Below are 56,150 nucleotides of genomic sequence, written 5' to 3'. Positions count from 1 at the left end.
GAGGCAACGCATCGCGTTCTCTTTGGGCGCGTGATCGACATCCATAAGAACGAAGAACAGGCAACGCTGCTTTATTGCATGCGACGCTATCTCAACGGCTAGCTATACGTGACCGCCTCTTCCAAGTAGCCCAGGCCCATGAAAGCTATTGCTTTGAGTTTAGCCTAGCCATGCCTCAGCCCAGCTCAATTACTTCATCGGCAATGGCTCGTACCAGACGGCGGTCGTGGCTTGTGAGGACCAAACTCATGCCGCGTTCATCCACCAGCTCGCACAACAGTCTGATCACCTCTCGTTGCACAAGCGGATCGATCCGCGATGTCGGCTCGTCTGCGACCAGACACAAAGGTTCAAACAGCAGTACGCGCGCAATGGCGACGCGCTGCAACTGTCCACCAGAAACTTCATCCGGCCGACGGTCGAGAAGAGACAACCCTAGGTCCAACCGGTCGAGAAGCGGTGGCAGAAGATGATCCATGTATCCGGGCTGCAGGACAGATTTCAGATCGGTGAACTGCTGGCGCAGCGTGCGTCCCAGCATGAAGGCGGATGCAGGATCCTGATGCAGTTTTTGATATCGCGCACGAAGGGATGGCCGACGGATCAGGTAGGGGTTCGTTCCATCATGCCAGTGGACTTTACCACTGTGCGGGCGTGCAAGCCCAAGAAGTACATTTCCGAGCATCGTCTTGCCGCTGCCACTTCTGCCTGTTACTGCGGTAATGCGACCCCGATGGAGGGTGACGCTGAGATCATGAAAGAGTGTGCGATTACCTACTTTGTATGTGAGCTGCTCGCACTGGAGCACGGCTTCGGCCTTGCGTCGCGCTAAACTGGCTTGCCACCGATCAGGATCCGCAGCAAGCCAATCGCGAGTGTATGGATGACGGGGAGCTGAAATCACGTCTCCGACTTTGCCTTGCTCCAAGATCCTGCCCTCGCGCATTATCGCGAGTTGTCCGCCCAGGCCGCAGGCAACGCGAATGTCATGGGTGATGGCGAGGAGGGCACGCCCTTCACTCAGAATCTGGCGGAAGCGTGACACGGTTTCCGCGACCCGGTCGTCGTCGAGACCCTTGGTCGGCTCGTCGGCGATGATCAGGGGTGCATCCGTCGTCAAGGCTCCGGCCACGAGGGCGCGCTGCGCCATCCCACCCGAGAGCATGAATGGATAGTAGTGATCGATAGCCTGCTGGAGGTTGACGCTGCTCAACGCGGCGCGCGCGCGTGTTTGATGCGCCGTTCCTGCCACTTGCGGCAACACACGCATCGTTGGATCGAGCGACGAACGCGGCTCCTGCGGCACGAGAGCCAAATGGCGTATCCAATATCTTTGGAGCAACGTACGGTCCGCTAGATCGACAAGCTCTCCATCGAATTCGATGCATCCACGCGCCGACAGGCCTTCTGGAAGAAGGCCGAACACGGCCTGCGCAACGAGGCTCTTGCCGCTTCCGGTTTCACCGATCAGCACAAAGGCCCCGCCACGCGGCACGGTGAAGCTAACGCCGTTCACTAACGGGTTGCCCGTCTGATCATGGACGGCTAGGTCGAGAACTGTGAGCGCTTGGCGGATCATCTTGCCTCCGCCAGGCACTGTCCTGCTGCCATGCAGCCGAGGACGGTTAGGAAAAGAGCAATGCACGGCGCTGAGATCTGAATCGGCGCCATGTCCATATGCGGCAACAGCTCCGTAATCATCGCGCCCCATTCCGGGGTCGGCGGCTGCAATCCGAGACCGAGAAAGCCGAGGGAAGATATCGTTAGCACGGCACCTCCGATGCCGAGCGTTGCCAGCGCCATGGTCTGGCTTAGAATTCGGGGCATGACCTGTCGCAACAGGATGCGCCATTCTGCGAGTCCCGCGAGACGCGACGCTTCGATATGTGCTTCTGTCAGTACGGTAGCGGCAATACTGCGCGTCATCCGGGCGAATTGTGGCCACTGGGCCAACGCGATACCGAGTAGAACCGGTATGGTGCCCCCACCCATCAGCCCTGCCAACACCATTGCAAGGAGTAGTCCGGGAAAGGCGAGCGCGAGGTCAGTCAGTCGCATCAGCAGACCATCGACAAGGCGGTTCGACGTGGCGGCGATGAGGCCCGCCAACGTTCCGAACATCGCCGCCGTTGCCATCGCTGCAGTCGCGATCCCGATCGAGCGCGGCAGGGCGTAGACGAGGCGAGCGAACACGTCGCGTCCGAGATGGTCGGTCCCGAGTGGAAACTCCAGCGATGGCGACGCAAGCGCCAGCATGAGGTCCTGATGCAAGGGATCACGTCCCCAGATGGCCGTGACGGCGATCAATGTCATCATCGCGGCACCACCGATCACCCAGAGATGGCGCTGACTATCGGCTACCATGACCCTGCTCCACAAGTCGGGGATCAAGCCACATACACACCAGATCGGCCATAAGGCTGATCGTTGCATAGGCTGTGCCGATCAGCAGCGCGCACCCCATGACCATCGGAACATCACGGGCAAGCAACGCCTTCACCATTGCATCGCCGATTCCAGGATAATTGAACAAGGTCTCGACGACGACGAAGCCATCCATGAGGTATGCAAACTGTAGCGCCGCGAAGGTTACGATCGGCACACTTGCATTCCGCAGCCCGTGCCGGGCGAAAGCCTTGATCCTGCCGAAGCCGCGGGTGCGTGCATAAGTCATGTAGGCGGTGGCCTGCACCTCAGCGACAGCATTGCGTATGATCCGCACCGACGGGGCCATCAAACCCAAAGCCAGCGTGACGGCTGGCAGGACCAGATGCTCGGTGCGCCGATAACCTGCTGGCGGAAGCCAGTGGAGTGCGAGCACGAAGATCGAAATCAGCGCAATACCGATAAGGAAAGTGGGGAGCGAGGAAAACACGGCTGCGGCAAGGGCGGAGGCCCTGTCCAGCACCCCGTTTGGATTGAGCCCTGCCGCGACGCCGAGCGGTAAGGCGAGGACATACGAGAGCACCCAGGCGATCACGGCAAGCCGAAGCGTATATCCGCCCGCCTGCCGCAATTCCTCGGCCACCGGTCTGCCGGAAACGAAAGAGCGCCCGATATCTCCTGTGGCCACGGCGCGCAGCCAGTCGAGATACTGAGTCAGTAATGGACGCAACAGCATTTCGGCATCGCGGATCTGAGCGACTGCCTCGGGTGAGGTGTTCTCGGCTCCAAGCCGACTCACAGCGATCCTCAGCGCCATGTCGCCGGGGATCGCGTGAATGAGAGCAAAGCAGATGGTCGCCAAAATCAGGGCGACGGCCACCGCTTCGAAGACCCGGCGCAACACGGCGCGCGGCACAGCATGACGGACCGCGCGCCGCATTGATCACTCCTTGAATGACAGATGATTGAGGGGGCGTGTCTGCATCACCGGATCAGCGACGAAACCTTCAAGCCGCTCGGAGATCCCGTACTTCTCGTCGGTAAACGTGATCGGGATGACCGGCAATTCGTCCTGCAGGATCTCCGCCATTTTTCTCTGCAATGGCAGGCGAGCCTCGGGATCGCTCGTCAGATTGTAGGCAGCGACTGCTGCCCGCATCGCTTCGCTTTTCCACCCGGTTGCCCCGGTCGCGTCTGTGCTCGGTGAATCGGTAGCGAAATCACTGGTCAGACGCGCGACCGGATCCGGCACCTGATAGATCATCGTCCGGATCCCCAGTCCAAGTTCGAGCGTGCCGTTGTTCTGTGCCTCGGGTATCAGACTTGATTCACCGACCTGGATGGTAAGGTCGAAGCCGATTTCCTTGAGCTGTGCCTGCAACGCTTCCGCGATGACGGGAAGATATGCGCGCTGAGGGAATGTCCGTATCAAGCCGGCAAACTTGATCCCGTCCTTTTCGCGAATTCCATTTGCGCCGCGCGTCCAGCCGAGACCGTCGAGGATACGATTTGCCTCGGCAATGTTGAAAGTCTGCGGCTTGAAGTCGGCGAAATGCCAGCCCTTCATCGCCGGCGGGAAATACTGATTAGCGGCAAGTTTCGCATTGCCCATAATCGTGCGGGCAATCGCTTCACGGTTGACGGCAAGACTGAGCGCACGGCGAATTTCGACATCCGCAAACTGCGGCTTCTTTACATTTACCAGCATCATGACGACCCGGGGGACGGGTGCACGGACGATGTGTGCTTCCCCGGAACGGTCTACACGCGAGACGGCGGTCGTCGGGATCTCGAGCACGAGATCACCTTCTCCAGCCAGCGCGATGTTTACGCGCGTTTCTGGATTCGGTACGCCATCGACGCGAACGCGCTCGATCTTTGCGACTTCGCCCCAATAAGCTTCGTGGCGCACGAGGTTCAGCCCTTGGGGAAGTTCGGCACTCTCGATCCGGTAGGGGCCGGTGGAGACAATAGCCTTCAGTTCTCCACCCGCACCGAAGGAAGAAGGCGCGAGCACCGGGACTGCGGGGTCGAGGAGATAGGCAAGGAACGGGGCGAACGGTTGCTCCAGCGTGAAGGTCACGGTTCTATCACCGGCGGTGACATCCTTGATCTTCGCATTTTTGATGAGGTTTCCCGTTGGCAGAAGCGCCTTGAAAGAGGCCGCAACCGCCTCCGGCGTAACGACCGTACCATCATGAAATTTGACATTCGGGCGGAGATAGAAGGTCCATTTCAGGCCGTCCGCCGAGCTCTCCCAGTGCTCGGCAAGTGCTGGGAGTATCGCTGCCTCCGGGTTCGTCTGCACGAGTGTTTCCGTCACACCATTGGCACGCAGCTGAAAACCACCGGTCTGGGTATCGAGCCGCTGGAGTTGGAAGGGTTCAACCACCCGAAGTTCTTCCTGTGCGAGGACCGGAAGTGGGGCTGCGAACATCGCCGCGACGAGCGCGGCCAACCAGATATTGCGGGACATGGAACCTACTCCGGAGCAATTGCGGTGAGAATGAAGAAAGCGATAGGGGTGTTCGGATCGTCATAGACGGCGCCATAGGGATCGCCTGGCATCAGGTGACGCCAGCTTTCCACTTCGCCGAAGCCGGCGTCATCGATCAGGCGACGGGCATCGGCCTCAGTCAGGCCATTGTAGAAAGGCAGGTTCGCCCCGAACACGTCGCGGCTGTCATTGGCGCGCTGGCGAAACCAGAGCCCGTCCGAGACGAGGAGCTTCCCACCCGGGCGCAGTATCCTCCGTGCCAGGGAGAGAACTGCCGGAGGGTTTTCGAGGGTCCATAGGACATTGCGGAGAGTGACGATATCGGCGCTTGCTTGAGAGAGCGCAGCATCATCCATCGTGGCGTTTATAAACTGGATGTCGAGCTCGGCATCGACTGCTGCCGATCTGGCATGGGCGAGCATCTCCACCGACCCATCGACCGCGCAGACACGATGGCCAAGGCTGGCTGCCAGGAGCGCGCAGGCTCCCGTACCGCAGCCGAGGTCCGTTACATCCCGCGGCACATTTCCCAAGGCCGCTTCGAAAACGGCCCGCCAGGATTCCGCATCGCGTCTATGGGACGCCGACCCGTCGAATTTCCAGGCACGTGAATTCCAATGGTCCGCCATGGCGGTAGCGGTGGTCGGAGCCACGCGTTCCATATCGACATCTCCAAGTTTGAGTGAGCGTGAGGCGATCATTGCGCTGGATCTGCAGGTCGATAGATCATCGCCGGCAGGCGGGCCAGGATGTTGTCGGCGAGCTTGCCGGGCCGGTCGATAGAGCGACACCAGCCGTCATCGAGCGCTGCATAGAGCTGCGCAAAACGCACGATGTCAGCGACGTCGTCGATCGGATCAAGGTTGAAGAAAACCCAGCTCGCCTTTTCGGGTGCGCGAAACGCGACCGAACAGGGTTGATCGCAGCCGCCCATGCAGGCGGTTCCCGTAACCTCGAACTGCCCGCAGAAATCAGTCGCGGAGATTGCGGCACGCAGATTGTTAATCATGGAAACGCCGGGGCGTCGATGACGCTCGGTGCGTTTACAGCCCTTGCACACGAGGACTTGATGCGGTGTGGACTGAACCACGGAATAGGCAGGTGTCGCCACCGGCCGGGATAATGCCTTCGCCATCACTGCTCCTGACCAGACTCCCCGCCCGGTTCGGTTTCAACTGCGATGGCAGGTCTCCTGACTTGCGGGTCGTCGCGTCCTCCACCTTCCCAGCGCCCCGAACACGGATTGCCAGTGGTATCAGGAGGTTGCTCGCCGCTCACAGTTGCGGGGGCAGTCACGGTCTTGGCCCCTGTTGGGTCATCCTCACCGTGTTCCCTTTTCACCTGACGTTGCTTGGCATGTCAGGAACCATCGACGCGAACCTAAACGAGAGGCTCGTCGAGTCAACTGTGTTATTTTTGCCGAAATCCAATAACCTGTGAGAATAGAGTGGGCCGATCTTATTATTGGACGGAGGGTTTTCCGGGTTTCATAGTGCGATTGTCGGGTGATGATGTCGGTCCTCCCAAGCGTCACTCAATCCGTCGCAAAACAATATGGGGAACAACAATGTTCAAGACACTTACTCACCTGCCGATGTTTGCCGCGCTCGCTGTGATTTCCATGAGTGCCCAGAGCTTCGCCCAGAGTTTCGACACGTCCTCGATCAAGCTCGAGGAAGCCCTGGCAGCCCGGTTGCCGGAAAAAATCAAGTCAGCCGGCGTGCTGACGATCGGATCCGATACCGCGTATGCACCCTGGGAATTCCTGAGCGAGAAGGATGGGCAGACGCCTGAAGGCATCGATGTCGACATCGCCAATGCCATCGGCAAGAAGCTCGGCGTCAAGATCGACTTCCAGACATCCGCCTTCGAAGCGATCCTGCCGGCTCTCGGTACCAAGTTCGACATTGGCGTCTCGGCGTTTTCGGTCACCAACGAACGCATGAAAGCCGTCAATTTCGTCAGCTACGCGGATACCGGCAGCATGTGGGCGGTGAAGGCAGGAAACCCGACAAAATTCGATCCCGGTAACCTTTGCGGCCGCAAGATCGCGATCCAGTCTGGCAGCTATCATGAGAAGGCAGTCATTGCCGAAAGCGATCTCTGCAAATCCGCCGGCAAAGCTGAAATTGAAATCCTGCCTTTCTCCAAGCAGCCGGAAGCTCTAACCCGCGTCGCTGCAGGCGGCGCAGACGCGACCGTTTCGGGCGAAGCGGGCATCGGTTATGCGGCGAAGCAGTCGAAAGGTGCTTTTGAGATAATGAAGCCCACGGGCGGCGCATTGAGCAAACACGGCCCGAACGGCATTGCCGTTGCCAAGTCGGATATGGCGTTGACCGAACTGATCGCTGATACGATCAATTCCCTGATCGCCGACGGCACCTACAAAGCGCTGCTCGATACCTGGGGCGTCGGGTCCGTGATCGTGGAAAAGGCTCTGGTCAACCCCGAAGTCAAGATCTGAGCCGATGGCTACCAACGTTGAAAATATCGGAGCCGGCTTCCAGCCGGTTCCTTCCGAAAAGGCGGCAGTCGCGCGCAACGTCGTTGTCCCGCGACGTCACCCCGGCCGCTGGCTCGCCGTCGCCATTCTGGCAATTCTGGCGCTGCAAATCGTCCAGGCCGTTTCAACCAATCCCAATTTTCATTGGGATGTCTACCTGACCTATGTGTTTTCTGCGCAGGTCATTCGCGGGGTTGGCTGGACGCTCCTTCTGACAGTCGTCGCCATGACCGTCGCGATCGTAGTTGCAGCCCTGCTTGTCATCATGCGCGACAGCGACAACCCCATTCTGCGCGGCATCGCCTATGGATGGGTGTGGTTCTTCCGGGGAACACCGATCTATACGCAGCTGCTTTTCTGGGGACTTTTTGCGGTTCTTTTCCCCAATCTGAGCCTTGCTATCCCTTTCGGCCCTGAGATCATCAGCGTTGAGACCAAATATATCGTCACGCCGGCGCTGGCGGCCATCCTCGGCCTTGGTTTCAACGAGTCGGCCTATCTGACCGAAATCTTCCGGGCGGGCTTCAATTCGCTTGATCGCGGGCAGGCCGAAGCGGCGCAGGCACTCGGCATGAAACCGGCGAAGATCTGGTGGCGGATCCTCATGCCCCAGGCGATGCGGGTGATCATACCGCCGACGGGCAACGAAACCATCGGCATGCTGAAGATGACATCTCTGGTCCTCGCCGTCCCGTTCACCCTGGACCTGACCTTCGCGACCAATGCCATCTCGAACCGTCTCTACCTGCCGATCCCGCTGCTACTGGTGGCCGGCACCTGGTATCTCGCCATCACCAGCCTGCTGATGGTTGGCCAGCATTTCCTCGAACGCCATTTCGGTAAAGGCGTTTCAGTTCACCCGACACGGGCGGAGTAGGTCATGAACGCACATGTTTCCGAGTTCTGCGTCGAAATGCAGAACATTCACAAGTTCTATGGCCCTGTTCACGCGCTGAAAGGCGTGGATCTCCGCGTACGGCGTGGCGAAGTCTGCGTTGCCATCGGCCCGTCCGGCTCCGGAAAATCGACGCTGCTTCGATGTATCAACCAGCTGGAGAGCATTTCAGCCGGCCGGGTTTTCCTCAAGGGCCAGTTGCAGGGCTTCACTGAACGGGATGGTCGTTTTCATCCTCTTGCGCCGGGCCAGGTTGCGGCACAGCGGCGGCTGACGGGAATGGTGTTCCAGCGTTTCCACCTGTTTCCGCACATGACCGCCCGCGAAAACGTTATGGAGGGTCCTCTTCATGTCAAAGGCTGGTCAAGGGAGCAATCCCGAAAGAAGGCTGACGACCTGCTTGGGCGTGTCGGGCTGGACGGTTTCGGAAGCCGCTATCCCGCACAGCTTTCCGGCGGCCAGCAGCAGCGCGTCGCCATCGCCCGCGCGCTTGCGATGGAGCCCGAGGTGATGCTGTTCGATGAGCCGACCTCGGCGCTCGATCCCGAACTGGTCGGCGAGGTCCTCGATGTCATCAAGGATCTCGCCCGCAGCGGCATCACCATGGTCGTCGTGACGCATGAAATCGGCTTTGCCCGAGAGGTGGGAAACCATCTCGTTTTCATGGATCAGGGCCAGATCGTTGAGGAAGGTCACCCACGCAGCATGCTCGCCGATCCGCAAAATCCGCGCACTGCCGCCTTTCTATCCAAGGTGCTTTGAGGCGGCCATGCTCATGATCAGGAGAAAGCGCTCAGATCGCTCCGCGCAGCACCCGGATGAAATCCTCCAGAACTGTGGACGGGAGACGATTGGGCGGCGTGATCAGAAGCGTTCGGAAGTGAAGCGCCGGCTCGAAGGGTCGAAGCGTCAAGCCGTGGCCTTCATAAGGTTCGGCCGTCAGCGGGTTGACCAAGCCGACCCCGATGCCGGCAGCCACCATGGCACAGATCGTCGTCGAGTACGGCGTTTCCATCACCGTGCGTACGGTGATGCCTTCCTTTGCGAAGGCGATCTCCGCTTCGCGACGGGTTGTGTCTTCGGGAGCAAGCGCCACAAAGGCCTGTCCCGCAAGGTCGGCCGGGCGGATGACCTCAAGGGCTTCGAGCGGATGTCCTTTGGGCAGTGCGACGGCCACGCGGAACTGGGCGAACTCCTCGACCTCGACGCCGGTTCTATCGATCTCGTCGGCAACGATTCCGAGGTCGAACTGGCCGGATGCCACGAGGTCACGCACGTTGGAAGACATGCGTGCCTGGAAAGTCACCGCGACATTCGGGTTGGCCTGCATGAAGGCGTGAAGAGCACGGGGCAGGACATTGGTCGACAGGGCGGACAGACAGGCGATCCTGATTTCTCCGGAACCGTAATCCCGGATACGGGCTGCCGCGCCGCGAAGATGGGTCAAGCCCAGAAAGGCCTGCTCTACCTCCCGGAAGAACAACTGACCCTCCTGGGTCGGTTGCAGCCGTCCCTTGATCCGCTTGAACAGGTCGAAACCGAGCGAGCGCTCCAGCTCCTGGATCATCTTGCTGATGGCAGGCTGGGAGACATGCAGCACCTCGGCGGCGCGGGCCGTCGTGCCATTCGTCATCACCACCCTGAAGACTTCCACCTGCCTCAGGTTCACCGGCGGCTCCCTATGTCATCAATAACTTCAACGAATAGCAGTAGCGCAAAATTGCCCGTTTCGGAATTGGTTTCCGCGAGCGTGCCGCGTCTCTTCCGAAAGGCTTTTCCATGAGCGATCTCACCCAATGCGTCCTCACGCCCGAAGTGCCAACGGACGGTTTCGCGCCGCTCGGCGTAGGCGTTCATCGTGCCTCGACGATCGTCTTCAAGGATGCCGCGGCCTATGCCTCGCGCGGAGAACGCGGCCATGAAGGCTATTCCTACGGTCTCTATGGCACGCCGACCACGCGCACGCTCGAAGCCAAGCTAACGAGCCTTGAAGGCGGCGCCTGGACATTTCTGACGCCTTCGGGGCAGGCCGCCAACGCATTGGCGGTGCTTCCATTCCTGGCAGCCGGCGATCACATTCTCATTGCCGACACCGCCTATCCGCCGATGCGCGACCTGGCTGAGACCGATTTGCATCGCCTCGGTGTCGAGGTCGAATTTTTCGATCCCCGGTCGCCGGAAGACGTCGCCTCCAGGATACGGAAGTCGACCCGGATCGTCTGGTGCGAAAGCCCCGGGTCGACCACGATGGAAATCCTCGACTTGCCGCGGATCGCCGCGATCGCCCATGAGCATGGCGCGCTGGTCGGCGTCGACAACACCTGGGCGACACCGCTGAATTTCAAGCCGCTCGAACATGGCGCCGATATCGTCACCGAGGCGCTGACGAAGTTCGTATCGGGCCATTCCGATGTGTTGATGGGTTCCATCACGGTGCGGGATGCCGCCCTGATCAAGCCGATCCGTGCGTTGATCGGCCGAATGGGCATCGGTGTTTCGCCGGACGATGCCTCGCTTGTCCTGCGCGGCTTCGAGACGCTGGGCGTGCGTCTGCGCCATTCGGAGCGGGTCGCGCTGGATTTCGCCCGCAGGATCGAAGACCATCCACTCGTGACGCAGGTCCTTCATCCTGCCCTGGAATCCTTCCCCGGTCATGCCTTGTGGAAGCGGGATTTTCTCGGCTCCAGCGGTGTGTTCAGTATCGTTTTCACCGAAGCGGCGTCCAGCCATGTGGCCGCTTCCCTCGATGCGTTGAATGTCTTTGCCATCGGCGCATCCTGGGGAGGCACACGCAGCCTTGCAGCACCCATGTCCATCGCAGGCTTTCGCAGCGCTACCGCCTGGAGCGGTCCCGACGTCATCCTGCGCCTCAGCATCGGGCTGGAGGATGAAAGGGAGCTCTGGGAGGACGTGGAACGCTTGCTCTCCTCCCTCGATGCCAGCACGACCGTCGCAGCTGACGCAGTGACGAAGACGGCACGTCACGGCTGATACCGCAAGCGATAGTTCAAGGATACGGGAAGGAAAAGACGTGCCAAAGACTGAAGACGTGCTGCGTGATATCGACGACAAGTTTGATGTTACCGTGGGCAAATTGCTTGAACTGGTTTCGATACCGTCGATCTCCAGCGAACCTTCTGGCGAAGAAGGGATTACACGGGCGGCGGAATGGCTGCGACAGGAGCTTTCTTTCATGGGGCTTGCGGCGGATGTTCTGGCGACAAAGGGTCATCCGGTCGTTCTCGCTCGCTCCTTCACGGCTTCGACAGAAAACAAACCACGCCTCCTGTTCTACGGACACTACGACGTCCAGACCGTCGGTGATATCAGCCAGTGGAAACACCCGCCCTTCGAGCCGACCGTCCTCAAGGAGGATGGCGTCCACAGGTTCTATGGGCGCGGCACTTCTGACAGCAAGAGCCAACTCTGGACCTTCATCGAGGCATTGCGGGCGTGGAAAAGCGTGCATGGCGAATTTCCCGCAGACGTCATCGTCATGCTTGAAGGCGAAGAGGAGTGCGGATCGCCGAGTTTGGCGGATTTCATCGAGGCGCACCGGGAAGACCTCGCCTGCGATGTTGCCTTCATTTGTGATGCCGAGATGTGGTCGGCGACGCAGCCGGCGATTACCACCCAGCTCAAGGGGCTGGTCCACGAACGTGTGACGATCTCCGCCCCCAATCCGGACTTGCATTCGGGGCATTACGGTGCGGTTGCGGCCAACCCGATCCGGGTTCTGAGCACCATTCTCGCAAGCCTGCATGACGGCAAGGGGAGGGTTGCTATCGATGGTTTCTATGATGGGGTGCGCGACATCCCTGATGCCGTGCGCCGGCAATGGCAGGAGCTTTCATTGCAGCCCGAACTGTTCGCCGATGTCGACCTTGCAGGCGGAATAGCGGAGGAGGGCTACGCGCCGATCGAAGCGATGTGGGGTCGCCCGACCGTCGATATAAACGGCATTACCGGGGGCAATCAGGGGCCGGGCGAACGCTCAGTCTTGCCGGGATCGGCAACCGCGCGGCTGTCCTTCCGGCTGGTGGCCGGACAATCGCCGGAAACGATCCGCCAGCGCTTCCGCAGCCATGTCGAACGGATGGTGCCGGACGGGTGCCGTGTCGAGTTCGAGGGCCAGGGTGGTAGTTCCGCGGTCGTGCTGTCGCAGGACAGCCCCTACCTGAAGGCGGCGGCTCGAGGGCTTGAGAAAGAATGGGGAACGCCTGTCATTCTGCGTGGGACGGGAGGCGCCATCCCGTTGGTCGAACAACTCAGCGAGGCCCTGCAGACGGAATGCGTGGTCATCGGTTTCATTCTGCCCAGCGATGCCATCCACGCTCCCGATGAGCGTTACGACAGCGAGCGACTTCGGCAGGGTGCGAGAAGCTGGATACGGATCTTCGAGGAGATCCGCGCTCAGATGTCGAGTCAGGCCTAGACATCCCATGACCCCGAAAGAGCCGTCCGCACTCGTATCCGCCATCCCATCCGCTCGTCTGGAAGAAGACGCTCTCGGCACGCGGCTTATCGCAAACCACATCGTCTATGGCATCCAGACGGTGCGGGCTGTCGAGAATTTTTCGATCTCCGGCCGCACCATCGCCGACATCGAGGGGTTCGTACCGGCGATCCTGACCATCAAGCAGGCGGCGGCGCGGGCTAACCGGCGGGACGGAAAACTCGAGCCCGGCATTGCCGATGCCATCGACGCTGCTGCGTCCGGCTGCCTTGCGGAAACGTCGAGGGAACATTTCCCCGTCGATATCTATCACGGCGGAGGTGGCACGGCCGCGAACATGAATGTGAACGAAGTGCTTGCCAACGAGGCGAGCGAGATCCTGACGGGGCGCCTGGGGCCTGATCCGGTGCATCCCAACACCCATGTCAATATGAGCCAGTCGACCAACGACGTCATTCCGTCCGCCATGAAAATGGCCGTCGGCGGTGAGCTGGACGCTCTTTGCCATGTTCTCAATGGGCTCATCGCGGCCATATCGCAAAAGGAAGCGGAGTTCTCGGGCGTCGTGAAGCTCGCCCGAACCTGCCTGCAGGACGCGCTTCCGATTACCTTCGGCCAGCAGTTCTCAGGGTATCGCGGCGCGTTCGAGCGACATGTACAGGAACTTAAGCGTCTGGAAGACGGTTGCCTGAGCCTTCCCCTCGGCGCCACGGCGGTGGGAACAGGCTTTGGAGCGACAGCGAACTATCGTGCCTATGTCTTCGAAGAACTCAGGTCATTGACGGGCAAGGCCTATCACGCCGAGAGCAACTCCTTCGATGCCCTGCAGAATGCAGATTTCTGGATCGGCGTCTCAGCGGGGCTAAAGGCAACCGCCGTGAGCTTGTCCAAGTTCGCGTCCGACTTGCGGCTGATGTCTTCCGGTCCTCGTGCCGGTTTGAGCGAAATCACCCTGCCGCCAGTTCAGCCCGGTTCGTCCATCATGCCTGGCAAGGTCAATCCGGTCATGCCGGAGATGATCATGCAGGTTGCGTTCCGGGTTATCGGCAACGACGCCACGGTCACCCGTGCGGCAGAAGGCGAGCTCGACCTCAATGTCTGGGAATCCATCATCCTAGAGAGCCTGAGCGAATCCATTCGATTGATGCGCCGCGCAATTCCGCTCTTTGCGTACGGCTGCGTGAAGGGCCTCACGGTCAATTCTGCAGTAGCAAACAGGGACGCATCATCCTCCCTCGCGCTTTCGACGGCACTTGCGGAGATATTCGGATACCCGGCGGCTTTGCGTGTTGCAAAACATGCCAGCAGCAACAGCATCTCGATCTCAAGGGCTGTCGTCGAATGTGGCTTGCTGGACGAGAAGGGTGCGGATCGCTTGTTCCGGGACGTGTCGATCTTCGCAAACGCAGAACAAGCCGAAGACATCATTCACAGCTTCCGGCGTCCTAATCCCCTCGCACCTTAACCTCGAGGCCCGATTTTCGACGCGCTTCCCAATCGTCCCTCATTGATCGCACCGCATGAAAGTTTCCTTGTCAGTCCCATTCCTGCGTCTATGGATCGGCAGCACCGCGTCGGGACTTGCGACATGGGCATTGCCGTTTGTTCTGGGCCTTGTCACGGTCAAAGGGACAATTACCGCAACTGAACTGGGGATCGCTCTGGCGGCACGTACAGTAGGCTTCCTGATCGCCGTTCCGGTGGGTGGGATCCTGTCTGATCGCATGGGGCCGAGACGTGTTATCCTTGTTTCCAGTCTTGCCGGCATGGCTAGTGTCCCCCTCATCATTGCCGGCCTCTTCGGCTCCGAACCATGGACTTCGGTAATCTTGTTGCTGGGGGCGATCGTCGTTGGCATGGGGCAAGGCGCATGTCGACCTGCCTATCAGGCCATCGTTCCAGAGGTCGTATCAATCGATGGGCTTCAGGCCGCCAATGCCGCCATGAGCATATCCGTCCGGGTGACGAGCCTTGCTGGTCCCGCGGCAGTCAGCTTCCTCGCGATCGTTCTTGGAACTGAGGCGGCATTATCTGCAATTGCGGTTCTTTGGTTGGTCAGTGCGACGATCCCACCCCAGGGGAAAAGTCAGCAAACAAGGGATGCATCGCAAAGCCTTGAGCGCGCGACGTTTTCGTTCTTTCACGAATTCCTCGCCGGCGCTCAGGAAGCGAAGCGACACCCCTGGTTCATTGCGGGGCTTGCGGCTCTGACCACCGTCATCGCGACGGGTTACTCTGTAACTGCCGTGCTCGTGCCCGGTATAAGCCAGGAGGTTTCGGGCGGAGCGACGCTCATGACCGCGACGGCAACCGCCTACATGATCGGTGCGCTCGCCGGCGCTGTTTTGGTCACGCGCTGGCGCCCAGTGAATACAGGTTGGACGGCGCTCGTCGGTCTGTCGCTCTATGGACTTGTCCCGTTCAGCCTGCTGATTGCAGACTATATAGCTGTACCGATTACGGCTTTCTTTGTTGCCGGAGTCGGGATCGAGATATTCAATGTGCCGTGGTTCACGGCCATCCAGAAGGAAATACCCCGCGATCGATTGTCCAGGGTTTCCTCATTGGATTTCCTTTTTTCGTACGGGCTGGCACCGGCGGGGCTCTCATTGATGACGCCACTTGCCAGTGCGTTTGGCCGCGATGCCATATTGGCCGCCAGCGGCGTGATATGCCTGGCTGGTCCTGTTCTGGCTATGTGTGTTCGAACCACGCGACACTTTTCCACGCGAAAGGTTTCGGGAAGCCATGGCGTCTCATGAGGGGAGACGCCAATATGCCCCACGTAGCGGACCACTCAGAACCGCTGTGAAACCGTCAGGAAGACTGAACGACCGGGTGCGGCCGCGACACCACCGACCAGATAGGCGTAAGGCATAAAATACTCCTCATCGGTCAGGTTCTTCACGACAAGATTTGCGGCAAACCCGTTTTCGTTCTTGTATCTGAGGGCAGCATCCGCCGTCACGTAACCTTCGGTCTCATACACATTGTCGAGTGCGAGTGGTGCCCCGGATGCAGCGTGGATCCCGGCGCCGGCGCTCCAGCCCTTCAACGCACCGTCGTCGCCAAAGCTGTAGTCCACCCAGAGGCCGCCGGAATGCCTCGGAATGGCATTGATCCTGTTGCCGGCCGGTGCGCCGCCGGGAATATCCTCGGTCAATCTGGCATCCACGTATGCGTAGTTTGCCATGATCTTCCAATGTTCGTCCGGCTGCCAGGTGACCTCGGCGTCGAAGCCGCGCGAACGTTGTTCGCCGATCGCCAGGCTCGTCAGCATCATCGGGTCGCTCGGATCGGTGACCGGCACGTTCGATCTTTCGATCTGGAAGACCGCGGCACTGCCTGAAATGCCGTTGTCGAGATCGAATTTTATGCCGGCTTCGTACTGCTTCGAGGTCTCGGGAACGGCAGTCCCGGAATAAAAGTAGAAGGGGTTGCCCTTCATGCCTTCGCTGTAGTCGGCAAAGACGGAAATCTGGTCGGTCACGTCAAACACGGCGCCGACACGTGGAAGAATCCTAGTTTCCGCCGTGGTATCCGTGCGGTCATAGGTGATCGACTGTTGATCGATTTCGAGACGGGAGAGGCGCAGGCCGGCCAGCAGATGAAGACGGTCTGCATAGGTCGACTGCAGCTGGGCGAATGCTCCATACGTTTGATAGACATTGTCGCCGTTTGACATCGCAACACCGGTCGGACGTTCATAGTCCGGCCAGCCCCCCGGGTTCATGAGGTCGATGACTGCGGCTGGCATCATGTCCATGTACATGATTGCCCGCTCGGACATCCGGCTGAAATCGGCCCCGAACAGAACCTTGTTGTCGAACATGCCGGAGGAGAATTCGCCCAGCACATGCGAGGATATGGCGAACTCCTCGCGGTCTTCCTCGACAGCCTGGTTATACAGGTTCCACGACGAGCCCCCGGCGTCCGGGGCGTTGCTGACGATGATTTGCGACAACTGATTGTAAGAGCTTTTTCCGTAGCGCAGCTTCGTGCTGCTCGACCATGTGTCGTCGAATTCGTGGTCGAGCGTCGCCGTTATGCTTTTGGTTTCCGAGAAACTGTCCGGCACATCCGGGTTGCCGATGAAGAGGTCGCGATTGAGCCGGAACGGGCCGGTGACAGTGCCGACGGCGGGGAGGCCCTGGTATTCCTGCTGCTCCCAGCGCGAGATGCGACCCTGCAGGGTCAGAGTCGTGTCTTCGTTGTTGGTGAGCGTCAGCGTCGGGTTGAAGGAATATCGATCGGTGTCGATGACATCGACCTCGGAGCCGGATTTCACATATGTTCCGGTTCCGCGAAAGAGCACAGTGCCTTCACTATTCAGCGGCTGATTTATATCGAAATAAGGCGCGTAATAGCCCTCGCTGCCCATCGTGCCGCCAATTTCGGCAAACCTTTCTACAGTCGGCAGTTTCGAGACGACGTTGATGACACCACCAAGCGGGGCTCCAACACCACCGCCATAAAGAATGGCGCTAGGCCCCTTCAGAACCTCGATCCGCTCGACATCGGCGAAGGAATTCGGATCGCCACTCTGAAGATAGGTGGTCATTCCATCGATATAGATTTCGGCGGGAAAGCCGCGAATGTAGTTGGAATTATAGACCGGCGTCTGAAGCGCCGACTGTCCGACCGCACCGCTGACGTTTTTCAGAGCCTCGCCGATCGATGTAATACCCTGATCGTCAATGACGCTGCGTGGCAGAACCTGGATTGACTGAGGCACTTCGCGAAGGGGCGTGTCGGTCAGGGTCGAGCTGGTTGCCGTAAGCGCGCGATATCCATCGACCTCGCCAGCAGTCGTGGAGACGATCCGCCCTCCTTTCGAAGCCTCGATAATAATCGGTTCAAGTTCCGTTGCCGATTGCTCCTGTGCGAACAACGGAGTTGCCAGCGCCGTGCTCATCAGGAGCACAAGTTTCAAATGTCTCATTGTCGAAAATTCCAGATCTAGAGCACCAGCAGCGTGCGATAGCCTCGTTGCACGGCGCACAATTGGGAGAGGGGAAAGGTCTTGATTATCTCGTGAAGGAAGCTGCCAGCGCCTCGGCCTGCTTCGTGAAACCGGCGGCCAGTTCGACCATGGCCTGTTTCACATCGGTGGGAGCCGTCCTCATCGACCCGGCATTAAACGGCGGGTGCGGATCGTATTCGCTCATGAGCTGGCTGCATTCGGCGTAAATCTGGTCTCGCAATTCGGCGACCATGGAAAGGCCGAAATCCAGTCCGGCGGTCACGCCCGCGCCCGTAATCCTGTTGCGATCGCGGACCACGCGATCGTCAGTCGGTATCGCGCCAAAGCCTGCCAGTGCATCCCGGCACGACCAGTGCGAGGTAGCCTTGTACCCTTTCAGCAGGCCTGCCGCACCAAGGATCAGCGAGCCTGAGCAAACGCTGGTGACGTACTTGGCCCGAGAACCGCGATCGGACATGAAGGCAATCGTGTCGGGATCCGTCGCGGCGGCGATCGTCCCCTCCGTGCCACCAGGCGTGAAGAGCACCGTGAGATCCCGAGGGCAGGTCTCGAAAGTTGCATCGGGGACCACGGTCAGGCCCGCATCGCTCGTTACCGGGTCGAGCGACTTGGCGACGATGTGGATCTTGACGCCCATCAAGGACCCGAACATGCAATGAGGTCCGATCAGATCCATGACGGTCATGCCGGGGTAGACCAGCATGGCGATCACCTCGTTCCCCATCCACGGTACCTTAGTCATATCGCGAGGCGTGCCCTTGCCGAGCTCCGGCATTTTATGTGGATGCTCGGATTGGGCCGCTGCGGTGGATGCGGCAAAGGGAGCGAGAAGCGCGAAAAGAGTGGCAGTTCGACGGTCGATATCGATCATGGTTTTCTTCCGGAAACGCGTTGATGAGTGAAAAACGGGTGCGAATATTTAGCTTTTGAGGCGTTCCGCAGCGCGCAAAGCCGCCGCTTTGGCCTCGTCCATTACGGACCTGCGCGCCTTGAGAAATGAGTTGGTGATTTCCGGCCCGGCCTTTTCGGGGCTGCCGGCGTCGAATGGCGGGTGGGGATCGTATTCGATGATCAACTGGATCCGCTTGGCTGCTTCGTCGCCGCGAAGTCGGGCGACGATCGAGAGACCGAAGTCCAGCCCGGCTGTGGAACCGCCGCCCGTGATAATGTTGCCATCCTCCACGACACGGTCATGCAGCGGGATTGCCCCGAATGTCGGCAGGATATCCCGGACGTTCCACAGCGTTGTTGCCCGCTTGCCCTGAAGCAGCCCGGCAGCGCCAAGGACGAGCGTACCGGTGCAGACGGCTGTGACGTACTTCGCACCGGCGGCCATCTCCCTGACGAACGAGAGTGTTTCAGCATCCTCCATAAGGTCCGTCGAACCGGCGAGTCCGCCCGGAATAAAGAAGACATCCACGTCGCGCGGGCAGTCCTTGAATGTCGTTGTGGCGGCGACCGGAATGCCGACATCGGTGGAGACCGGTGTCTGGTCTTTCCAGACGAGATGCACCTTGCCCCTGGTCATGTTGAACACAGTCATCGGACCGATGAGATCCAGGAGGATCATCTTTGGATGGATCAGCATCGCGAAGACCGGCCCATCGGCAGGAGACTGTGCGTGTGAGGCGGCCGCACCGTTGAGAAGAAGGCCAGCTCCCGTGGCGGCCATAAAGAGATTGAACTCCCGACGATTCATGATCGTGTCCTTGAGAATGTTAACGTTCTTGGGGGCTGGTCCGCCTGTGGCGGAGCCGCCATGCTCAGAGAAGCGTGCTCCTGATCGTTTTCAGGGCCTGGTCCGGGTCGGCGCCGTAAGGTAGCAATCCCTTCAGCCGGCCATCCGCGCCGATCAGGAGCAGCGACATCGTGTGGCTCATGTGGTAGTCGCCATCGTCGCTCGGAAGCTTCGCGGCATGTACCATCCAGCCATCGATGACCTTGCGCATCTCTTCAGGCTCGCCCGTGACACCGGTGATCCGATCCGTGAAGGCAGTGACATAGCCATGCATCACCTCAGGCGTGTCCCGTTCCGGGTCCACCGAGGAGAAATAGGTCTTCAACGGCGCACCGTCCTTCCCCAGAGCCTTCAGGTAGCCTGCGACCTCGAACAAGGTCGTAGGGCAGGCTTCCGGGCAGTGGGTGTAGCCAAAGTAGACAAGGGATGGGCTCCCTTTGAATATGGATTGATCGACAGGGTTGCCGCGATCATCGACCAGCGAAAAATGCGTTCTGAATGGCCCCGGGCGCGGGCTGTCGAGCCCGACCCAGACCATGACCCCGACAAGGAGGGAAACGAAGATTGCGGCGCAACCCGCGAAGATCGGCAATAGCGGATTGCGTGCAGTCATTTGCCATGACCCTGGTGCTCGCCATGGGCTGCGGAGGCCTCATCACCCTCAACCATGACTGTCCCTTCAAAGCTGGCAAACAGTGCAAGCTTTGCTGCGGGAATGTGCTTTTCGGCATCCGTCAGCTTTGCGGCGATGGCAGTCGCGTCCGTCTCCGACAGTCCCATCATGCGCAGGCCCTTGGCGTCCTTCAGGCCGTCGCCACTGCACAGGTGAATGCTCCAGCCAGCGTCTGTCTTTTTGAGAAGAGCGCGACCGCCTTTGCCGTCCTGGGTCCAGCCGGCGATCGCCCAGTCGCCCTGGATGACGACGGGTTCGACGGAGAGTGGCTTGTCCGCCGTCTCGAAGATCGCCTTCATTTTTGCCGGGATGTCCTTCATCGCATCCCCGGACACTTTGGCTTCCGTCTGCGCCGATGCGTGATCGCCATGGGCATTCGCATGGTCTCCGTGCTTCATTTCAGGTATGCCGCCAGCGGCAGGGCCGACCTGGAATTCAACCTCGACCGTGCCGGCTTTCTCGAAAGAGAGCGTGGCCTTCACCATCTCGCCTTCCTTGAAGGGCCGGGTCACGTTCATGAACATGACGTGATAGCCGCCCGGCTTCAGTTCGACGGTGGTATTGGCTGGGATCGTGATGCCGTCCTTCAGCTCACGCATGATCATGATGCCGCCATCCATCTTCATTTCATGGAGCTGGACCGAGGTGGCGCGATCGGATTTTGCGCTGACAAGGCGGTCTGCTGCGCCGTCGTTGACGATCTTGAGGTAACCGCCGCCAACCTTGGCGCCCGGCAGCATGGCTCGCGCGTAAGGGTGGCCGATCCGGATATCGCCGATATTGAAGCCGTGAGCATGAACCACGGCCGGGAATGTGAGTGTGAGGATGATGGCAAGCAGCCTGAACAGTCTTTGCATCATGATCGTTCCATTTGAATGTGGGTGAGATTTAGCTGAGCGCGCGCTTCAACGGCTTCACGTGCCGGATGACCAGCAGGTCCAGCACCAGCACGGTGACGAGAACGACGCCGGTGAGCGGGAAGAGCAGGGAGACAGCGACCATAACGATCGCACCGCTTTTCCAGACCGACATCTTTTCCGGAACGACAGGGGCTACGAGGCGGCTCGCGCCGGATGGCCGACGCTTCCACCACATCACGATGCCACTGACGGACAGGAAGATAACCGAGAGACAGAAGATCGTGTTGAGAGCGATATTCCAGCCGCCGCCCAGATCGCCTTCGTGAATGGCGATGCCGACAGCCATGGCCTTGCCGGCTGGGCTGTAGTCGGCGAACTTGACATCAGCCAGAACCTTGCCGGTGTAGCGATCAATATGAACGGTTCGGTCGGACAGAGGGTCGGCGCTGTCATTGCTCATCGTGTCTCGTGCGATCGTCCAGACGCCCGTATCTCCATTCGGGAAGGAGAGCTGGAAACGACCATCGAAACCGAGCGATCGTGCCTGTGCAACGACTGCATCGAGGCCGTCGACGCTATTCTGCGGCATCATGGCATGACCATTATGGGCGGCATGGGGATCGGAGGCGGGCATCTGGGTCTGCTCCAGCGCCCACGGCACATCCTTCACGCCATTATGGTTCATGCTGGCATGCGTGACATCGGACAGAGGAACGTTGTCCCATTTCTCGGCGGGGAACGTGCTCCACGCCTGTGTCATCTTCTCCCCCCAGATGCCCGCCCAGGACAGGCCGGAGATCAGGAAGAACAGAAGAAGAATTGCGGCATAGATGCCGACCGTCTGGTGGAGCGACTTCCAGAGCTGGCGGCCGCGACTAGTCAGTTGAGGTCGAAGCGACTTGGCAATTCCGCGACCTTCGCGCGGCCACCAGAGATAGGTTCCAGTGACAATGAGAACTACGCCGAAGCCTGCGGCGATCTCGATCAATCGATCGCCCAGGGTTCCAATCAACAAAGTCCCGTGGATGAGGTTGGCGAGGTCATAGAGGGCGTCGCGACGTTCCCATGTGCCGAGGACCGTTCCCCGATAGGGGTCGACCGCTACCATCGTTGACTGCTTGTCGACATTGACACGAAAGACCGCTGGCTGATCTTCCGTTCGCGGGACGATGTACTGAACGAGCGATCCGCCTGGAACCGCGGAGACCGCGGCATTCGCCTGTTCGGAGACCGCAATGGTGTGCGATGCCGAAACGACGGAATAGAGTTTTTCGCCGTCACGACCGACAAGGACTGATGACCAGAGCATGATCAGGCCGGTTATGGCCAGCATGATCAGAAACGGAGCGACATAGAGACCGGCGTAGAAATGCCAGCGCCATGCGGTGTTGTAGAATGCCCGGCTGAGCGATTTGTCCGCGCTTGCGGACGGAGTGTCGGCAGTGAGTGTCATTGGCAGTCCCCGAGATTGATGGTGATTGTCTGGCTGCCGCGATGAGCGGCCACGAAAGTGCCTTTGGTGTCAGCCGGAGGCGCGAACCGCTCGCAGGCAGTGATTGTTCGTGTGCGATGATATCCCGCAGGCAGAAGCGACGCGCTCTGATCGAGGGCGGCTGTGGCGGGATAGACTATGGCTGTGATGCTCCTCGCGGGTGCGATGAGAGCGCGATCCGCGCATGCGGACGCGGTGGTTTCGTTTGACATGGAAAGGGTTCCGGCAATGTGCCGGAAGGTATTCCGCCACAGGCGGAGCAAACCGGCACAGACTCAAATAGCTGCTGATCCCAGCGGCAATTTATGCAGTCAGGCCGGATGGAGGTCCGCGAGGAGATGTATTCGGCGGAAAGAGCTGACGGTAGAACGCTTCAACACGGGTCGGCGTGACACGCTCAGCCTCGCGAAGGATTGGCAGCCCGAGTGCATCGGCGGGAGCGGGCAGGAGCACCGAAGCCGTCAAACGGCACGCTTCGCAACCCGATCCGATGTCGTGGTGATCGTGCTTGGCCTTGCCGTCCTCCGATGGGAGGCAGAGAACTGGAAGAGTTCCGTCTGGAAGGACGTATTGTGCGATTTCTCTGAGAGGGATCTGGCTGTTAGCCAGGACCGGTGGCTTATGGGCAAAGCCTACCAACAGCAACGCAAGCGCGCACAAAGTGCGCACGATGCATTGTTCGGCAAAGCCCAATCGCTTGATCATCTATCCCCATAGTGCCCTGATAACACCTCCCGGAGACTATCTGCCGAGCGCTTCCTGCGCAATGCGGCATTTGGACATCTGTTGCAGCTAAACTAACTCGACACAACATTTGCCTGAACGAACATCTGCCACTCAACTTTTGAGGACTGAGAATGCGGTTCGAATTTTTCCGCCGTCGAACGCCGCCGTTTCTACGATCTTTTGCGCTTGGCAGGATTTTTCCAGATATAAAGGCGTACCTTCGGCGGCTATATCGTGCTGCGGAGGGTAATCGGCGGTATTTGGCGCGCCACGCCGGGTGAAGATGATAACTACGTTTACGCTATAGCACTCCTTTAACTCGGTTCGAAGCCTACATGCTCCGCTGCGGGATGGCATTCAGTCAATTGCAGGGCGGGAGTGCCCGGAGCGACTATTGGCTCGATGCGAGCTGAGCCAAAGCCACGATTGGCGTCTTACGCAAAAGTGTCGGCGCCTTGCGCCAATGCTTCCGCCTGGTCCGCCTGCCATTCTTGTTGGCGTTGTTAGCAACAAGGATCAACAGCATGCCGGAAAAAATCTGGTTCATTACAGGTGCGTCCAGGGGCTTCGGCCGCATCTGGGCCGAAGCTGCACTAAAACGTGGCGACAAGGTTGCCGCCACAGCCCGCAACACGGAGAGCCTCTCGGAACTCGCCAGCCGTTTCGGCGATCACGTATTGCCCCTTCCGCTCGACGTCACCGATGCCGATGGCGTCAGGCAAGCCGTTGCAGACGCGCACCGGTACTTCGGACGGCTGGACATTGTCCTCAACAATGCCGGCTATGCATTGGTCGGTGCGATCGAGGAAATCGATGAAGGGGATCTTCGCGCCGAGCTGGACACTAATGTGTTCGGAATGCTCCGCGTCATCCAGGCGTCTCTTCCCTATCTACGGGCGCAGGGGAACGGTCACATCGTCAGCGTTTCCAGCGTGGCAGGCATCGTCGCAAATCCGATCGCAGGCGCCTACAACATGTCCAAATGGGCGGTGGAAGCGATGCACGAGGCGCTTGCCCAGGAGGTCGAAGGCTTCGGCATCAAGGTGACGCTGATCGAGCCCGGCGCTTACGCCACGGACTTTGCCAGCGCAACTTCCCTCAGGATTTCAGAAGGCCTTGAGGCTTATGCGCCGCTGCGGGAGCAAGCCTTCGCCGCCGGAGCGAAGATGGAATTCGGCGATCCGCGTGCGACGGCCGCAGCCATCCTTAAGCTGGTGGATGAGCAAACCCCGCCATTGCGGTTTTTCCTCGGCACCGAAGGTCTGCCGGTGGCACGCGCCGCCTATTCGGCGCGGCTTTCGACCTGGGAGGCATGGGAGGCCGAATCCAACGCCGCTCAAGGCAACGGCAAACAGCATGCCATTGCGGCGCTGTAAGAGCCGATCGACCACAAACATTCAGGCCATACGGCCAAGTACCGAGGATTACTAAAATGCGCACATTGACGGCATCCCGCCGATCGCTGCTTCTCGCGGCGTTTGCCATGACAAGCTTGGCCGCAACTGGCCCCGCACTCGCTCAACAGACATCGCAAAACTCCATACTGGGCAGATGGGCGGCAGATGACGGCAGCGTAAAGCTCGAGATGTTCAAAGCGGGCGCGGAGTTCCGGGCGCACCTTCTCTTCGGCAACGAGATCATGGAGAGCGATAATACGACCTTCAAGAAAGACGCCAAGAACCCTGATCCTGCGTTGCGAAGCCGCTCGCTCCAAAACATCGTTTTCATTCAGGGACTAAAGTGGGATGGCGGCCAATGGAGCGGAGGCTTGCTTTATGACGCCTCGTCGGGAAGGACCTATCGGTGCAATGTCGAGATGAGGGGCAGCAAGATGCTGCTCAGAGGCTATCTAGGCATCTCGCTTCTGGGGCAGACCAAAGAATTTCATCGCTATTGAAGCTACGCTGCTCCCACGTCGCCACCGCCAACGCGAGGGCGACAGGCCGTTTTCTCTGGAAGCCGAAACTGACCGCTGCGTCCACTCGAGAGACTACATCACTGCGAGTTTACAAGGCGTTCACTTGCGCACCTTACTTCAACCTGCCGGAGACTTATTTGCAAAGCGATATGCTGACGTTTCTCAAATCCTGGGCGGCTAAGCCGCTTCAGGTGGCTGCCATTGCACCGTCGGGCCGCGCGCTTGCCGATCTGATGACCCGTGACATTGGCCCATTGACGGGGCCCGTGATCGAACTTGGCCCTGGTACGGGGGTATTTACCAGTGCTCTTCTGGCCCGCGGTGTGGCTTTACACGACCTTACTCTGATCGAGTACGGCTCCGCGTTCGCCGATCTCCTCGGTTCGCGATTTCCCGGCGCGCGGGTGATCCAGATGGATGCAGCCCGGCTTAAGGGTGTTTGCTTCGACGAGCCACAAATGATCGGTGCCGTGGTCAGCGGACTTCCGCTTCTCAGCATGCCGCCTCGCAAAGTCATGGCAATCCTTGCGGGGGCGTTCTGGCATCTGCGAGCCGGCGGCGCATTCTATCAGTTCACCTACGGCCCGCGCTGCCCTGTATCACGCCCGATCCTCGATCGGCTCGGCCTCAAGGCGAGCTTCGTCGGTAAGACAATGCAGAACGTACCGCCTGCCGCGGTCTATCGTATTGTCCGCCGCGCTCCTCTGAGCGCTCTACTCCCTGCTGCGACACTTGGCTAACGGTGTGGCCCGCTCGGCTATCGCCGTTTCTGCGCTCGATAATGGCTCTATGAGACAGCATTCGCTGACAGGCATCTTACTGCGCGCCGCAGAGCGAGTGCTTCGCGCCAATATCTTGGCGCAATGAGCAAGTTTTGTGGCATACTGCGCCAATGTGATGGCGTGTCGTCTTCGCTATTTGATGTCCATAAGACATTACCGCCTTGGAACGGCGGCAAAAGCAATCGGTTCAAACAAAAGGAACGACGCACATGGCCACCAAAGTTGCACTCGTCACCGGCGCTTCGTCTGGTATCGGCGAATCCACCGCTCTCAAGCTCAAGGAGCTTGGCTACATAGTCTACGGCGCGGCCCGCCGCGTTGACCGGATGCAGCATTTGACGAAGTCCGATATCCGGATCCTCGCGATGGACGTCACCGATGACGCCTCCATGCAGGCTGGGATCGACACGATCATTGCCGAGGCGGGCCGCATCGACGTTCTCGTCAACAATGCCGGTTACGGCTCCTACGGCGCGATCGAAGACGTACCGATGGAAGAGGCGCGCGCCCAGTTCGACGTCAACGTCTTCGGTGCGGTGCGGCTGATCCAGCTCGCTTTGCCGCATATGCGGGCAAAGCGTTCGGGCACTATCATCAACATCACCTCGATGGGCGGCAAGATCCACACGCCGCTTGGCGCCTGGTATCACGGCACGAAGTTCGCCTTGGAGGCGATCAGCGACTGCCTGCGCATGGAAGTACAGCCCTTCGGCATCGACGTCGTCGTGATCGAACCCGGCGGTATCAAGACCGAATGGGCCGGCATTGCCGCCGACAAGCTCAAACAAACGTCCGGTCACGGCCCTTACGCCGTGCAGGCCAACGCCATGGCGCAATCCATGATCGGCGAAGCCAGCGTCAAGCGCCAGTCTCCGCCGCAAATCATCGCCGACACGATCGCAAAGGCGGTGACTGCGCCAAAGCCCAAGACCCGCTATGCGATCGGCTTTGGGGCCAAGCCCATGATCTTCATGCGCGGCATCCTGTCCGATCGCGCCTTCGACGGCATGATGCGGATGGCGACCGGCATCGCCAAGGCCATGAAGAGCCAGAAAGTCTAGTCGGAGTGTCCTTGATGCGCGATATTCTGAAGAACGACATCGATGACGCCCGGGTCGCTTCAGCGGGAGTTGATACGCAGGACATCATTAATCCGGCCACCTGCCCGGTGACGAGTCGACTGCGAGCGGCTCAGGTGATCCTGAATGGCGCTCAGGCTCGCTCTTGCGGTGCCTTTCCGTTGGTTGAAAGCAATCCGGCAACGGCCGCCGCCAGGCTTGGCGAGTTTGAAGAATATCTGGAGACGAAGGCGATCGTAGGAGGTCGATGATGGTGCAGGTCGACAAATGCAAGGTCCCGCAAGCGTTCTGGCGGGCGGCTGAGCAGTTCGGTGTCCCGCCCGCCGCGCTGTTGCGGCAGGCCCGGCTGCCGGCAACGCTTCATCTAGGCGCACAGGCCTTCGTCACCACGGCGCAATATTTTGCACTGATGCAGGCAATAGCGGACCTGTCAGGCGACCCCGCGCTTGGCATCCGGATGGTGCAATCGGTCGATACGGCGGTTCATCCGCCGTCGAGCCTCGCTGCCTTCTATGCCCGCGACTATCGCGACGGGCTGACCCGGCTCGCGCGGTTCAAGCGCCTGTGCACGCCGGAGCAATTGCAGATTGTCGAGGCTAATGGAGATTGCATCATATCCGCAGAATGGCCCTTCGCCATCGCAGCAGAACCCGGCATCTCCGTCGATATTACGTTCGCCACGTTGGTGGAGCTGGGAAGGCGCGCTACCGGGCGCGCCATCGTGCCACGACGGTTGGATCTAACCCGACCGGGACCGGTGGGCGCCATTTATGCGGACTATTTCGGCTGCCCAATCCGCACCGAGGCTCCGCGCAACCTTCTGGTACTCGACACCGCCGACCTCGATCTTCCGTTCCCGGGACACAATCCCGAGATGCTCGAGATGCTGACCCCGGCGCTGAGCGCGGCGCTCGGTGAGTTGGAAGCGCAAAGCTCCATTTCTGAACAGGTGAAGATCGTGCTGAAGCGCAGCCTTGCGAGCGGCCAGCCTAGCCTTTCCGACGTGGCGAAGCAACTGGGCATGAGCGATCGAACCCTCCAGCGTCGCATCACAGAAGAAGGCTCGACCTTCCGTGACTTGCTGTCAGAAGCGCGCCGGCATCTGGGTCGCCATCTCTTGATCGACCCGGCTACGGACATCGATGAAGTGGCCTGCCTGCTCGGCTATCAGGACACCACATCCTTCTACCGCGCATTCCGGGAATGGGAAGGTATGCCGCCGAACCGCTGGCGCGAATCGAACATGAAGAGGCCTCACGCGCCTGAAACAGCCGGTCTCCATTGACGCGGTGAAGCCGCGCGGGAGGGGCATGATTGTAATCCTCTTGGAAAAGGAGCAGCCAGATGACCCGTCGCATCCTGATTGCCGGTAGCACCGGATTGGTGGGCGGCCTCGTTGGCACACGGCTGGCTGGCAGACCCGACGTTGATCTTATCCGCCTCGTACGAAAAGGGGCGTCCGACCATGCTATCGATTTCGAGCGGCTTTGCCAGGAGCCCGCAGGCGTATTGGAGTCGGTCGCGCCTGACGGCTTCGATATCGCTATCTCCTGCCTGGGAACGACGATAGCCACGGCCGGCTCGCAAGCCGCGATGTTCCGCGTTGATCACGACTATGTTCTCGCGGTCGCTCAAGGTGCGAGAGCGCTCGGCGCGCGCCAGTTCATCCTCGTGACCGCGGCAGGGGCCGGCGGACCGGGATTCTATCTTCAGACCAAGGTCAAGATCGAACAATCCGTCGCGGCTCTCGGCTTCAAACGGGTCGATATTATCCGCCCCGGCTTCCTACTCGGCACACGCGGCGAGCGGCGAGTGTTGGAAGCGATTGGCCAAAGGATTTTCGCAGTGCTCACGCCGATACTGGTTGGCCCATTGTCGCGGTACGGCGCTATCCCCGCAGATACCGTGGCCGATGCAATCGTCACACTCATCGGACAGGCGGCATCCGGTTATAACATTCATGAGAATAATGACCTGCGCCGACTCGCGGCACCAGCGCGCTGAAAATTATTCGATCCACTTTCGATGGAACGGCGCCCATTTCAGGGATCAGCTCCTGCCACCAAACGAGGATGACGTCTGCTGGCAACAGTTGGCCCCCAATACCCACAGTCGAGGTCGATCGGATCAAAGAGCATAATCGGCGGTATGTAGCTGACCGCGTGAGATTCGAACAAAGACGCCGACGTAATCGGCTGATGCTTGGCTACTTCACAAGCAATGTCGGCTTTTGGGAGGTCTCAAGTGTCCGTCGAACGGCCGGAATGAGGACACATTCCCGCCATACTAGGCCGCAACGTATTCTTGTGACAATCACTCGACCGAAAGCGATTCGAACTTTTCCGCCGCCGAATGCCGCCGTTCCTACGCTCTTTCCCGCGATCCGACCCCTGCCAGACATAAAGGCGTAGGTTCGGAGGCTATGGCGTACTGCGGAGGGTAATCGGCGGAATTTGGCGCACCCGACAGGATTCGAACCTGTGACCTTTGGAATCGGAATCCAACACTCTATCCAGCTGAGCTACGGGTGCAGCGGTCACGCTTGAATCGCGTGCAGCGGTTGGTTCATACCCCAGCTTTGTTTTCGCATCAATGTCTAAAAATCAGAGATTTGCGAAACGTTGCCTGTTTTTGGGCGGAGCCCGGCGTGGGGGCTGTTTTGGGGTGGTCGTGGGCCCCTTGTGCGATGGCGGGGCGATGCGTCGTTTGACGTATTGTCTTTTTGCCGCAATAGGGTTTCCCTTATAAGTAGTATGTTATTGCCGGGTCGGACCGCTGTTTTGCCGCTTTCACGAAGAGACGGTCGGATGAGGGCAACGCCTTTCAAATACGGCGCGGGAGGCGATTTTATCCCCTCAAAATTGGCGGGTAAATAGTCATACTTTTTTTGTTCGCCGGGTGGCGATCCGGAGTCCGAGTTTGCTTTGCCGGCGATTAACTGTCAAATTATTATACAATATTAGTATCATCTACATTTATTTAGGATACAGTTTCGTGACGTTGTCGGTTATGATTTCGACAAGGTAAAGGAACGAATCAGGCGGGGGATCGGATGGCTTTGCGATTGGCACACAGCAACGGGCCGCGGACGGAAAAGGCCGAAAGCGGCAGCGCGGAAGCGGCGCATATCACGGCTATCGACTATGGGTTGCTGACGACTGCGATCAGCTATCATTTGCGGCACTCGCAACTTGCCGTGGCAAACGGTTTTGCCGATGTGCTGGCGGAGCAGGGATTGCGGCCGGCCGATTTTTCCGTTCTCGTCATCGTCGGCGGCAATCCGGGTCTCAAGCAGAGCGATGTGGCGGAAGCGCTCGGCATACAGCGCGCCAATTTCGTCGCCATCGTCGACAGCATGGAAGAGAAGGGACTGCTCGTCCGCCGCAAATCGGAAGAGGACAGGCGCGTCCATTTCCTCGACATGACGGAGGAGGGCAGCAGCCTTCTCGACCGGCTTTCCAACACCTGGCGGGATCGTGAGGAAAAGCTGATCGACAGGATCGGCGGCAAGAAGGCCCGCGACCAGCTGCTGGCGCTGCTCGGGCGCCTGCGCGACTGACCTTCGGCGAGAGCGGGGGCAATCCAGGCACGGGCCGCCGCAGGGTGCTGCCTGTGACGCAGATGTTCCGTCTTGCCATTGCCTGCGGCACCGGCGACGGTCTTCCTGCGCTGGTCTTTCACGCCAGCCTGATCGGCAGCGGGGCTGAATTGCGTTGCAATTTGCCTGTGAAACCGCCAAGACGCATAAGCATCTTCACGCCTTTGGGTGTGGAACCGCAATCATGCGATCGACTGGAAAGGCCCGGGACGGGAACGCCATGCTGAATATCGATACGAGTCATCCGCTTTATCGTCCCCTGTGGGTCCGGTTGCTCATCGTCGGCTTTTGCGCCGCATGGGCCGTCATCGAATTCGTCAATCGCGAGTTTTTCTGGGGAACCATCGTTGCCGGCATCGGGGCCTATGCGGCCTATGAATTGCTGCTGAAGTTCAAACCCGCAAGCGATGCTCCCAAAAGCGGAAATGGCGCGGATGAGCCTGCCGCCGAAAGCGCGCCCACCGACAAGAACGATTCGGGCTGAAGCGCCTCCTGTCTTTCGTTTCATGTATTTTGCGAGATAAGGCCGTCCGGCACTTTTACCGGAAATGCTCCCGCGCCCGCAGCATCCGTATCGCCTGGTCGATCAGGAGATTGGCCGCTGTCATGCGCAGCGTCGCATTGTGCCGGAACTGCGGTTTCACCCGGTCGGGATGATTGAGGCGGGCAAAGGCGCGGCGCTTTTCCGCAAGCGTTGCGGCCGTATCGGTGTCGTGGATCGCCAGTTCCGCCGAAACATCGGCAAGCGACGTCTTTTCGAGATGGGCCGGCATCGGTTCCGGTTCGGGCGGTTGCGCGGGGTCGGCCAGGAAGGCGAGATAGGCATCGAGATTGCCGTTCGCGGGCGGCGGCGTTTCAATATGTGTATCGATGACAAAGCCCGAGCTGAAACCGGCAATGCGGTGACCGGCGGGCGGTGGCGGCTCCGCGCCTTCCTCTTCCGTTTCTTTTTCGTGTTTCAGCCTGTCGACGACCGACTGGAAAACGGATTGTCCGAAGAGCATGCGGCTTTTCCCTCGCCGGTCTGACTATCCGGCCTTTATGGATCATGAAGGTGGTGTCTGGCTTGCCGCCGTCACGGGCCGGTCAGTTTGCGGCTTTCATCCAGAACCAGATCGTAGAGGAGGCGGGCGCTGGGCGGCAAAACGCGACCCTTGGTGGTGATGATGCTGTATGGCTTTACGACGAGTTCGAAATCCGTCGGCAATATCCGGGTTCGGCCGATATCGGCCTGCTGGCCGGCAACGAATTCGGCCATGTCCTGCGCGATTGGGGCGATGGCATCCGTGTTGCAGACAAGCGCAAGGGTGAGCACCACGGATGGCGTGTTGATGACGTTGCGGGGCATGGCGACGCCGTGGGTGAGGAACACATCCTCCATGGTTCTGCGCAAAAGCGCGCCGGGCGGCTGGAAGACCCAGTCGTAACCGGAGAGATCCTGCAGGGTCACGGGCTCGCCGCGAAGCAGCGGGTGGCCTTCGCGCACCACCAGACAGGCGCGCTCTATGCCGATTTCATGGATGGAAAAGAGGCCGGGGTCGAAATCGTCCGGTATCCGGCCGATGATGAAATCGTGCCGGGCCGCCAGCAGTTCGCGGGCCAGCACGTTGCTGCTTTCCACCTGCACGTTGATTTCGATGCCGGGATAGGTGTCCATGGCGCGCCTTATGGCGGGAACCACGAGGCTGATCGCCGGCGCGGTGACGGCGCCGATATAGACCGAGCCGCCGCTGCCGGATTTCATCTGGTTCAGCTCGCGGCTTGCCTCGCGCAGTTCCAGCAATATGGTGCGCGCCCGCCGCGCCAGCGCCTCGCCGAATTTCGTCAGCACCACGCCGCGCGAGGCCCGCTGACAAAGGGGTGATTTGACGATCGCCTCCATTTCCGAGAGCATGCGCGAGGCTGCGGGCTGCGTCATGTTCATGGCGGCGGCGGCCGCGCTGACCTGCCCGTGCTCCTCGATCATGACCAGCATGCGCAGGTGGCTCATCTTCAATCCGGCCCGCAGCAAAGGGTTGTCCTCAAAGACGAAAAGGGCATCCGTTGTTTGCGCCTGCTCATACACTTTTTGGTTGTTCATCCGTGGTTTTATACCCCTCATCGGTTTTTGTATCGATTTAATATATCATAATTGATATATGGAAACTGATTTATTCTATTTGACAGTTATATGGATTCAGAACAATTTGCGGAATGCCGGGGAGGAGCGGCAGCTGTTCTGTTTCGCAATTGCGAAATCGGAATGAGCGCAATGCGGCTTCTTCCTCTGACGGCATGAATTTCATGGTGCACCGCAGCACGCGGGCTCCAGAGAAGGGCTCAAGGGAGAGAGTTAATGAAGTCCATTATTTCGCTGATGGCAGCTTGTGCCATCGGTGCTGCTTCTTTCGCAGTGCCGGCTTTCGCACAGGACAAGGGTTCCGTTGGTATCGCCATGCCGACCAAGTCGTCCGCACGCTGGATCGACGACGGCAACAACATCGTGAAGCAGCTGCAGGAAGCCGGTTACACGACCGACCTGCAATATGCCGATGACGATATTCCGAACCAGCTTTCCCAGATCGAAAACATGGTCACCAAGGGCGTCAAGGTCCTCGTGATCGCATCGATCGACGGCACGACGCTGTCGGACGTTCTGAAGCAGGCCGGCGAGCAGGGCATCAAGGTCATCGCTTATGACCGCCTGATCCGCAACAGCGGCGACGTCAGCTACTACGCCACCTTCGACAACTTCCAGGTTGGCGTTCTGCAGGCGACTTCGATCGTCGACAAGCTCGGCCTGAAGGATGGCAAGGGCCCGTTCAACATCGAGCTCTTCGGCGGCTCCCCGGACGACAACAACGCCTTCTTCTTCTATGACGGCGCGATGTCGGTTCTCCAGCCTTACATCGACAGCGGCAAGCTCGTCGTGAAGTCCGGCCAGACCGGCATGGACAAGGTCGGTACGCTGCGTTGGGACCCGGCAACGGCCCAGGCCCGCATGGACAACCTGCTGTCGGCCTATTACACCGACGCGAAGGTTGACGCCGTTCTGTCGCCTTACGACGGTCTCTCCATCGGCATCATCTCCTCGCTGAAGGGCGTTGGTTATGGCACGAAGGACCAGCCGCTGCCGGTCGTTTCCGGTCAGGACGCTGAAGTTCCCTCCGTCAAGTCGATCATTGCCGGCGAGCAGTATTCCACCATCTTCAAGGACACCCGCGAACTCGCCAAGGTGACCGTGAACATGGTCAACGCCGTGATGGAAGGCAAGGAGCCTGAGGTAAACGACACCAAGACCTATGAAAATGGCGTCAAGGTCGTTCCGTCCTACCTGCTGAAGCCGGTTGCAGTGACCAAGGAGAACTACAAGCAGGTTCTCGTCGATGGCGGTTACTACAAGGAAGACCAGCTGAAATAAGCTCGACACACATGCGGGGATGACTTGGCGTCATCCCCGTTTTTCCATAAAAATAAAAACGCCGGAATTAATCGGGCGCTGGATTGCGATATGGCCAATACCATTCTCGAAATGCGGAACATCACCAAGACGTTTCCGGGCGTGAAAGCGCTTGAGAACGTCAACCTCAAGGTTAAAGAGGGTGAGATCCACGCACTCGTCGGTGAGAACGGCGCGGGGAAGTCGACCTTGATGAAGGTCCTTTCCGGTGTTTACCCCGCCGGCACCTATGAGGGCGAAATCCACTATGAAGGCGCTGTGCGGAATTTTCGCGCCATCAACGACAGTGAAGATATTGGTATCATCATCATTCACCAGGAACTGGCGCTCGTGCCGCTCCTGTCGATTGCGGAAAACATCTTCCTTGGCAACGAGGTCGCTTCGAGCGGCGTCATCAGCTGGCAGCAGACCTTCAACCGTACCCGCGAACTTTTAAAGAAGGTGGGCCTGAAGGAATCGCCGGAGACGCTGATCACCGATATCGGTGTGGGCAAGCAGCAGCTCGTCGAAATCGCCAAGGCGCTGTCGAAGAGCGTGAAGCTGCTCATTCTCGATGAGCCGACGGCTTCGCTCAACGAAAGCGACTCCGAGGCGCTGCTGAACCTGCTGATGGAATTCCGCAAGCAGGGCATGACCTCGATCATCATCACCCACAAGCTGAACGAAGTGCGCAAGGTGGCCGACCAGATCACCGTTTTGCGCGACGGCATGACGGTGAAGACGCTCGACTGTCATCAGGAAGAAATCAGCGAGGATGTCATCATCCGCAACATGGTGGGGCGCGATCTCGAGGATCGTTATCCGCCGCGCGACGTGCCGATCGGCGAGACCATTCTCGAAGTGAAGAACTGGAACGCCTATCACCAGCAGCACCGCGACCGCCAGGTTCTGCACGACATCAACGTTACCGTGCGCAAGGGCGAAGTCGTCGGCATTGCCGGTCTGATGGGTGCCGGGCGCACCGAATTCGCCATGAGCGTGTTCGGCAAGTCCTATGGCCACAAGATCAGCGGCGAAGTGCTGATCGACGGCAAGCCGGTCGATGTCAGCACCGTGCGCAAGGCCATCGATGCCGGTCTGGCCTATGTCACGGAAGACCGCAAGCATCTCGGTCTCGTGCTCAACGACAACATTCTGCACAATACCACGCTTGCCAATCTGGCCGGCGTGTCGAGTGCCAGCATCATCGACGACATCAAGGAAATGAAGGTGGCGAGCGATTTTCGCACGCGCCTGCGCATCCGCTCGTCGGGGATTTTTCAGGAAACGGTCAATCTTTCGGGCGGCAACCAGCAGAAGGTCGTGCTCTCCAAGTGGCTGTTCTCCAATCCCGACGTGCTGATCCTCGATGAACCGACCCGCGGTATCGATGTCGGCGCGAAATACGAAATCTACACCATCATCAACCAGCTCGCTGCCGACGGCAAAGGCGTTCTGATGATCTCATCGGAAATGCCCGAACTGCTCGGCAATTGCGACCGCATCTACGTCATGAACGAAGGCCGCATCGTCGCTGAATTGCCGAAGGGAGAGGCGAGCCAGGAAAGCATCATGCGCGCTATCATGCGCTCAGGGGAGAAGAACTCATGAGTTCGGCAAACACAACAAACGAAGAAAGTAACGTCATCTCGGTCGGGTCGTATATTCGCTCCAATATCCGCGAATACGGCATGCTGATCGCGCTCGTCGCCATCATGGTTTTCTTCCAATTCTACACCGGCGGCATCCTGTTCCGCCCTGTGAACCTGACCAACCTCATCCTGCAGAACTCGTTCATCGTCATCATGGCGCTGGGCATGCTGCTCGTCATCGTGGCCGGGCATATCGACCTTTCGGTCGGCTCCATCGTTGCCTTTGTCGGCGCGATCGCGGCCATATTGACCGTGCAATGGGGCATGAATCCGTTCCTTGCGGCGCTGATTTGTCTCGTCATCGGCGGTATCATCGGTGCTGCACAGGGTTACTGGATCGCCTATCACCGCATCCCGTCCTTCATCGTGACGCTGGCGGGCATGCTGGTGTTCCGCGGCCTGACGCTGTTCGTGCTCGGCGGCAAGAACATCGGTCCGTTCCCGACCGATTTCCAGATCATCAGCACCGGCTTCCTGCCCGATATCGGCGGCATTGAAGGTCTCAACACCACCTCGATGATCCTGACGGTGCTGATTACGGTCGTGCTGTTCTATCTCGCATGGCGTCGTCGCGTCGTGAACGTGAAGCACGGTATCGATGTCGAGCCTTTCGGTTTCTTCATCGCCCAGAATCTGCTGATCTCGGCCGCGATCCTGTTCCTCGGCTACCAGCTTTCCACCTATCGCGGCCTGCCCAACGTGCTGATCGTGATGCTTGTTCTCGTTGCACTCTATAGCTTCGTGACCCGCCGCACCACTATCGGTCGTCGCATCTACGCCATGGGCGGCAACGAAAAGGCGACCAAGCTTTCCGGTATCAATACCGAACGCCTGAGCTTCCTCACCTTCGTCAACATGGGTGTGCTGGCCGGTCTTGCCGGCATGATCATCGCGACCCGCCTCAACTCGGCGACGCCGAAGGCGGGCGTGGGCTTCGAGCTTGATGTGATCGCGGCCTGCTTCATCGGCGGCGCTTCGGCATCCGGCGGCGTTGGCAAGATCACCGGTGCGGTCATCGGCGCCTTCATCATGGGCGTCATGAACAACGGCATGTCGATCGTCGGCCTCGGCATCGACTTCCAGCAGATGGTCAAGGGCCTCGTGCTGCTCGCCGCCGTGTTCTTCGACGTTTACAACAAGAACAAGGGCTGATTGCCCAACCCACATAGCAAGTCAAAAAAGTGGCCGGTTTCCGGCCACTTTCATAAGGTGCAGGCGTTATGCGCCGCTTAGAAGAGACAAGGCGCGTTGCGCCGGAGGAAGGAAATCCCGTGCTTATTTCACAGATCAAGGATGCAAGTGGCAAGATCACCGTAGCCGTTCGCGAAGAAGGCGGGCAGGCGCAGGCCGTCAAGGGTGCGGCGTCGGTTTATGCGCTCGCCATGGAAGCCGCCAATGGCGGCAAGAGCCTTGCCGATGTCATTTCCGCCCATGGTCTCGGCGATGCCGTCGATCTCGAAAAGGCCTATGTCGAAGGCCGTTTCCTGCCGCCGATCACCCATCCCGACCCCGCGCATCTGCATCTGACCGGCACGGGCCTTACCCATCTGGGTTCGGCCGCGACCCGCGACAGCATGCACAAGAAGACCACGGAAGCGGCGGAAGAAAGCCTGACGGACTCCATGAAGATGTTCCGCATGGGTCTCGAAAACGGCAAGCCGAAGGCCGGTGAAATGGGCGTTCAGCCCGAATGGTTCTACAAGGGCAACGGCCATGTGGCGGCAGCACCGGGTGCTGCGCTCACCTCTCCCTCCTTCGCGCTGGATGGTGGCGAAGAGCCGGAAATGGCCGGCATCTACGTGATCTCCGAAAAGGGCGAAGCGGTGCGCATCGGTTTTGCCGTCTCGAACGAGTTTTCCGATCACGTCACCGAGCGGATCAACTATCTCTACCTCGCCCATTCCAAGCTGCGCCCGGCAAGCTTCGGCCCGGAAATCCGCGTCGGCGCCCCGCCGTCCGATATTCGCGGCACCTCGCGCATCCGTCGCGGCGATAAGGTCATCTTTGAAAAGCCGTTCGTTTCGGGTGAGGACAACATGTCCCACACCTTTGCGAACCTCGAATATCACCACTTCAAATATGGCCTGTTCCGCGCACCCGGCGACGTGCATGTGCACATGTTCGGCACCGCGACGCTCTCCTTCGCAGAAGGCATCAAGCCGGAAGCGGGCGACGTCTTCGAGATCGAAGCCGCCGGTTTCGGCCTGCCGCTGAAGAACCCGCTGGCCGTGGATGCGGAAGAAGAGATCACGGTTCGGCAGATCTGATCTGCGGACTGCGCGTGAAAAATGGTCGGGGGTGGGGCATCCCTCCCTCGACGTCATCCTCGGGCTTGTCCCGAGGATCTGCGATCGATCGATTTTACGCGACGTGGATAGATCCTCGGGACGAGCCCGAAGGATGACGCAAGATGATAGCTTTTCATCCCGTTATCCCTTAGCGCGTCGGGCAACTTTCAGGCGCTTCCCTCACCCGAACCCCCAAAGCTTGCCTTCCCCAACCTCCACCGAATTACCAGCCGGATCGCGGATATAGACGGAATAGCTGTCATTCGGCCAGCGATGATAATGTTCGATGGGAATTCCGAGCGCTTCGAAGTGGGCCTTCCAGCCGTCCACCTCCGACTTGTCCCTGGCGTAAAAGCAGAAATGACCTTGCCCCACCGCGCCGTGGCGGGGGATCGGATTGTCGGGGCCGGCGCGGCGGGATTGCTCGGGGTCGAAGAGCAGCAGCATCTGCTGCCCGCATCGGAAGAAGATGAATTGCCCCGGCAGCCTGCGTACCACTTCCAGCCCGAAAACATCCCGGTAAAAGGCTTCGGCGGCGTCGAGATCGTCGGTGTAGAGCGCGGTTTCCATAATGGCGGTTGGCGGTTGCATGGTTCCTCCCGGCGTTTCAGGGGTTTCCGGCGGCGGATCGCGGCGGAAACCTATTTGCCTGTTGTGTAGGTCAGCACCGTCAGGTCGTATTTGCCGACGCCACGTTCCAGAACGGTCCAGCCGCAGTTGACATAATAGTCTTCGAGACCCCGCTGGCAGCAGAGATAGCTGGTCTCGTGGCCAAGTTCGGCCGCCCTTTGCGTCGCGGCCTGCATCAAGGCTCGCGCCACGCCCGAGCGCCTGCGGTCTTCTTCCACCCACAGGGCTGCGACCCAGGGCAGATATTGCGGACGCTCTTCCAGGTCGCAATGGATGAGGAAGGCGGAGCCGACATATGTGCTGCGGTCATGGGCGACGAAGCCGGTGGGCAGCACATGGGGGTTGGTCATGTCCTTCAGGTGCCCGGCGACGTCGCCCACCTGAAGGCCGCTATCCTGCCACCATGCCGTCCAGACCCGTTCGGCGATGACGGGGCCATGCGACTGGCAGTCGCGATAGTCGGAAATGCTGTACAAGGCCGTCTCCCGGCCGGCTTTCCTCCCGCAGGCTGAAGCCGGATCATGCTTTCAAATCGATGCGGGGATTAAACCGGGTGGGACGGGGTTTCGCAACCGTCAAGTTGTCGCGCCGGATCAGGGTTTCGTTGCCGTCACATGCAGCCATGCGGTCGCGAGCTGGTCGTAACCGCTGCCCTGCCTCGCCTCTATCTCCACCGCCGCCCAGTCAAACCGTCCGTAAACGTCTTCCAGCCAGGGCTTCGAAGGGTAATTGTAATAACGGCCGAACATGTCCCGGCCTTCCGCTTCTCCTGCCTTGAAGCTTGCATAAAAGACGCCGCCCTTCCTCAGCGCGGTGTGGATGCGGCCGATAATGCCCGGCAGGGCAGGGCGAGGCACATGCAGCAGGCAGGCATTGGCCCAGACGCCGTCATATCGCGCACTCTCGTCGATATTCTCGAACAGCAATGTCCGGACGGGAATGCCGAGCCGGGCTTGCGCCGCTTTGGCGATTTCAGGCGTTCCGTCGGTGGGGTGGACATCGTAACCGGCGGCCAGCATGAATTCGCTGTCCTGTCCACCGCCGCATCCCAGTTCGAGAATGCTTGCACCCTCTTGCAGCCGCGCCAGGAATGTTTCCAGATGCGGGCGATCCGCCGCCTGCCCGCGCGAGGTATAGGCCGCAGCGTTACCCGTATAAAAGCCGATTGTGTCGTCGTCCCTGCCGGCCATCGTCTCAGCTTTGCGACTGGCTCTGGCCCTGCGATTGCTGCACGGTGACCGACACATTCAGGGTCTCACCGGCGGGGCCGATGCGCATGCCCGATATCGGCGCGCAATCGCGGTAGCAGAGGCCCGATGCGATGCGCACATAGCGGTCGTCGGGGCAGATATTGTTGGCGGCGTCGAAACCCACCCAGCCCAGCCCCTGAAGATGCACTTCGGCCCAGGCATGGGTGGCCGTCTGTTCCTCCACCTCTTCCATCATCAGATAACCGGAAACGTAACGGGCCGGCAGGCCCATCAGCCGGGCGGCGGAAATCAGGATATGGGCGTGGTCCTGGCAGACGCCCTTGCCCGCTTCCAGCGCCGTTTCCGCCGTGGTTTCGATATCGGTCGCGCCGGGCACATACTCCACCTTGCGGTGAATATTTTCCATGAGGTCGTGCAGGCGGGCCAGCTCGCTGTCGCCGGCGCTCACCTTCACCAGTTCGCGCACGAGCTTTCCCGGTTTGGTGCGCGGCGTCTCGCGCAGGAAAAGCCACAGTGGCGCATTGCCGATGTGGTAACCGAACACGCCGGCCTTGTCCTCGGTGTTCACGGTGCCGCTCGCCACCACCTTCACCCGCTGCTGCGGGCCTTCCGTTTCCACCAGCGCAACGCGGTTGCCGAAATGGTCGTCATAGGTCACTTCGACGGTGGCGCCATCGACCGAGACATCCCAGTTCTCCACCGTCTGGCCCGGGCCGGTCTGCGGCGTCAGGCGCAGCCGCTGCAACGCATAGGGCATCGGCTCGTCATAGACATATTCCGTCGTATGGGTGATTTTCAGACGCATAAGCTGTCCCCGTCCACGCGCTTATTGATAAAAGCGGTAGCCTTCCGTGATTTCCTGTCCCAATTGTCCGTTGCGGTTGACAAATCTCTCCAGAAATTCGTGCAAGCCTTCATCCATCACCCGGCTGATGGTGGTCGCGCGCAGGCTGTCGCGAATGCTCTCGGCCGTGTCGTGCGCCTTGTGCCTCTCGCTGTAATCCTCGGCGATGTAATTGAGGTTGCTGGCGATCTTTTCATAACAATAGGCCAGCGAGCGCGGCATGCGGCCATTGAGAATGAGAAAGTCGGCAATGTTGGAGGGCTTGTATTCCGCATCGTAGACCCAGCCATAAGAGCGGTGCGCCGAGACCGAACGCAGGATGGATTCCCACTGCGCATTGTCGAGCGAGGAGCCGACATGCGCCACCGCCGGCAGCAGCACGTAATATTTCACGTCCAGAATGCGGGCGGTGTTATCGGCGCGCTCGATGAAAGTCCCGATGCGGGAGAAATTATAGAGATCGTTGCGCAGCATCGAACCGTGGAAGGCGCCGCGCACCAGACCGGCGCGATGCTTGATGACATCGATGGTCTGCGGCAGTTCGGCATGATTGAGCTTGCGGCCGAGGATGTTTTTCAGCTCGATCCAGAATTCGTTGGTGGCTTCCCATGTCTCGCGCGTCAGCGCCGTGCGGACCATGCGGGCATTGTTGCGGCCTGCCTCGATGCACGACATGACGCTGGACGGGTTTGCCTTGTCCCGCAGGAGGTAATCGATCGCATTGGCCGCCGTTACCTTCTCGCGCGTTTCGAGAAAGGCTTCATGAACGCCCGCACTTTGCAACACGCCGTCCCAGTCCTCATCGCCGCTGCCGCTGCGCGTCAATGAAACGCGCAGGCCCGCATCGATCAGCCGGGCGATGTTTTCAGCGCGCTCGATGTACCGGAACATCCAGTAGAGCCCGTTTGCCGTTCTGCCCAGCATGGCTTAATCCTCCAGTACCCAGGTATCCTTGGTGCCGCCGCCCTGGCTGGAATTGACCACCAGCGAGCCCTTTTTCAGCGCCACGCGGGTCAGGCCGCCGGGAATGATCTGCACCTTGTCCGAGACGAGCACATAGGGGCGCAGATCGACATGGCGCGGCGCGATGCCGTTCTTCACCATGATCGGCACGGTGGACAGCGACAGCGTCGGCTGCGCAATGTAGTTGGAGGGGCGGGCTTTCAGCTTGTCCGCAAACAGCGCCCGTTCCTTTTTCGTCGCCGTGGGACCCACCAGCATGCCGTAACCGCCCGAACCGTGAACTTCCTTGACGACGAGGTCGGCGAGGTTGTCCAGCACATATTTCAGGCTGTCCGGCTCCGAACAGCGCCAGGTCGGCACGTTTTCCAGAAGCGGCTTGCGGCCGGTATAGAACTCGACGATTTCTGGCATGTAGGAATAAATCGCCTTGTCGTCGGAAATGCCGGTGCCGGGGGCATTGGCGATGGTGATGTTGCCGGCGCGGTAGACATCCATGATGCCGGGCACGCCGAGCGCCGAATCCGGCCGGAAGGTCAGCGGATCGAGGAAGTCGTCGTCGACGCGGCGGTAAAGCACGTCGATGGCCTCATAACCGCGGGTGGTGCGCATCTTGACCTTGCCGTCCATGACGCGCAGGTCGGAGCCTTCCACCAGCTCCACGCCCATCATGTCGGCGAGGAAGGAATGTTCGTAATAGGCGGAATTGTAGATGCCGGGCGTCAGCACCGCGACGCGCGGCTTGCCGGAACAGCCGGGCGGGGCGAGCGAGGCGAGCGACTGGCGCAGCAGATAGGGGTAGTCTTCCACCCGCCGCACCCGGTTCTCATGGAAGAGTTCCGGGAACATCTGCATCATCGTCTCGCGGTTTTCCAGCATATAGCTGACACCGGAGGGCGTGCGGGCATTGTCTTCCAGAACGTAGAACTGGTCTTCGCCGGTGCGGACGATATCCGTGCCGACAATATGGGTGTAGACGCCGCCGGGCGGGGTAAAACCGATCATTTCCGGCAGGAAGGCTTCGTTTTTCTCGATGATTTCGCGGGGGATGCGGCCGGCGCGGATGATTTCCTGCTTATGGTAGATATCGTCGAGGAAAGCATTGAGGGCGAGGACGCGTTGTTCGATGCCCTGGGCCAGTTTACGCCACTCCCGTCCGGAGATGATGCGCGGGATGATATCGAAGGGGATCAGTTTTTCTGAACTGTCGGCATGGCCGTAAACTGCGAAAGTAATACCGGTTTTTCGAAAGATGTTTTCCGCGTCTTTTGATTTCTGGATCAGGTGCGCCCTGTCCTGTCGGCTGTACCACTCGTTATAGTTTTCATATGGGCTTCGCGGCGTGTCGTCCGCATTTATCATTTCGTCAAATGCCAACTTCGATGTCCCCTTTTTTGCCATATGAATACAACGCCAAATGCAATGCAAGAACTATGCGGAGCTCCTTGCGAAGATTTTTCACCACTCTAGAGTTTTAAAAAAGAAGCGTTTTTTCGGTTTCAGCCTATAAATGCGGCATTGGCAAATTGGTTGCGCGGGGATGAGGCGCGTATTGGGGTGGCGGTGCTGTGTGCGCCGTGGGCGAATGCATAAATTTTAGTCGGTCGCTTTCGGTTGATGAATATCGGGCGTCGCATCAGAAAATCTGAAAGATGCGATCACGAAAACGCCTTTGACCTTTCGTCGGGATGCGGATACCGCCTTGCTGAATGCCCGGTTCGATCCTTCGCCGGTTTGCGTGAAGCCGCAGAAATATCAATTCGCCGCCTTTCCCGCGCCGTGTCAGGTTACGGGCATCGTGCGGCACAGGGGATGTTCCCATGTCGCTCGACCGTCTGGCTCCGGCCATCTTCGTCTTTCTCTGGTCGACCGGCTGGGTCACCGCCAAATATGCGGTCTATTATACCGGACCGCTGACCTTTCTCTGTCTGCGCTATCTGTTGGCGGGGGCGCTGCTGTGGGCAATCTGCCGCTTTTCTTCCATCCAGTGGCCTGAGCGGCGTGCCGATCTCTTCCGGGCGATCCTGTCCGGCGTTTTCCTGCACGGTCTTTATCTCGGCATGATCTGGTGGGCGATAGGGCAGGGTGTGCCGGCGGCGATCGGCGGCATCATCGCCGGTCTGCAGCCGCTGATGACGGCGGTGGCCGCCCGCTACATGATCGGCGAAAGGATCTCGCCCTTGCAGCGCGCCGGCCTGCTCATCGGCTTTGCCGGCATCGCCATTGCCGTGCTGCCGAAAGTCATGGCCACCGGTGCTGTTGGCCTGTCGGTGCCGCTCTACGCCGTGGCGGTGAATGTGCTGGGCATGACTTCGGTTACCTATGGCACGCTCTACCAGAAGAAATATGTCCATGGTGGAAACATCATGGCGGTGGCCACGCTGCAATATGTCGGTGCGCTGCTGGTCACCGTGCCCTTCGCGCTTCTGCTGGAGGATGGGCATGTGGACTGGAGCCTCGGCCTTGCCGCCACGCTTGCCTGGTCGGTGGGTGCGATCTCCATCGGCGCCGTGGCGTTGCTTCTTTATCTCATCCGACGCGGGCAGGTCTCGCGGGCCGCCTCGCTGATCTATCTCGTGCCGCCGCTTGCGGCGGTGGAAGCAGCACTGCTTTTCGGCGAAACGCTGACACCCGCCATGATTGCCGGTACCGTTCTGGCGGTGACGGGGGTTTATCTCGCCAATCGCAGACCTGCCGCAGCGGTTGTCGCACGTTAGAGCGTTTTTTGAGTAGCGAAAGCGCTCTAACTCTTTGTTTTGCCGCATTTCCGGACGGAAAACCGGGCTCCACTTTTCCTGGAAATGCTCTAATTACCACAACCTCATATTAGGGGTTTGTTAACCATAAAATTATACCTCTCGTTAATCCAAAGATTTGGCGGGGGTTACATGTCTATTTCACGTCGTGGTGTTCTGTTCGGATTGCCGCTGTTTCTGGCCGGCTGCGCGAATACCGGCATCGGCCAGCAGAGGCTGAATTATGCGGCAAAGCCGGAAGAGAAATTCCCGCTTCCCGCCATGCATCTCGACAAGGTCAAGCCGGAACTGCGCCGGCAGGAAGTCACCTACGATACCAGGCACCCGGCCGGAACGGTTGTGGTGGATACGCCGGCGCGGCGGCTTTATTACGTTATGGGCGATGGTCGCGCCATGCGTTACGGCGTCGGTGTCGGCCGGCAGGGTCTTGCGCTGAAGGGCGATGCCTATATCGGCCGCAAGGCGGAATGGCCGTCCTGGACGCCGACCGCGAACATGATGCGCCGCGATCCGCGCAATCTGAAATTCGCCGGCGGTATGGCGGGCGGCCCGAACAATCCGCTCGGCGCACGCGCGCTCTATCTCTATCGCGGCGGCAACGACACCATGTTCCGTCTGCACGGCACCAACCAGCCGCAATCCATCGGCCATGCCATGTCGAGCGGCTGCATCCGCATGCTGAACCACGACATCATCGATCTTTACAGCCGCGTGCCGGTCGGTTCGAAGGTCGTCGTCTTGCAGGCGTGAGGAAGAGGCGGATTTTTCCGCCTTTGCCACGCCAGAAAATGCCTGTATCCTTGAGTTGATTTTTTCGGCAGACGGTCAATTTTATGCTTGAAAATCAACCATGTGTAGAATGCCTCCCTTTCTGTATTTAAGGGAGTTCTGCTATATCGGAAACGTGATTTCCGGTGTTCGAGACGTGTATCCATAAAGGCATAAATGCACTGTATCGAGCGCGGCACCACTTCAACGGGGACACATGAACATGGCAACTTTCGACTCTCTCTCCCGCTATCGCCCGCAGGCACTCGGGGCGCTGCGCATCATGACGGCGCTGCTTTTCATGGCGCATGGAACGCAGAAGCTGTTCGGCTTTCCGGCGTCGCAGATGGAAGGCTCGCTGCCGACCCTGATGCTTGTAGCCGCACTGCTGGAATTCGTCGGCGGCATTCTCGTGCTGATCGGCCTGTTCACACGACCCGTCGCTTTCATCCTGTCCGGCCAGATGGCGGTCGCCTATTTCATGGCGCATGCGCCGAGCAATTTCTTCCCGGCCCTGAACGGTGGCGACGCCGCCATCCTGTTCTGCTTCATCTTCCTCTATCTGTTCGTTGCCGGTCCGGGCGCCTTCTCGGTGGATGAGCGCCGGGCCTGATTGCCCGACCCGTCATCGATCTCTTTTGCAGAAGCTCCGCATGGTCACGCCGTGCGGAGCTTTTTTTAGAGAATGATCGAAACTTCGGCCGTGGCCGAAGCATAGATGCTTGTTTTCGGGTTAAGAACGGGTCATCCTGAACGTAGTTGGAAAATCGATCCGTGACCTCCCAGAACCCCATCGCCCGCGAATTGCTGTTTCTCGCCCTGTTGTCCACGCTGTGGGCCGCATCCTATACTTTCATCAAGATCGGGGTGGAGACGATACCGCCGATCACCTTCATCGCATCGAGAACGCTGATCGCCGGTCTGCTGCTCTACGCAGTTATCCGCCTACGCGGGCTGCGCCTGCCCACGGATTTGGCGACGTGGCGGCTGTTCTTCATTCAGGCCTGCATCAACAGCGTTCTGCCCTTCACGCTGATCGCCTGGGCAGAACAAAGCATCGATGCCGGTCTTGCCGTCATTCTCAATGCAACGACGCCGATCTTCACCTTTCTTCTCACCGCGCTTGTGATCCGGCATGAGCCGGTCAGCGGGCGCAAGCTGTTCGGCACCATTGCCGGCATGACGGGCGTGTGCCTCATCATCGGTGTCGAAGCGCTGAGCGGCGCGGGCGAGGCGATATGGAGCCAGCTCGCCGTGCTGACGGCGGCTTTTTCCTATGCCTGCGCGGCCATTTTCAGTAAAAATTTCAAGGGGCTCGATCCGATCATGCCGGCCGCCGGCTCGCTTATCTGCGGCGCTGTTTTCCTGTTGCCCGTCAGCCTGATCGTCGACCGGCCCTGGACATTGTCGCCTTCGGCGGCCTCACTGACGGCGCTCCTGTGCCTCAGCGTCTTTTCGACCGCGCTCGCCTTCATGATCTATTTCCGGCTGATGCAGACGCTGGGCTCCGTCGGCACCACCTCGCAGGCCTATCTCAGGGTGCCGGTCGGCGTCGCCATCGGCATGGCGTTTCTGGGGGAAATGCCGACACCTGCCATGTGGGTGGGGCTCGTCTGCGTCATTGCCGGCGTGCTGGCCATGACCCTGCCGTCACGGCGTCGTCCGGTCGCACAGGGCGGGTGAAGGCAAAGAAAAGCCCGCTACCGGGCGGCCTCTGCATGCACTCCCTCATTCCTGTGCTTGTCACAGGAATCCAGTCGACGCGCGTCTGCGCGACGGGAAGAGTCCTTTCAGCCCAAGGACTTGGGCTGGCTGGATCCCTGTGACAAGCACAGGGATGAGGAGGAAGCCTAGTCGCAATCTCCTATAGGCACCAGGTCGAGACCGGACTTCTCCGCCTTACAAACGAAAAGCCGGGCGAAAGCCCGGCTTAACGATTAACGTCTCTTAGCGGTTACGGCCGCGATGGCCGTTGCCGGAAGCGCGCTTTTCCTGGCCGTTGCCGCCGGCAGGGGCGTGGCGGTTGGCGCCGCTGCCGCCGGGCTTGCGGGCCGGGCGGCGGTGCTTGCGCGGGCCGGCCGGGCGGCCTGCGTCGCCTTCAGCCTGCTTGACGCGCTTGAAGTCGGAGGTGACTTCAAGATCGTTGTCCGCGTCGCGCGGTGCGTGGTGGCGCGACGGGCGGGATTCGCCGTTGTGACGGCCGCCTTCGCGGGGACCGCGCTGATGGCCGCCATTGTTGTTGCGGCCGCCGCGGTTGTTGTTGGGGCGCGTCGGGCTGGCAAGACCAGCCGGGCGTTCGCCGGAGGCGACCGGAATATCGATCTTCATCAGCTTTTCGATGTCGTGCAGCAGGCGGGTTTCGTCCGGTGCGCAAAACGCAATCGCGATGCCATCGCGGCCGGCACGGGCGGTACGGCCGATGCGGTGGACATAGGCGTCGGGCACTTCCGGCAGGTCGTAGTTGAAGACGTGGGTGACGGCCGGAATGTCGATGCCACGGGCAGCGACGTCGGTTGCCACCAGCACCTTGATCTCGCCATCCTTGAAGCCCTTGAGAGCGCGCTCGCGCTGGCCCTGGCTCTTGTTGCCGTGGATGGAGGCGACCTTGAAGCCGATATGTTCGAGATGCTTGTAAAGCTTCTCGGCGCCGTGCTTGGTGCGCAGGAACACGATGGCGCGGCCATCCGGGTTTTCGTTGAGCGACTTCTTCAGAAGCTCGGTCTTGTCGTTCTTGCCGGCGACGAAGTGAACATATTGCTCCACCTTGTCGGCTGCCTTGCCGGGCGGGGTCACTTCCACCTTGAGCGGATCGGTCAGGTAGCTGTGTGCGAGATCGGCGATCGCCTTCGGCATGGTGGCCGAGAAGAGCAGCGTCTGGCGCTTGGCCGGTACCATCTTCGAAATCTTGCGCAGATCGTGGATGAAGCCGAGATCGAGCATCTGGTCCGCTTCATCGAGCACCAGATAGGTGACCTTGGAGAGCGAGATGGCGTTGCGGGCGATGAGGTCCAGCAGGCGGCCGGGGGTCGCCACCAGAATATCCGTGCCCTTTTCGAGCTGGAGCTGCTGCTTGTTGATCGACGCGCCGCCGACCACCTGGTTGATGCGCAGCGGCGTCTTCTTCACGAAGGAGCGCAGGTTTTCGCCGATCTGGTTCACCAACTCGCGCGTGGGGGCGAGGATGAGCGTGCGGCAGGTGCGGTTTGCCGGGCGGTCCGCCTGCTTCATCAGCATTTCGATGATGGGCAGGCCGAAAGCGGCGGTCTTGCCGGTGCCGGTCTGTGCGAGGCCGATCAGGTCACGGCCTTCGAGCAGCAGCGGAATGGCCTTTGCCTGAATGGGAGTAGGGGTCGTATAGCCAAGCTGGGTAACGCTGGCCACAATCTTTTCGGAGAGGCCGAGTTCGCTAAAACTGGTCAATATAATGCCTTTCGGGGCGCCAAAAACCAATCGTCCGGAACAGGGCTGCTGTCCGGCGGTTTCGGCGTCAAGAACCCCGCGTGAATTGGGAACTTGTGGGTTGGAATAACTTTCTGCGCATCAGTGCGGCACATGCCGTCTTCTGTATTCTTTGCGCTTTTCCTTCATGCGGGCCAGATTCCTTTTTAAGGACGTCTTCCGGTCATACGCTGCAGCTCACGCGGCTGCCGAAGGTGAAAGCTTGAGGGCCATGTGGGCGTTTTGTGCGTCAAAGTCAAGCGATAGTTTTGTAACGCCGCCGCCGGAGGGCGCATGGCAGCCATGCGTACCGGTAGCCGGCGATTGCCGGGACGGTGCGGGTGCCAGCGAAGAATTATGGTTAAAAAAGGGTAACGGCACCCTCGGATACATAGCAAAGATCGATTTTCTCACATAACGTTTTTTGCGACGGCGTCCGGAAATATTTGATTCGACAGGAATGGACTGCAAGGTGTGGAGTATCGATTGACCGAAGGCTGCGGGTTGCTGGAAAAGGCTTGCAGGGCCGTGGCCGCCCTGGACCTGCCCGCGTGCATCAAGGACAGCGAACTTCGCTATATCGCGGTCAATTCCGCCTATGCCCGGGTCATGGGGCGTCCGTCCGGGGCATTCAAAGGACACACCAGCCTTTCCCTTTCCGCCGATATTCGCGACGCCGAGCGCGAGGACAGGGAGCGCCGTTCGCTGGTCTTCGCCACGGATGAGATGATTGCCTGCCATGGTGGGGGCGCGTCCGAGCCATACACGCTTCGCTGCGAACGTTTCACCGGTGACGACGGCAATCTGTTCCTGTTCGAAGCGTTCGAGGACATGCCGTCCGCCACCGTGGAGGTTTTTCCGCAAGCCGACAGCGCTTCGGAGCTGCTGTTCGGCAGCGGCGTGATCGATCTCGTCGATGCGGGTATCGTGATTTATGACCGCGAAAACCGGCTGGTCTACTGCAATACCCGCTTCAGGGAATTCTACAGTGCGCTCGGTGTCGACCTGAAGGCCGGCGTCCCACTCGAGACGCTGATGAGGGCGATTTATTTTTCGAGCGGCTACCGCGATGCGAAGGACGGCGATCCGGCGTTCGAAGGGTGGATGCAGGAGCAGCTACGGGATTTTTCCCTGCCCTATCTCGAAAGGGTGGAGCAGTTTGCCGATGGCCGCTGGGTGCGCATGGTCAACAAGCGGCTGGAAAACGGCATGCTGGTGGGGCTGCGGGTGGATGTCACCGAGTTCAAGGCGCATGAGACGCTTCTGAGCACGCAGATCCGCGAGACCTGGCTTCTGCGTGCCGCGCTTGAGCAATTGCCGGTCGGCGTGTTCCTGAGAGATCAGGACAGGCGGCTGACCTTTGCCAATGCGGCCTATGAGAAATTTCTGGGCGGCAGCCTCGCCGACCATATCGGCAAGACCGAATGCGAGATGTTTCCGGAGGAAGGCCCGCAGTTCCAGCGGGAAAACGAGCATATTCTGCAAACCGGGGAAGCCATTGAAAAGACCGGAAGCGTTCCGCTTTCGGATGGCGGCACCATTCCCGTCATCACAAGGCTCGGCCGGGTCGCGACGCCGGACGACGACTATTATCTGGTGGGCTCGGTCACCGATGCCAGCCTGCTGCAGGACCGGGAAAAGGCGCTGATCGCCGCGCAGGCCGAGGCTGAGGCGCTGCACCGCCAGCTCGAAGCGGTTCTCCATGCCCTGCCGGTGGGCGTGCTGCTGCTCAGCGCCGATCTCGTCATCGAATATGTCAATCCGTTCTTTTATGAGGTCTGGGGCGAGATCGGCGGCGAGAAGTCGCTTGTCGGCAAAAGTTATCGCGAATTCATGGAGATGAATTTCGACAGCGGCCTTTATGACTATGGCGACAGGCCTTTCGATGAGGTCTATGGCGAGCGGGTGCAGCGGCTTCTGAAGGAAGAGGTCTTTGCGCCCCGCGAGGTGCGCAGCAAAAGCGGCAAGGTCACGGTCATTTCGAAAACCCGGCTCGAAGGCGGGAAAATCCTCAGCACCTATGCCGACGTCACCGATGTGCGCATGCGCGATGTTGAGATCAGCAAGGCGAAGGCCGAACTGGAGCGGGTCGGCGAATATATGCAGGGCGCCACGCGCGCCATGGCGCAGGGGCTGGTGCTGGTCGAGCAGGGCACCATCATCATGTCCAATGAGGCGATGGCGCGCATGTTCGACGTGCCGCCGCATCTTCTGGAAAAGGGCTGCAACTGGTCGGGTTTCTTCGCCCATTGCGCCGGGCGCGGCGATTTCGGCACTGCCGGGGAGGCTGCGGAGACGCTGCGCGCCTGGAGGGAGAATATCGCCGCCAACCGGCCGTTTTCCTGGCTCATCCATGTCGCCGGCAAAAGCTGGCTCAATCTGGAGGCTACCAACAGTTCCGGCAATTACTGGCTCATCATCGTCACCGATGTGACCGAGATGAAGCTGCGTGAAGAGGAATTGCAGCGGCTGCTTTCACGCGCGGAAGCGGCGGATCGGGCCAAATCGGAATTCCTCGCCAATATGAGCCATGAAATCCGCACGCCGATGAACGGCGTTCTCGGCATGGCGGAGCTTCTGGCCAAGTCCAATCTCGATACGCGCCAGAAGACCTTTACCGATATCATCGTCAAATCCGGCAATGCGCTTTTGACGATCATCAACGACATTCTCGATTTCTCGAAGATCGAGGCCGGGCAGATGAGGCTGCGCAGCGTGCCCTTCGATCCGGCGGAGGCGGTCGAGGATGTGGTGTCGCTGCTGTCCTCGGCGGCGCTTGAAAAGGACATAGAGCTGATCGTCCGGATCGATGCTTCCGTCTTCGGCAAGGTCATCGGCGATGCCGGCCGCTTTCGGCAGATCGTCACCAATATCGTTGGAAACGCCGTCAAGTTCACGGAAATGGGGCATGTGCTGGTCGAGCTTTCGGCACGTTCGGCGGAAGCCTCTGAGGCCATCCTGTCGCTGCGCGTCGAAGACAGCGGCATCGGCATTCCGGCCGACAAGCTCGAAACCATCTTCGACAAGTTCAGCCAGGTCGACGGCTCCGCCACGCGCCGGCACGAGGGTACGGGGCTGGGACTGGCGATCACGGTCGGTCTCGTCGGCCTGTTCGACGGCGCGATCAAGGTCGTCAGCGATGTCGGCAGGGGATCGACCTTCGAGGTCAATATTCCGTTTCAGGTGACCGAGAGACAGCGCGACCTCCCGCTTCTTTCCGTGGCGATCGACGATATCCGCGTGCTCGTCATCGACGATAACGACGTCAATCGCCGCATCCTGACGGAGCAGTTGCGCAGTTGGGGCATAGACGGCCACGCGGTGGAGGATGGGCCTTCCGGCATCGCCGTGCTTGAGGAGGCGGCGTCGCTCGGTTTTTCCATCGACGCCATCGTTCTCGATTATCATATGCCTGTGATGAACGGGCTGGATGTGGTGGAGCGGATCCGGGCGGATGCGCGCTTTGACGACATCGCCATTGTTTTCCTGACCTCCATGGATGTCGTCGGCGACGAGACGCTGTTCACCGATCTCAATGTGCAGGCGCATCTGATGAAGCCGGCGCGGGCGCGGCTCCTGCGCTCCACCCTGTTCGACGTGGTGCGGGATGTGCGGCTGAAACGCGCCCGGCAAGCGCCGGTCCCGCGTGAAGGTCGCGGTGATGGCGCCGTCCGGTCGGAAAAAGGCTCCGCCGAAAGAAAGCAGCGCGATGCCGTATCGACGGCGGTGCCGGCGCGGCATCGGCCCAGCCTTGTCGATGTGCTGGTGGCCGAGGACAATGACGTCAATCAGATTGTCTTCACCCAGATATTGCAGCAGGCGGGTCTGCGCTTTTTGATCGTCGGCAATGGCAAGAAAGCCGTGCAGGCTTGGCAGGAGAACAATCCCGCCATCATCCTGATGGATGTCTCGATGCCGGTCATGAACGGACATCAGGCGACGCAGGCCATCCGCGCCGCGGAACAGACCGCCGCCGATGGCCGGCATGTGCCGATCATCGGCGTTACCGCCCATACGCAGGAGGCGGATCGGGAACTATGCCTGGAGGCGGGCATGGATGATTATCTGTCGAAGCCCATCAGCCCGGAAACGCTCGAAGACAAGATCGCGCAATGGCTGGGCGAAAACATGCCGCGCCGCGACGTGCCGGGTGTGTGACTATCCGCCGCGACTGCGGGTCTCCGAATTGCTTCAGCCGGAGCGCTATCTTCCATGACGCTTTTTCAGACGCAAAACCGCTTCACGCTTTTGCTGAAAATGCTTTGGTCCCGCAGAGCATTTCCCGCTTTCCGGCAAAACCTTTCCGGCGCTCCAGCTGAAAACCCGCGGCGATGAGGTTGCGGCGAACGAAGCCGGCGGCGGCATAGGTGGCGAATGTGCCGCCGGGCGCCGTCTTTGCGAAAAGCGCCTGCATGATTTCCAGCGACCACATGTCCGGATTGCGCGCGGGTGCGAAGCCATCGAGAAACCAGGCGTCGAAACTTTCCTCGCTTGCGGAAATGCCGGCGAGCGCTTCGCCGCAAACCACTGTCAGCTGCGTTTCGTCATCGAGCTGGATTTCGACCCGTCCTTTCGGCTCGGCGGGCCAGAGGGCGGTGAGCGCCTTGCGTTCGGCATCCACTTCCGGCCAGCGGGAAAGCGCCCGGTCGATTTCTTCCGCCTTCATCGGGTAGAGTTCGAAGGAGATGAAATGCAGACTGGAGCGGCCGTTGCGCATCTCTTTCCACTGACGCCATGTCTCGCAGAGGTTAAGCCCGGTGCCGAAGCCCAGTTCGCCGATGCGGAAGGCGCCCTCCCGTTCGAGCCAACGCTCTGGCAGGCCGTTTCCGGAGAGGAAGACATGGCCGCATTCCAGCCGGCCATCCGTCTGGCAATAAAAATGGTCGTCAAAGGCCAGTGAATAGGGCATATCCCCGTCACGCCAGTCGAGCGCGGCGGGGGCTTGCCCGGCCGGTGAACCGGCCGCTGCGCCGGTCTCTGTGATATTTTCGTTGGAATGTTTCATGGCTAAAGCCGATAATCCCGCTTTCGAACAGGGTCAATCTCCAAGATTGCCGGCTTCCGTGCCGCTTCTCGTCGTCGGCGGCGGCATCATGGGGCTGTGGGCCGCCGTCAAGGCGGAACGGCTCGGCATCGATACGTTGCTGGTGGAGGCGGATCGCCCCGGCGGCGGCGCCAGCGGCGGGTTGCTGGGCGCGTTGATGCCGCATATGCCGGACCGTTGGTCGGACAAGAAACAGTTCCAGTTTGACGCCCTCGTTGCGCTGGAAAAAGAGATTGCCGGGCTGGAGGCGGAGACCGGGCTTTCCGCCGGTTATCGCCGTTCCGGCCGTATCATTCCGCTGCCGAAGCCGCATCTGCGCACCATTGCCGAACGGCACGAACGGGATGCGCTGGAGAACTGGGTGTCGGGCGAGCGCCGGTTCCATTGGCATGTCGCCGACAGCCCCTCGGTCGCGGGCTGGGTGGATGATGCGGCGGGTGAGGCGGGTTTCGTGTTCGATACGCTGGCGGCGCGGGTTTCGCCACGTGCGATGATCGCCCTTCTTTCGGCTTTTCTCGGCAAGGCGCGGCATGTGCGGCTGGCGGAAGGTTGCCGCGTCATTTCGCTCGACGCGGATGCCGGGCGGGCGGTGCTGTCGTCGGGTGACGAGGTTTCTTTCGGCCATGTCATCGTCGCCAACGGCCATGGTTCCTTCCCCCTGATCCGCGACGCCCTCGGCCTGGAGGCCGGTGTGACGCTGGGGCAGGCGGTGAAGGGGCAGGCGGCACTTCTCGACGCGGCAGCCGATCCGGCCATGCCGGTCGTGTTCCTGAACGGTCTTTATATCGTGCCGCATGAGGATGGCACGGTCGCCATCGGCAGTACCAGCGAAGATTGTTTTTCCGATCCCTTCAGTACCGATGAAAAGCTCGAAAAACTGCTTGCGGATGCATGTGCGGTCGTGCCTTCGCTTGCCCGTGCGCCGGTGCTCGAGCGCTGGGCCGGGCTGCGCCCGAAGGCGGTGGGGAGGGACCCGATGGTGGGCACGATTCCCGGCCATCCAAAGCTCGTTGCGCTGACCGGCGGCTTCAAGGTCAGCTTCGGGCTTGCGCATTTTCTTGCCGATGCGGCGTTGCAGAGCGTGTGCGGTTACACGCCTGTCATCCCCTCGGGCTTTCACCTTCAACAACACGTGAGTATTGCCGCCGCGGACTTTAGAAAGTTCTGATCAGGCCGCCCACGTCGTTAATCTGTCACGCAAATCACTTATCTGCTGGCCTGCAACGAGGCCGGTTTGTCCGCTTTTGCGGCGAGGTGACAGCGCATGCGATACGCCATTCATTTCACGCCTTCCCCCAATGACCCCCTGACGCAGGCGGCTGCCGCGTGGTTGGGGCGCGATGCCTATTCCGGTCAGGCGGTGGAGCCGCCGGGCATGATCGATCTCGGCATGCAGGAGATTTCCTACCATACGGCGCTGCCGCGCCGTTACGGTTTCCATGGCACGATCAAGGCTCCCTTCCGTCTTGCGGAGGGCCATTCCGAGGCCGCGCTTCTGCGCGACCTGATGTATTTTTCCGGCAGGCAGGAGCCCTTCACGCTGCCGCAACTGGTGGTGGCAAGACAGGAGAATGTCTTCAGCCTCGTTCCCGAGCGCCCCTGCGAAGTGCTGCATTTCTTTGCCGCCCGCGTGGTGCAGGAATTCGACCGTTACCGGGCGCCGCTCTCCGACGCGGAAATCGAGCGCGCGGATCCGGACCGGCTTTCGGCCTCGCAGCTCACCAATCTGCATCGCTGGGGCAGCCCGCATGTGATGGACGAGTTCCGGTTCCAGATGTCGCTGACGGGCGGTGTGGAAGCTTCCAGCAGCCAGAGGATAGAGCGGGCCGTGCGCAAGGTTTTCGAGCCGCTGCTCACCCGGTCCCTGCAATTTTCCAGCCTTGCGCTTTTCATCGAGGATGAACCGGGCGCGCCTTTCCGGGTACACTCGCTTCACCCCATGGGCCGCGTTTCCGCCCGAAAAATCGCCTGAAGAGCGCGCCGGAGTAATCGTATACAAAAAAGCATCGGAATGTCGGCAAGATTGATCTCGACATTCCGGATGCGGATGCTACCGTTCGGATATCGCATATCTGAAGCGTCTGTTGCGCCCCTTCCGGGTCATCGCGCTTCGGAGGTCTGTTTTATGTCTCCCGAAATCGGTTTCCGCCTTGGGAGAGATGTTCTGGGTGGCTGCATGATTTCCGAAAATTACTCCCGCAATCTGGTGGGCTATGGCCGCAATGTTCCCGATCCGAAATGGCCGGGCGGCGCGCGCATCGCCGTGCAATTCGTCATCAATTACGAGGAGGGCGGCGAGAGCTGCATTCTCGACAATGACAAGGCGTCGGAATCGCTGCTGTCGGAAATCGTCGGCGCCCAGCCCTGGCCCGGCCAGCGCAACCTGAACATGGAATCGATCTATGAATATGGCTCGCGCGCCGGCTTCTGGCGGCTGTGGCGCATGTTCACCGGCCTTGGCGTCACCACCACCGTTTATGGCGTGACCGCCGCCATGGCCCGTAACCCGGAAGCCGTTGCGGCGATGAAGGAAGCGGGATGGGAAATCGCCAGCC

General features: G+C 60.0%; 53 protein-coding genes, 1 tRNA gene and 1 riboswitch (2 of these 55 only partly in view). Of the genes, 29 read left to right on the top strand and 25 right to left on the bottom strand.

Going from position 1 to position 56,150, the window contains the following annotated elements; translation table 11 throughout:
• Positions 1-102, top strand: partial view of a flavin reductase gene (locus FGF54_RS10630; RefSeq protein WP_142779636.1) — the 3' end only. Its footprint begins 399 nt before the window's first position; 102 of the gene's 501 nt are visible here — the last part of the coding sequence; its start codon lies off the left edge, out of view; it ends in the stop codon at positions 100-102.
• 73 nt (positions 103-175) lie between these two features.
• Here the strand turns inward: FGF54_RS10630 and FGF54_RS10625 are convergent, their stop codons facing one another.
• Genes FGF54_RS10625 through FGF54_RS10600 form a run of 6 tightly spaced genes read right to left on the bottom strand, consistent with a single transcriptional unit; the run spans position 176 to position 6,017 of the window.
• Positions 176-1,579 (bottom strand): ABC transporter ATP-binding protein, encoded by a 1,404-nt coding sequence (locus FGF54_RS10625; protein ID WP_168208061.1) that lies wholly within the window; start codon positions 1,577-1,579, stop codon positions 176-178.
• Positions 1,576-2,364 (bottom strand): ABC transporter permease, encoded by a 789-nt coding sequence (locus FGF54_RS10620; RefSeq protein WP_168208060.1) that lies wholly within the window; start codon positions 2,362-2,364, stop codon positions 1,576-1,578. The genes FGF54_RS10625 and FGF54_RS10620 overlap by 4 nt, the downstream gene beginning before the upstream one ends.
• Complete coding sequence (locus tag FGF54_RS10615) at positions 2,351-3,325, bottom strand: ABC transporter permease (RefSeq protein ID WP_142779633.1); 975 nt, start codon at positions 3,323-3,325, stop codon at positions 2,351-2,353. The genes FGF54_RS10620 and FGF54_RS10615 overlap by 14 nt, the downstream gene beginning before the upstream one ends.
• A 3-nt stretch (positions 3,326-3,328) precedes the next feature.
• Positions 3,329-4,861, bottom strand: coding sequence for an ABC transporter substrate-binding protein (locus tag FGF54_RS10610; protein ID WP_142779632.1), 1,533 nt, complete (start codon positions 4,859-4,861; stop codon positions 3,329-3,331).
• 5 nt (positions 4,862-4,866) lie between these two features.
• Positions 4,867-5,544, bottom strand: a complete 678-nt coding sequence (locus FGF54_RS10605; protein WP_142779631.1) for a class I SAM-dependent methyltransferase — start codon at positions 5,542-5,544, stop codon at positions 4,867-4,869.
• A gap of 35 nt (positions 5,545-5,579) precedes the next feature.
• Positions 5,580-6,017: a DUF1636 domain-containing protein gene (locus FGF54_RS10600; RefSeq protein WP_142779630.1), complete on the bottom strand. Its 438-nt coding sequence runs from the start codon at positions 6,015-6,017 to the stop codon at positions 5,580-5,582.
• A gap of 29 nt (positions 6,018-6,046) precedes the next feature.
• Positions 6,047-6,268, bottom strand: a riboswitch (cobalamin riboswitch).
• A gap of 181 nt (positions 6,269-6,449) precedes the next feature.
• On the opposite strand from FGF54_RS10600, the gene FGF54_RS10595 reads away from it, so the two are divergent.
• From FGF54_RS10595 to FGF54_RS10585, 3 genes are read left to right on the top strand one after another with little or no spacing between them, the layout of a single operon-like run.
• Positions 6,450-7,346, top strand: coding sequence for an ABC transporter substrate-binding protein (locus FGF54_RS10595; protein ID WP_142779629.1), 897 nt, complete (start codon positions 6,450-6,452; stop codon positions 7,344-7,346).
• Positions 7,347-7,350: 4 nt separating this feature from the next.
• Positions 7,351-8,262: an amino acid ABC transporter permease gene (locus FGF54_RS10590; RefSeq protein ID WP_142779628.1), complete on the top strand. Its 912-nt coding sequence runs from the start codon at positions 7,351-7,353 to the stop codon at positions 8,260-8,262.
• 3 nt (positions 8,263-8,265) lie between these two features.
• Complete coding sequence (locus FGF54_RS10585) at positions 8,266-9,042, top strand: amino acid ABC transporter ATP-binding protein (protein WP_142779627.1); 777 nt, start codon at positions 8,266-8,268, stop codon at positions 9,040-9,042.
• A 31-nt stretch (positions 9,043-9,073) separates the two neighbouring features.
• Here the strand turns inward: FGF54_RS10585 and FGF54_RS10580 are convergent, their stop codons facing one another.
• Positions 9,074-9,949, bottom strand: coding sequence for a LysR substrate-binding domain-containing protein (locus FGF54_RS10580; protein ID WP_142779626.1), 876 nt, complete (start codon positions 9,947-9,949; stop codon positions 9,074-9,076).
• 110 nt (positions 9,950-10,059) lie between these two features.
• Here FGF54_RS10580 and FGF54_RS10575 point away from each other — a divergent pair, with 110 nt between their 5' ends.
• From FGF54_RS10575 to FGF54_RS10560, 4 genes are read left to right on the top strand one after another with little or no spacing between them, the layout of a single operon-like run.
• Positions 10,060-11,271 (top strand): PLP-dependent aspartate aminotransferase family protein, encoded by a 1,212-nt coding sequence (locus FGF54_RS10575; protein ID WP_142779625.1) that lies wholly within the window; start codon positions 10,060-10,062, stop codon positions 11,269-11,271.
• Positions 11,272-11,311: 40 nt separating this feature from the next.
• Positions 11,312-12,715: a M20/M25/M40 family metallo-hydrolase gene (locus FGF54_RS10570; protein ID WP_142779624.1), complete on the top strand. Its 1,404-nt coding sequence runs from the start codon at positions 11,312-11,314 to the stop codon at positions 12,713-12,715.
• Positions 12,716-12,722: 7 nt separating this feature from the next.
• The gene (locus FGF54_RS10565) at positions 12,723-14,201 is read left to right on the top strand and encodes an aspartate ammonia-lyase (RefSeq protein WP_142780208.1); all 1,479 of its coding nucleotides are present in this window, start codon (positions 12,723-12,725) and stop codon (positions 14,199-14,201) included.
• Between the two features lie 55 nt (positions 14,202-14,256).
• Complete coding sequence (locus FGF54_RS10560; RefSeq protein ID WP_168208059.1) at positions 14,257-15,498, top strand: MFS transporter; 1,242 nt, start codon at positions 14,257-14,259, stop codon at positions 15,496-15,498.
• Between the two features lie 35 nt (positions 15,499-15,533).
• Here the strand turns inward: FGF54_RS10560 and FGF54_RS10555 are convergent, their stop codons facing one another.
• The 7 genes from FGF54_RS10555 to FGF54_RS10525 all read right to left on the bottom strand — a co-directional run bounded on the left by FGF54_RS10555 (position 15,534) and on the right by FGF54_RS10525 (position 23,188).
• Positions 15,534-17,678 carry a TonB-dependent siderophore receptor gene (locus FGF54_RS10555; protein ID WP_142779623.1) on the bottom strand — a complete coding sequence of 715 codons (2,145 nt, stop codon included), beginning with the start codon at positions 17,676-17,678 and terminating at the stop codon, positions 15,534-15,536.
• A gap of 85 nt (positions 17,679-17,763) precedes the next feature.
• Positions 17,764-18,591 (bottom strand): DJ-1/PfpI family protein, encoded by an 828-nt coding sequence (locus FGF54_RS10550; RefSeq protein WP_142779622.1) that lies wholly within the window; start codon positions 18,589-18,591, stop codon positions 17,764-17,766.
• 48 nt (positions 18,592-18,639) lie between these two features.
• A complete protein-coding gene (locus tag FGF54_RS10545; protein WP_142779621.1) occupies positions 18,640-19,419 on the bottom strand; it encodes a DJ-1/PfpI family protein in 780 nt (259 codons plus the stop codon).
• Positions 19,420-19,483: 64 nt separating this feature from the next.
• Positions 19,484-20,071, bottom strand: coding sequence for an SCO family protein (locus FGF54_RS10540; protein ID WP_142779620.1), 588 nt, complete (start codon positions 20,069-20,071; stop codon positions 19,484-19,486).
• Positions 20,068-20,991 (bottom strand): copper uptake system-associated protein, encoded by a 924-nt coding sequence (locus FGF54_RS10535; RefSeq protein ID WP_246666941.1) that lies wholly within the window; start codon positions 20,989-20,991, stop codon positions 20,068-20,070. The genes FGF54_RS10540 and FGF54_RS10535 overlap by 4 nt, the downstream gene beginning before the upstream one ends.
• A gap of 28 nt (positions 20,992-21,019) precedes the next feature.
• Positions 21,020-22,444: a PepSY domain-containing protein gene (locus tag FGF54_RS10530; protein WP_142779619.1), complete on the bottom strand. Its 1,425-nt coding sequence runs from the start codon at positions 22,442-22,444 to the stop codon at positions 21,020-21,022.
• 342 nt (positions 22,445-22,786) lie between these two features.
• Positions 22,787-23,188: a DUF2946 family protein gene (locus FGF54_RS10525; protein ID WP_142779618.1), complete on the bottom strand. Its 402-nt coding sequence runs from the start codon at positions 23,186-23,188 to the stop codon at positions 22,787-22,789.
• A gap of 545 nt (positions 23,189-23,733) precedes the next feature.
• Between FGF54_RS10525 and FGF54_RS10520 the strand changes: the two genes are divergently transcribed.
• From FGF54_RS10520 to FGF54_RS10490, 7 genes are all read left to right on the top strand, one after another.
• Complete coding sequence (locus FGF54_RS10520; RefSeq protein WP_142780205.1) at positions 23,734-24,585, top strand: SDR family oxidoreductase; 852 nt, start codon at positions 23,734-23,736, stop codon at positions 24,583-24,585.
• A 56-nt stretch (positions 24,586-24,641) separates the two neighbouring features.
• Entirely contained in the window at positions 24,642-25,106 is a 465-nt protein-coding gene (locus FGF54_RS10515; RefSeq protein ID WP_142779617.1) for a DUF2147 domain-containing protein, read from the top strand.
• A 170-nt stretch (positions 25,107-25,276) separates the two neighbouring features.
• Complete coding sequence (locus tag FGF54_RS10510) at positions 25,277-25,867, top strand: class I SAM-dependent methyltransferase (protein WP_210247433.1); 591 nt, start codon at positions 25,277-25,279, stop codon at positions 25,865-25,867.
• Between the two features lie 251 nt (positions 25,868-26,118).
• Entirely contained in the window at positions 26,119-26,970 is an 852-nt protein-coding gene (locus FGF54_RS10505) for an oxidoreductase (protein WP_142779616.1), read from the top strand.
• 14 nt (positions 26,971-26,984) lie between these two features.
• Positions 26,985-27,239, top strand: coding sequence for a hypothetical protein (locus tag FGF54_RS10500; protein WP_104217321.1), 255 nt, complete (start codon positions 26,985-26,987; stop codon positions 27,237-27,239).
• Entirely contained in the window at positions 27,239-28,273 is a 1,035-nt protein-coding gene (locus tag FGF54_RS10495) for an AraC family transcriptional regulator (protein ID WP_142780203.1), read from the top strand. The genes FGF54_RS10500 and FGF54_RS10495 overlap by 1 nt, the downstream gene beginning before the upstream one ends.
• Before the next feature lie 59 nt (positions 28,274-28,332).
• Positions 28,333-28,992 carry a hypothetical protein gene (locus FGF54_RS10490; protein ID WP_104217319.1) on the top strand — a complete coding sequence of 220 codons (660 nt, stop codon included), beginning with the start codon at positions 28,333-28,335 and terminating at the stop codon, positions 28,990-28,992.
• A 450-nt stretch (positions 28,993-29,442) separates the two neighbouring features.
• Here FGF54_RS10490 and FGF54_RS10485 read toward each other — a convergent pair.
• Positions 29,443-29,519 (bottom strand) — tRNA-Arg (locus tag FGF54_RS10485).
• A 521-nt stretch (positions 29,520-30,040) separates the two neighbouring features.
• On the opposite strand from FGF54_RS10485, the gene FGF54_RS10480 reads away from it, so the two are divergent.
• Positions 30,041-30,547 (top strand): MarR family winged helix-turn-helix transcriptional regulator, encoded by a 507-nt coding sequence (locus FGF54_RS10480; protein WP_003520548.1) that lies wholly within the window; start codon positions 30,041-30,043, stop codon positions 30,545-30,547.
• A 259-nt stretch (positions 30,548-30,806) separates the two neighbouring features.
• Positions 30,807-31,070 carry a hypothetical protein gene (locus FGF54_RS10475; protein WP_142779615.1) on the top strand — a complete coding sequence of 88 codons (264 nt, stop codon included), beginning with the start codon at positions 30,807-30,809 and terminating at the stop codon, positions 31,068-31,070.
• Positions 31,071-31,125: 55 nt separating this feature from the next.
• Here FGF54_RS10475 and FGF54_RS10470 read toward each other — a convergent pair whose 3' ends face one another.
• Positions 31,126-31,590, bottom strand: a complete 465-nt coding sequence (locus tag FGF54_RS10470) for a hypothetical protein (RefSeq protein ID WP_142779614.1) — start codon at positions 31,588-31,590, stop codon at positions 31,126-31,128.
• 71 nt (positions 31,591-31,661) lie between these two features.
• The gene (locus FGF54_RS10465) at positions 31,662-32,666 is read right to left on the bottom strand and encodes a LysR family transcriptional regulator (RefSeq protein WP_020808912.1); all 1,005 of its coding nucleotides are present in this window, start codon (positions 32,664-32,666) and stop codon (positions 31,662-31,664) included.
• Between the two features lie 255 nt (positions 32,667-32,921).
• On the opposite strand from FGF54_RS10465, the gene chvE reads away from it, so the two are divergent.
• The 4 genes from chvE to araD1 all read left to right on the top strand — a co-directional run bounded on the left by chvE (position 32,922) and on the right by araD1 (position 37,923).
• Positions 32,922-33,986, top strand: a complete 1,065-nt coding sequence (chvE, locus tag FGF54_RS10460; RefSeq protein WP_065655068.1) for a sugar ABC transporter substrate-binding protein ChvE — start codon at positions 32,922-32,924, stop codon at positions 33,984-33,986.
• A 90-nt stretch (positions 33,987-34,076) separates the two neighbouring features.
• Positions 34,077-35,615, top strand: a complete 1,539-nt coding sequence (gene gguA, locus FGF54_RS10455) for a sugar ABC transporter ATP-binding protein GguA (RefSeq protein ID WP_003520541.1) — start codon at positions 34,077-34,079, stop codon at positions 35,613-35,615.
• The gene (gene gguB, locus FGF54_RS10450) at positions 35,612-36,808 is read left to right on the top strand and encodes a sugar ABC transporter permease GguB (protein WP_059754318.1); all 1,197 of its coding nucleotides are present in this window, start codon (positions 35,612-35,614) and stop codon (positions 36,806-36,808) included. The genes gguA and gguB overlap by 4 nt, the downstream gene beginning before the upstream one ends.
• Positions 36,809-36,927: 119 nt before the next feature.
• The gene (gene araD1 / locus FGF54_RS10445) at positions 36,928-37,923 is read left to right on the top strand and encodes a 2-keto-3-deoxy-L-arabinonate dehydratase AraD1 (protein ID WP_168208058.1); all 996 of its coding nucleotides are present in this window, start codon (positions 36,928-36,930) and stop codon (positions 37,921-37,923) included.
• Positions 37,924-38,124: 201 nt separating this feature from the next.
• On the opposite strand, the gene FGF54_RS10440 is transcribed toward araD1, so the two are convergent.
• From FGF54_RS10440 to FGF54_RS10415, 6 genes are all read right to left on the bottom strand, one after another.
• Positions 38,125-38,535, bottom strand: coding sequence for a VOC family protein (locus FGF54_RS10440; protein ID WP_142779612.1), 411 nt, complete (start codon positions 38,533-38,535; stop codon positions 38,125-38,127).
• A 50-nt stretch (positions 38,536-38,585) separates the two neighbouring features.
• Positions 38,586-39,050 (bottom strand): GNAT family N-acetyltransferase, encoded by a 465-nt coding sequence (locus tag FGF54_RS10435; protein ID WP_142779611.1) that lies wholly within the window; start codon positions 39,048-39,050, stop codon positions 38,586-38,588.
• 117 nt (positions 39,051-39,167) lie between these two features.
• Positions 39,168-39,764, bottom strand: coding sequence for a bifunctional 2-polyprenyl-6-hydroxyphenol methylase/3-demethylubiquinol 3-O-methyltransferase UbiG (locus FGF54_RS10430; RefSeq protein ID WP_142779610.1), 597 nt, complete (start codon positions 39,762-39,764; stop codon positions 39,168-39,170).
• Positions 39,765-39,768: 4 nt separating this feature from the next.
• Positions 39,769-40,590, bottom strand: a complete 822-nt coding sequence (locus FGF54_RS10425) for a transglutaminase family protein (protein ID WP_003520534.1) — start codon at positions 40,588-40,590, stop codon at positions 39,769-39,771.
• A 21-nt stretch (positions 40,591-40,611) separates the two neighbouring features.
• Positions 40,612-41,553 (bottom strand): alpha-E domain-containing protein, encoded by a 942-nt coding sequence (locus tag FGF54_RS10420; protein ID WP_059754302.1) that lies wholly within the window; start codon positions 41,551-41,553, stop codon positions 40,612-40,614.
• A gap of 3 nt (positions 41,554-41,556) precedes the next feature.
• The gene (locus FGF54_RS10415; RefSeq protein ID WP_168208057.1) at positions 41,557-42,966 is read right to left on the bottom strand and encodes a circularly permuted type 2 ATP-grasp protein; all 1,410 of its coding nucleotides are present in this window, start codon (positions 42,964-42,966) and stop codon (positions 41,557-41,559) included.
• A 443-nt stretch (positions 42,967-43,409) separates the two neighbouring features.
• On the opposite strand from FGF54_RS10415, the gene FGF54_RS10410 reads away from it, so the two are divergent.
• The 4 genes from FGF54_RS10410 (at position 43,410) to FGF54_RS10395 (ending at position 46,796) form a co-directional block, all read left to right on the top strand.
• Positions 43,410-44,306: a DMT family transporter gene (locus FGF54_RS10410; protein ID WP_020811451.1), complete on the top strand. Its 897-nt coding sequence runs from the start codon at positions 43,410-43,412 to the stop codon at positions 44,304-44,306.
• Between the two features lie 171 nt (positions 44,307-44,477).
• A complete protein-coding gene (locus FGF54_RS10405) occupies positions 44,478-45,095 on the top strand; it encodes a L,D-transpeptidase (RefSeq protein ID WP_003520529.1) in 618 nt (205 codons plus the stop codon).
• A 241-nt stretch (positions 45,096-45,336) separates the two neighbouring features.
• Positions 45,337-45,726, top strand: a complete 390-nt coding sequence (locus FGF54_RS10400) for a DoxX family protein (protein WP_031234117.1) — start codon at positions 45,337-45,339, stop codon at positions 45,724-45,726.
• A gap of 161 nt (positions 45,727-45,887) precedes the next feature.
• Positions 45,888-46,796 (top strand): DMT family transporter, encoded by a 909-nt coding sequence (locus tag FGF54_RS10395; RefSeq protein WP_142779609.1) that lies wholly within the window; start codon positions 45,888-45,890, stop codon positions 46,794-46,796.
• A 264-nt stretch (positions 46,797-47,060) separates the two neighbouring features.
• On the opposite strand, the gene FGF54_RS10390 is transcribed toward FGF54_RS10395, so the two are convergent.
• Positions 47,061-48,533: a DEAD/DEAH box helicase gene (locus FGF54_RS10390; protein WP_035261393.1), complete on the bottom strand. Its 1,473-nt coding sequence runs from the start codon at positions 48,531-48,533 to the stop codon at positions 47,061-47,063.
• A gap of 504 nt (positions 48,534-49,037) precedes the next feature.
• Here FGF54_RS10390 and FGF54_RS10385 point away from each other — a divergent pair.
• Positions 49,038-52,709: a response regulator gene (locus FGF54_RS10385; protein WP_168208056.1), complete on the top strand. Its 3,672-nt coding sequence runs from the start codon at positions 49,038-49,040 to the stop codon at positions 52,707-52,709.
• An 82-nt stretch (positions 52,710-52,791) separates the two neighbouring features.
• Here the strand turns inward: FGF54_RS10385 and mnmD are convergent, their stop codons facing one another.
• Positions 52,792-53,556 carry a tRNA (5-methylaminomethyl-2-thiouridine)(34)-methyltransferase MnmD gene (gene mnmD / locus FGF54_RS10380; protein WP_142779607.1) on the bottom strand — a complete coding sequence of 255 codons (765 nt, stop codon included), beginning with the start codon at positions 53,554-53,556 and terminating at the stop codon, positions 52,792-52,794.
• Between mnmD and FGF54_RS10375 the strand changes: the two genes are divergently transcribed.
• The 3 genes from FGF54_RS10375 to puuE all read left to right on the top strand — a co-directional run.
• On the top strand, positions 53,555-54,763 hold the full coding sequence (locus FGF54_RS10375; protein WP_142779606.1) for an FAD-binding oxidoreductase: 1,209 nt from the start codon (positions 53,555-53,557) through the stop codon (positions 54,761-54,763). The two genes, mnmD and FGF54_RS10375, sit on opposite strands and share 2 nt — an antisense overlap.
• A 96-nt stretch (positions 54,764-54,859) precedes the next feature.
• Positions 54,860-55,567, top strand: coding sequence for a DUF1045 domain-containing protein (locus FGF54_RS10370; RefSeq protein WP_003524263.1), 708 nt, complete (start codon positions 54,860-54,862; stop codon positions 55,565-55,567).
• 204 nt (positions 55,568-55,771) lie between these two features.
• A protein-coding gene (puuE, locus tag FGF54_RS10365) for an allantoinase PuuE (protein ID WP_142780201.1) crosses the window boundary here: on the top strand, positions 55,772-56,150 show its 5' end (the start). 545 nt of this gene lie beyond the right edge of the window; only the first 379 of its 924 coding nucleotides appear in the window; it begins with the start codon at positions 55,772-55,774; its stop codon lies off the right edge, out of view.

Origin of the sequence: Agrobacterium sp. T29 (assembly GCF_006970545.1) — a bacterium.
Taxonomy (GTDB): domain Bacteria; phylum Pseudomonadota; class Alphaproteobacteria; order Rhizobiales; family Rhizobiaceae; genus Agrobacterium; species Agrobacterium leguminum.
This window is presented reverse-complemented; position numbering and strand designations above follow the sequence as displayed.

What these genes read in the sequence shown, in the direction of transcription:
- FGF54_RS10625 (WP_168208061.1), bottom strand. Translation starts at nt 1,579, where the DNA reads ATGATCCGCCAAGCGCTCACAGTTCTCGACCTAGCCGTCCATGATCAG.
- FGF54_RS10620 (WP_168208060.1), bottom strand. Translation starts at nt 2,364, where the DNA reads ATGGTAGCCGATAGTCAGCGCCATCTCTGGGTGATCGGTGGTGCCGCG.
- FGF54_RS10615 (WP_142779633.1), bottom strand. Translation starts at nt 3,325, where the DNA reads ATGCGGCGCGCGGTCCGTCATGCTGTGCCGCGCGCCGTGTTGCGCCGG.
- FGF54_RS10610 (WP_142779632.1), bottom strand. Translation starts at nt 4,861, where the DNA reads ATGTCCCGCAATATCTGGTTGGCCGCGCTCGTCGCGGCGATGTTCGCA.
- FGF54_RS10605 (WP_142779631.1), bottom strand. Translation starts at nt 5,544, where the DNA reads ATGGAACGCGTGGCTCCGACCACCGCTACCGCCATGGCGGACCATTGG.
- FGF54_RS10600 (WP_142779630.1), bottom strand. Translation starts at nt 6,017, where the DNA reads ATGGCGAAGGCATTATCCCGGCCGGTGGCGACACCTGCCTATTCCGTG.
- FGF54_RS10595 (WP_142779629.1), top strand. Translation starts at nt 6,450, where the DNA reads ATGTTCAAGACACTTACTCACCTGCCGATGTTTGCCGCGCTCGCTGTG.
- FGF54_RS10590 (WP_142779628.1), top strand. Translation starts at nt 7,351, where the DNA reads ATGGCTACCAACGTTGAAAATATCGGAGCCGGCTTCCAGCCGGTTCCT.
- FGF54_RS10585 (WP_142779627.1), top strand. Translation starts at nt 8,266, where the DNA reads ATGAACGCACATGTTTCCGAGTTCTGCGTCGAAATGCAGAACATTCAC.
- FGF54_RS10575 (WP_142779625.1), top strand. Translation starts at nt 10,060, where the DNA reads ATGAGCGATCTCACCCAATGCGTCCTCACGCCCGAAGTGCCAACGGAC.
- FGF54_RS10565 (WP_142780208.1), top strand. Translation starts at nt 12,723, where the DNA reads ATGACCCCGAAAGAGCCGTCCGCACTCGTATCCGCCATCCCATCCGCT.
- FGF54_RS10560 (WP_168208059.1), top strand. Translation starts at nt 14,257, where the DNA reads ATGAAAGTTTCCTTGTCAGTCCCATTCCTGCGTCTATGGATCGGCAGC.
- FGF54_RS10555 (WP_142779623.1), bottom strand. Translation starts at nt 17,678, where the DNA reads ATGAGACATTTGAAACTTGTGCTCCTGATGAGCACGGCGCTGGCAACT.
- FGF54_RS10550 (WP_142779622.1), bottom strand. Translation starts at nt 18,591, where the DNA reads ATGATCGATATCGACCGTCGAACTGCCACTCTTTTCGCGCTTCTCGCT.
- FGF54_RS10545 (WP_142779621.1), bottom strand. Translation starts at nt 19,419, where the DNA reads ATGAATCGTCGGGAGTTCAATCTCTTTATGGCCGCCACGGGAGCTGGC.
- FGF54_RS10540 (WP_142779620.1), bottom strand. Translation starts at nt 20,071, where the DNA reads ATGACTGCACGCAATCCGCTATTGCCGATCTTCGCGGGTTGCGCCGCA.
- FGF54_RS10535 (WP_246666941.1), bottom strand. Translation starts at nt 20,991, where the DNA reads ATGATGCAAAGACTGTTCAGGCTGCTTGCCATCATCCTCACACTCACA.
- FGF54_RS10530 (WP_142779619.1), bottom strand. Translation starts at nt 22,444, where the DNA reads ATGACACTCACTGCCGACACTCCGTCCGCAAGCGCGGACAAATCGCTC.
- FGF54_RS10525 (WP_142779618.1), bottom strand. Translation starts at nt 23,188, where the DNA reads ATGATCAAGCGATTGGGCTTTGCCGAACAATGCATCGTGCGCACTTTG.
- FGF54_RS10520 (WP_142780205.1), top strand. Translation starts at nt 23,734, where the DNA reads ATGCCGGAAAAAATCTGGTTCATTACAGGTGCGTCCAGGGGCTTCGGC.
- FGF54_RS10515 (WP_142779617.1), top strand. Translation starts at nt 24,642, where the DNA reads ATGCGCACATTGACGGCATCCCGCCGATCGCTGCTTCTCGCGGCGTTT.
- FGF54_RS10510 (WP_210247433.1), top strand. Translation starts at nt 25,277, where the DNA reads ATGCTGACGTTTCTCAAATCCTGGGCGGCTAAGCCGCTTCAGGTGGCT.
- FGF54_RS10505 (WP_142779616.1), top strand. Translation starts at nt 26,119, where the DNA reads ATGGCCACCAAAGTTGCACTCGTCACCGGCGCTTCGTCTGGTATCGGC.
- FGF54_RS10500 (WP_104217321.1), top strand. Translation starts at nt 26,985, where the DNA reads ATGCGCGATATTCTGAAGAACGACATCGATGACGCCCGGGTCGCTTCA.
- FGF54_RS10495 (WP_142780203.1), top strand. Translation starts at nt 27,239, where the DNA reads ATGGTGCAGGTCGACAAATGCAAGGTCCCGCAAGCGTTCTGGCGGGCG.
- FGF54_RS10490 (WP_104217319.1), top strand. Translation starts at nt 28,333, where the DNA reads ATGACCCGTCGCATCCTGATTGCCGGTAGCACCGGATTGGTGGGCGGC.
- FGF54_RS10480 (WP_003520548.1), top strand. Translation starts at nt 30,041, where the DNA reads ATGGCTTTGCGATTGGCACACAGCAACGGGCCGCGGACGGAAAAGGCC.
- FGF54_RS10475 (WP_142779615.1), top strand. Translation starts at nt 30,807, where the DNA reads ATGCTGAATATCGATACGAGTCATCCGCTTTATCGTCCCCTGTGGGTC.
- FGF54_RS10470 (WP_142779614.1), bottom strand. Translation starts at nt 31,590, where the DNA reads ATGCTCTTCGGACAATCCGTTTTCCAGTCGGTCGTCGACAGGCTGAAA.
- FGF54_RS10465 (WP_020808912.1), bottom strand. Translation starts at nt 32,666, where the DNA reads ATGAACAACCAAAAAGTGTATGAGCAGGCGCAAACAACGGATGCCCTT.
- chvE (WP_065655068.1), top strand. Translation starts at nt 32,922, where the DNA reads ATGAAGTCCATTATTTCGCTGATGGCAGCTTGTGCCATCGGTGCTGCT.
- gguA (WP_003520541.1), top strand. Translation starts at nt 34,077, where the DNA reads ATGGCCAATACCATTCTCGAAATGCGGAACATCACCAAGACGTTTCCG.
- gguB (WP_059754318.1), top strand. Translation starts at nt 35,612, where the DNA reads ATGAGTTCGGCAAACACAACAAACGAAGAAAGTAACGTCATCTCGGTC.
- FGF54_RS10440 (WP_142779612.1), bottom strand. Translation starts at nt 38,535, where the DNA reads ATGCAACCGCCAACCGCCATTATGGAAACCGCGCTCTACACCGACGAT.
- FGF54_RS10430 (WP_142779610.1), bottom strand. Translation starts at nt 39,764, where the DNA reads ATGGCCGGCAGGGACGACGACACAATCGGCTTTTATACGGGTAACGCT.
- FGF54_RS10425 (WP_003520534.1), bottom strand. Translation starts at nt 40,590, where the DNA reads ATGCGTCTGAAAATCACCCATACGACGGAATATGTCTATGACGAGCCG.
- FGF54_RS10420 (WP_059754302.1), bottom strand. Translation starts at nt 41,553, where the DNA reads ATGCTGGGCAGAACGGCAAACGGGCTCTACTGGATGTTCCGGTACATC.
- FGF54_RS10410 (WP_020811451.1), top strand. Translation starts at nt 43,410, where the DNA reads ATGTCGCTCGACCGTCTGGCTCCGGCCATCTTCGTCTTTCTCTGGTCG.
- FGF54_RS10405 (WP_003520529.1), top strand. Translation starts at nt 44,478, where the DNA reads ATGTCTATTTCACGTCGTGGTGTTCTGTTCGGATTGCCGCTGTTTCTG.
- FGF54_RS10400 (WP_031234117.1), top strand. Translation starts at nt 45,337, where the DNA reads ATGGCAACTTTCGACTCTCTCTCCCGCTATCGCCCGCAGGCACTCGGG.
- FGF54_RS10375 (WP_142779606.1), top strand. Translation starts at nt 53,555, where the DNA reads ATGGCTAAAGCCGATAATCCCGCTTTCGAACAGGGTCAATCTCCAAGA.
- mnmD (WP_142779607.1), bottom strand. Translation starts at nt 53,556, where the DNA reads ATGAAACATTCCAACGAAAATATCACAGAGACCGGCGCAGCGGCCGGT.
- FGF54_RS10370 (WP_003524263.1), top strand. Translation starts at nt 54,860, where the DNA reads ATGCGATACGCCATTCATTTCACGCCTTCCCCCAATGACCCCCTGACG.